Genomic DNA, 57,671 nt, shown 5'->3' with positions numbered 1-57,671 from the left:
GGGCCGCGACCGCAACGCCTGGCTCGACACGATCGGCACCATACTCGCCTTCGGCACCCTGGCAGGCATCCTGATCCATGGGCTGGTCCGATTCTTCTCGTCCAAGGGGGAGCACCACTGATGGCAATGCGTCGCGTCAAGATCTTCAGCCTGTTCGAGCGCTTCTGGCACTGGGCGCAAATGCTCCTGATCGTCGTGCTGCTCTTCACCGGCTTCGGCCTGCATGGCTTCCACGGCCTATTCTCTTTCGAGGACGCGGTGACCCTGCACACCGGCGCGGCGATGGCGCTGCTGGTGCTGTGGGCCTTCGGCACCTTCTGGCTCTTCACCACCCGCAGTTGGCGGCACTTCATCCCGACCATTCACGGCATGTGGGGCGTCTTCCGCTACTACAGCTTCGGCATCTTCCGCGGTGAGCGGCATCCGTATCGCAAGGCCTATTGGCGCAAGCACAACCCCTTGCAGGCACTGGCCTATACGATGCTGAAGCTCGTGCTGTTCCCGGCCATCTGGATCAGCGGGCTCATCTACCTCTTCTATTTCTCGTGGCGGAACCTGCCGCACGCCCCGGAGTATCTGCAGGGCGTCGCCTTCGTGCACACCGCGGCAGCCTTCGCGATCCTGACCTTTGCTTTTATCCACGTCTACATGCTGACCACCGGGCACTCCTTCCGCGACCACGTGATGCCAATGGTCACGGGCTTCGACGACGTGGATCTGACGCCGGAGGAAGAGGCCTACCTGCGCAAGGACCAGCCGGAGGATATTCGCTGAGCGGGCGAGGGCCGGCGCTCGGCGCTCGGGGCTCGGCGGGGCGGGTCACCGCGGGTCGGGGGTCGGCGCGGGGCAAGCGAGTTGCTTCCTGTTCGGGAGATGGCCCCGACCACGCCAGCGGGCGAGCCCGCAACCTGTCGAATCGGGTTGATATACTGGCGTCGAAGCAGCGACCGACGGCAGCAGACATGGCCCTGGCACAGGAAGACATCGAGTTCATCAAAGACCACCTTGGCGACTGGCTCGCGGAACGTAGTCTCGGCAAACCGCCGGCGGTCTACGAGATCGAGCTGCGCGAGCGCATGGTGCGCGTCGAAGAGGAGCTGCGGCATCAGCGCGAGTTGATGCGAGAAGGGTTCGCGCAGATGGAGAAGCGCTTGGAGCAGATCGACAAGCGCTTCGAGCAGATCGACAAGCGCTTCGAGCAGATCGACAAGCGCTTCGAGCAGGTCGACAAGCGCTTCGAGCAGGTCGACAAGCGCTTCGAGTCCATCCAGGCAGACATGGATAAACGCTTCGAGGCAGCCCGGCAGGACATGCGCGAGCTGCAAAGACGCATGGACCGTTTCATGCTTTGGTCCTTCAGTACCACGGTGGCCGTCGGCGCGCTGGTGGTTAGCTTGGTCAAGTTCTGGAATCCCTGAGACTGCGACGGGCAAGCCACGCGGCGACATTGCGGCAGGCTGGAAGCCTGCGGCTGCCGCAGCGCCGCGAGTCACTATTGTTGGCAGGCTGGCAGGCTGGCAGGCTGGCAGCCTGCCCCACTGCCGAACGCCCGTCCCACTGGAGGAGCACGACGACATGCAGCCCCGAACGGTCACGAAGCCAGGCCCGACGCCCACCGCCGCGGGCGCCGGCTCCGCCCGCAGCGCCAGGCCCACGAGCTTGTCCATCCGGCTGCGCAGCCTTGCCTTGTTTGTGCTGACCACGCTGCTCGTGATGGTGCATGCACCACTCGTGTTCCTGGTGGCGCCATTCATGAGCTTCGAACAGCGCTATCGCTTCGTGAATCTGTGGAGCGCCGTCGTCATGTGGCTGCTCAAGTACCTTAACGGCGTGCACATCGAGGTGCAGGGGCGTGAGCACATCCCCCGGGATCGGGCCGTCGTGGTCATGGCCAACCATCAGAGCCCCTGGGAGACCTTTTATCTGCAGCTCCTGATCTCGCCGCAGGCCACAATCCTCAAAAAGGAACTGCTGTGGATCCCCTTCTTCGGCTGGGGGCTCGCGATGCTCAAGCCCATCGCCATCGACCGCTCCGCCGGCGCCCAGGCGCTCAAGACCATCGCCAAGGTTGGCGCGGAGCGGCTCAACGAGGGGATCAGCGTGATGATCTTTCCGGAAGGAACCCGACAGCCCCCCGGTACCCTCGGGCACTTCAATGCCGGTGGCGCGATGCTGGCCACCCGGACCGGTGCCGACGTCCTGCCGGTGGTGCACAACAGCGGGGACTGTTGGCCGGCGCGCTCTCTGATGCGCTATCCGGGCAGCATCCGGCTCGTCATCGGCGAGCCCATCCCATCCAGAGGCAAATCCGCGAAGGCGCTAACCGCCGAGGTGGAGCGCTGGATCACGGCGCACTATCCAGGGGAGCGCGCCGCGCCGGCCGCGGACGGACAGTAGAGGGGGAGCGCACCGCACCGGCCGCGCAAGCCGCCATAGCGATCTGACCGAAGAGTCGCGTTACCCCCGGGCTTTCGCGCTGCGGCTGCGGTCAACAGCAGGGGGCGCCAAACAGGAACGCGGCGTCGCTGGCAGGCGCGCCGCGGAATGGTCCAACAGGATGATGCGCCCTCTACCGGTGGTGGCGCGGGGGTAGAGATCAGCCGGTCGCGGTCTTGAGCGGTGCCTCGGCCTGTTCCGCAAGCTGCGCCTCCTGCTCGGCTTGATAGGAGGCGTTGACGCGGTCGCGCAGCTCCTTGCCGGGCTTGAAGTGCGGGACGTATTTGCCGGCCAGCGCCACGGAGTCTCCGGTCTTCGGATTACGGCCGATGCGCGGCGGGCGGTAGTGCAGCGAGAAGCTGCCGAAGCCGCGAATCTCGATGCGCTCGCCAGCGGCGAGTGCGCCGCTCATCTGCTCCAGGATGCAGCGCACGGCGAGCTCGACATCCTTGCACGCGAGATGACTTTGCTGCTCGGCCAGGATCTCGATGAGCTCGGATTTCATCATTGTGAATCACCCTGAGAGTCTACGGGGGCCGCACCTCAGACCGACAAGGGCAAGGAGTGGTCTTGTTTGACGCGCTCGTTGCTGCACATGGTCCGGAGGCCGAGGGCCGAGGAGGGCTGTTCAGGGCGTTCGCGCACGCGCAGCCCTCGGCCCTTCGTTGTGAAGGTGCTGGTGTGGTTTTGAGTAACTTGACGCTTGTTTATGGGGGGGCGCGCCGTTAACCGACCCAGGCAGCTCCGCCCCGGCGCCGGACCCGCACGCTAAGGGCTTTCCGGCGCGCGGCCGGGGCGGCCCCGCAAGGGTCAGTCCTCTCGTGCGGCCTCCTCCATCTGCTGCTTGAGGATGTCGCCGAGCGTTGCGGTGCCGGCCTGTGCCTCGCGGGCATAGCCCTTGATGGCAGCTTGCTCGTCGGCCATGTCCTTCGCCTTGATGGAGAGCGAGATGGTGCGGTTCTTGCGGTCGACGCCCATGAACTTGGCCTCGACATCCTCGCCGGCCTTGAGCACCGCGCGCGCATCCTCGATGCGGTCGCGCGAGATCTCGGACGCGCGCAGATAACCCTCCACGCCGTCGCCGAGGTCCACCGTGGCGCCCTTGGGGTCCACCTCGGTAATGACGCCGTTGACGATGCTGCCCTTCTCGTTCAGCGCGACGAAGCTGGAGAACGGATCCTTGTCCAGTTGCTTGACGCCGAGCGAGATGCGCTCGCGCTCGGGATCCACCGACAGCACCACCGTCTCGACCTCGTCGCCCTTCTTGAAGCGACGCAGCGCATCCTCGCCACCCTCGTCCCAGGAAATGTCGGACAGGTGCACAAGGCCGTCGATGCCGCCGTCCAGGCCGATGAAGATGCCGAAGTCGGTGATGGACTTGATCTGGCCGCTGACCCGGTCGCCCTTCTTGTAGGTCGCCGAGAATTCGTCCCAGGGGTTGGACTGGCACTGCTTGATGCCGAGGGAGATGCGCCGGCGCTCCTCGTCGATGTCGAGGATCATCACCTCCACCTCGTCGCCGAGGGATACCACCTTAGACGGATGCACGTTCTTATTGGTCCAGTCCATCTCAGAGACGTGCACCAGGCCCTCGACGCCCTCTTCGATCTCGACGAAGCAGCCGTAGTCCGCGATGTTCGTGACCTTGCCGAAGACGCGCGTGCCCTCGGGGTAGCGGCGGGAGATATTGACCCAGGGGTCCTCGCCCATCTGCTTGAGGCCCAGGGAGACACGCTGGCGCTCGCGGTCGAACTTGAGCACCTTGACCATGACCTCCTGGCCGATCTCGACCACTTCCGACGGGTGCTTGACCCGTCGCCAGGCCATGTCGGTGATGTGGAGCAGGCCGTCGATGCCGCCCAGATCCAGGAAGGCGCCGTAGTCGGTGAGGTTCTTTACCACACCCTGCAGCTCGAGACCCTCCTCCAGCTTCTCCAGCAGATGCTCGCGCTCGGCGCTGTACTCCTCCTCGACGACGGCGCGGCGGGACACGACGACGTTGTTGCGGCGGCGGTCCAGCTTGATGACCTTGAACTCCAGCTCCTTGCCTTCGAGGTAGGCGGTGTCGCGCACGGGCCGCACGTCCACCAAGGAGCCGGGCAGGAACGCGCGCACGCTGCCGAGCTCCACGGTGAAGCCGCCCTTGACCTTGCCGTTGATGAGTCCCCTGACGGTGTCGCCGTCCTCGAATGCCTTCTCCAACTGGTCCCAGGCCGCGAACCGCTTCGCCTTCTCCCGCGACAGCCGGGTGGTGCCGAAGCCGTCCTCGACGGCGTCGAGGGCCACCTCGACGTCATCGCCGACGGCCACCTCCAGCGAGCCGTCCGCTGCGAGGAACTGGCTGCGGGGGATGATGCCCTCGGTCTTGAGGCCGGCGTAGACGATGACCACGTCGGGCGTGATCTCGACCACCTGCCCGGTGACGATAGTGCCGGGCTGAAGCTGGGTGTTGGACAGGCTTTGTTCGAAGAGTTCGGCGAAGCTTTCGGTCATGGGGTTGGACGTTTCCTGGCCGGACGGCGCTCCCCTGTCGATGGCCGGTCGCGGCGCGTGGCGCTGCGAATCGGTGCTCGGCGGTGCGGAACGGACGTGATACGCGGCCTGTTACTGTGCAGAAGCAAGGGTTGATGACACGCCGGGGCAGAGCACCGGCAACGCATGGCGGCGATACCGTCGCCGCGGTTCGGACTCTCCCGACTCGGTGCGCGCCCCGAGTCGAGGACGCGAACCGGTACACGCTAAATGACAACGGGACAACCCGGCGCACGGCATGTGGGCCGCGGCGGCCAAGTCAGACGCTATCGGGCACGGCCGCGGGCAGCACTTGGCGCACCTGTGCGACCACGCGGGCGAGCACCGCGTCGATGCCCAGGTTGGAGGTGTCGATGACGACGGCGTCCGCCGCAGGCACAGACGGGCTCACAGCCCGCTCGCGATCGCGTCGGTCGCGTTCTTCCAGGTCCCGTGCAAGATCGCGCAAGTTAGCATCCATGCCTTTTTCTTTCAACTGGTTATAGCGACGTTCCGCGCGCACCCAGGGGCTCGCGTCCAGGTAAAGCTTGAGCAGCGCCTCCGGGAACACGACGGTGCCCATGTCGCGCCCGTCGGCAATCAACCCGGGCGGGCGCACGGCGTCTCGCTGCAATCGCCACAGCGCTCGGCGCACGGCGGGGGAGGCCGCCACGCGGGAGGCATGCTCGCCGGCGGCGGCGGTGCGGATGTCGCCGCTCACATCCCTGTCGTCGAGCAGCACGCGGGTATCGGCAAAGCGGATGCCGAGCCCCAGCGCAAGCGCGCCGAGCGCGGCATCGTCGTCGAGCGGCACGGCCCGCTGCACGGCAGCAAGACCGACACAGCGATACAGCGCGCCGGTGTCGAGCACATGCCAGCCGAGCAGCGCCGCGAGGCGCTCGGCGATGGTGCCCTTGCCGGTGCCGGACGGGCCGTCGATGGTGATGACCGGGGCCTCGATCGGGTCGCTGTTCCGGCTCACGCGTCGTGCTCCTCGATGCCGAGCCCGGCCCCGGCGGCGAGCGCTGCAAAGCCCGGGAAGGACGTGCGCACGTTCTCGCAGTCGCGCACCAGGATCGGCGCCTCGGCCCTGAGTGCGGCCATCGCAAAGGCCATCGCGATGCGGTGATCCCCGTGGCTGTCGATCGTACCGCCGCCGAGCCGCCCATGCTGCCCGACACCCCGGATGCGGATGCCGTCCGGCAGCACCTCGGCGCTGACGCCGAGCTGCGCCAGCCCCGCGGCCATGACGGCGATGCGATCGCTCTCCTTGACGCGGAGCTCCGCCGCGCCCGTGAGCAGCGTTTCGCCCTCGGCGCAGGCCGCGGCAATAAAGAGCGCCGGAAACTCATCGATGGCCAGCGGCACCTGCTCGGCCGGGATCTCGATGCCGTGCAGCGGCGCGCTCTGCACGCGGATGTCGGCCACCGGCTCGGCCCCGCAGTCGCGGCGGTTCGTGATCTCGATGCGCGCACCCATGGCCTCAAGGATGCTCAGCACGCCGATCCGGGTGGGGTTGATGCCCACCCCCGGCAGCGTCAGGTCCGCCGCGTCGGCGATGCTCGCGCCCACCAGGAAGAAGGCCGCGCTGGAGATATCGGCCGGCACTTGCACCGGCGCGGCCCTGAGCCGGCTGCCGCCCTGCACGCAGACCGTGGCACCCGCGCGACGCACCGGGCAGCCGAAGGTGGTCAGCATGCGCTCGGTATGATCGCGGGTGACGGCGGGCTCGGTGACACAGGTCTCGCCGCGGGCGTAGAGCCCGGCGAGCAGTAGGCAGGACTTCACCTGCGCGCTCGCCATCGGCATGTCGTAGTGGATGGCCGCGAGCGCCGGCGCTGGGCTGATCACGAGCGGCGCGGTGCCCGCCTCGGTGCCCTCGATGGCGGCGCCCATGCGCGCGAGCGGCTCCGTCACGCGGCGCATGGGCCGGCGCGACAGCGACGCATCGCCGATCAGCGTGCTCGCAAAGCGCTGCCCCGCCAGCAGCCCGCACAGGAGCCGCATGGCCGTGCCCGCGTTGCCGACATCGAGCGGCGCGGTGGGTGCCGCGAGCCCATCGCGACCGACGCCTCGGATCAGCACCCGCCCCTGCTCGGGGCCGTCGATGCGCACCCCCATGGCGCGGAACGCGGCCAGCGTCGCCAGGCTGTCGGCACCTTCCAAAAAGCCCGTGACCGGCGTCGCGCCATCAGCCAGCGCCCCCAGCATGATCGCCCGATGCGAGATCGACTTGTCCCCCGGCGCTTGCACGGAGCCGCGGAGCGTGCCGCCCGGGGCGACGCGATAGGCAGGCGCGCAGGCCGGGGCCGCAGCGGCGGCGCGATCGGTTGGGCCGGTGGTGTCGATCAAGTCTACTCTGCTCCGCAAGGTTGGCGGCGACCGTCGCCCCCGACCGGTTGTCGATACTGCTGCCGGATGCGCGAACCGGAGCGCATGCAGCCGCGCGACGCGGGGCGCGGCTTGCATCGGGGTGACAAAAACCCGGCAAAATAGCGCACGGGATGACCCCTGTAAATCACCGAGCGGCCCGCCGGTGTCGGCGTCGGACCGACGTCCCCGCGGGCATCCCCGCCAAACCTCCCGAGGAGACAGCCAGGTGCAAGAACGAATCGTCGACGTCGCCATCATCGGCTCCGGCACCGCCGGGCTCAACGCCATGGCCCAGGTGCAGCAGGCCGGCAAGACCTTCGTGCTCATCAACGGCGGCGAGCCCGGAACCACCTGCGCGCGAGTCGGCTGCATGCCCTCGAAGGCCTTGATCCAGGTGGCCGAGGACTATCACCGGCGCACGCATCTCGGCAAATACGGCATCGACGGCCACGCGGAGATGACCCTCGACATCCCGGAGGCCATGGCGCACGTGCAGGACATCCGCGATACCTTCGTCGATCGCGTGCTCGGCAGCAGCACCGACGACCTGCCGGAGGACCTGTTCATCCAAGACTACGCGCGCTTCCTGGAGCCGACGCTGCTGGCGGTGGGAAAGCAGCGCATCCGCGCCGCTGCCGTCGTCATCGCCACCGGCTCGACGCCGCTGGTGCCGGCGGCGTGGCGGGCCTTCGGCGACCGGATTCTGACCACCGACACCCTGTTCGAGCTGGACGACTTGCCGCAGTCCGTCGCCGTCGTCGGGCTCGGCACCATCGGTCTGGAGCTGGGGCAGAGCCTGCGGCGGCTCGGCGTGGCGGTCACGGGCTTCGATCAGCAGGCGCACATCGGCGGCACCCGCGATCCGGAAGTGAACCGCGCCGCGCTCGAGATCATGCGCAAGGAGTTTCCGATTCATCTCGGCGCCGCGGCGGAGATCGGCGCCGACGGGGACGGCCTGCGCGTGCAGGCGGGCGAGCACGTCGCCGCCGTCGAGCGCGTGCTCTGCAGCATCGGCCGCGTGCCGAACGTCGCCGGCCTTCAGCTCGGCAACCTCGGCGTGCCGCTCGACGCCCGCGGCCTGCCGGAATTCAATCGCCACACGCTGCAGGTGGGCGACCTGCCCGTGTTCATCGCCGGCGACGCCAACGGCGAGCGGCAGATCCTGCACGAGGCCGGCGACGAGGGCCGCATCGCGGGCTGGAACGCGGCCCGCGGCGAGCGCCGTGCCTTTCGGCGCAAGACGCCGCTGCACATCAACTTCTGCGACCCGAACATCTGCGCCGTCGGCGCGCGCTTCGACGCGCTCGACCCGGACACCACCGTCGTCGGCGAGATCAAATTCGCCCCGGTCGGGCGTGCGCTCATCATGGGCAAGAACCGCGGCGTGCTGCGCGTCTATGCCGACAAGGCCGACGGCCGCCTGCGCGGTGCCGAGATGGTCGGCCCCAAGGGGGAGCACTTGGCGCACCTCATCTGCTGGAGCATTGAGCAGGGTCTCAGCGTCGGCGCGATGCTGCGCCTGCCCTACTACCATCCGGTCATCGAAGAGGCCCTGCAGGCGGCGCTCTACAACGCCTACGGCAAGGTGGAGCGCAAAAACGACGGCATGACGGAGCTTGCGACCCTGGCGGAGTAGGCCCTGCCGGGGGCGCGCTCAGGCGATTGCCGGAAAAAAACGTACCGAATGGCGCAGGATTTTCGTCTGCCTTCAAGGAGCGGCAGCGGGTGCATAGTCGAACTATGCACCCGCTGCCGCGACGCAGAAGGCGGGCGAAAAGACAAGCCAGGCGGTATGTTCTTTGACAGAAATCGCCTCAGGCCTCCGCCACCGGCAGCCAGCGCGCCAGGGCCGCGTAAAGCTGGGCGCTCTTGAAGGGTTTGGGCACGTAGTCGTCCATGCCGGCGTCGAGGCAGGCCTCGCGGTCGCTGTCCATCGCATTGGCGGTCATCGCGATGACCGGGAGCCGGGCGGCGCCCGCGGCCTGCTCGCGCGCGCGCAGCGCCCGCGTGGCCGACAGTCCATCAAGCACGGGCATCTGCACGTCCATCAGCACCAGGTTCCAGCCACCGGTCTGGAGCCGCGCGAGGGCTGCTTCGCCGTTGTCCGCAAGCTCCGCGTGCACGCCCATCCTGCCGAGCATCGACAGCGCCACCTGCTGGTTGACGACGTTGTCCTCCACCAGGAGCACGCGGCCGCAGAGCAGTGGGCGCGGCGGCTCCGGCGGCGGCGCCTTCGCATAGCTCGGGGTCGTGCCGTAGAGCACTTGGTACAGCGCGTCGCGCAGCACCCGATAGCGCACCGGCTTTGCGAGCCGCCGCGCAAAGAGTGCAGCGTCTGCGTCGTCCGGCTCCATCGGGGAGCTGAGCAGCAGCAGCGGCAGTCCCGACCAGTGTGGCTCGGCACGAATGCGTTCGGCCAGTGCGTAACCGTCGAGCCCTGGCATGTCGAAGTCCAGCAGCGCCAGGTCGAATCGCGCGCCGGTGGCGGCGGCGGTTGCAAGCGCCGCGAGGGCTTCGGCGCCGTTCGCCGTCAGCGCACAGTCCATGCCCCAACCGTGCAGATAGTGCTTCAGGATCTCGCGGTTGGTCTCGTTGTCGTCCACCACCAGTGCGCGCCGGCCGTCGAGCCCGGCACTGCCCTGAAGGTCCGCCCCGGCCGGCTGCAACAGCAATGGCAGCCGCACGCGGAACACCGTGCCGCGGCCGAGTGCGCTCTCGACGTCGATCTCGCCGCCCATCAACTGCGTCAGCCGCTTGGTGATGGCGAGCCCGAGCCCGCTGCCGCCGAAGCGCCGGGTCATGGAGCCGTCGGCCTGCCGGAACGGCTCGAACAGCCGCTCGATTTGCTCGGCGGTCATGCCGATGCCGCTGTCGCGGACCTCGATCTCCAGTTGCACGGTGCTTGCGCTGCGCGCGAGCTCGCGCAAGCGCAGCGACACCTCGCCACGCTCGGTGAACTTGACCGCGTTGCCAAGCAGGTTCGACAGCACCTGGCGCAGGCGCATCGGATCGCCGATGACCCGCGTCGGCAGCTCCGGCGGCACGAAGCAGGTGAGCTCGAACTGCGCGTTCTGCACGTTCGCGGTAAACAGCGCGGTTACGTCCTCGGCGAGCCCGCGGAGATCGAAGGGGACGGACTCCAGGTCGAGCTTGCCCGCCTCGATCTTGGAGAAGTCCAGGATCGCGTTGATGACGTTCAGCAGGCTCTCGCTGGACGTGCGCGCCACCTCCACGAAGCCGCGCTGGCGCCCGTCGAGGTCGGACTGGGACAAGAGCTCGATCATGCCGAGCACCCCGTTCATCGGCGTGCGGATCTCGTGGCTCATGTTGGCCACGAACTCGCTTTTCGCGACGCTCGCGCTCTCGGCCTGCTCCTTGGCGGCGGCGAGCTCCTCGGCGATGCGCCTGCGCTCCTCTACCTCTTCGGTGAGGCGTGCGTTCAGCGCGCGCACCCGGTCCGCCTCGGCGGTGATCTCGGTCATCAGGTCCGCGTTGGCGTAAGTGAGCTCCAACGCATTGCGCACGGTGCGATGGTGCGCGCGCGCCGTGACCAACATGAAGATGCCGAACAGCACAATCAGCGCGAGGAAGGTCAGCGCAAACCCGCCGCCGAGCAGCGCCATGCGCAGCGCGAGGGGGACGAGCGCACCGAGCAGGTAGGGCACATAGCTGCTGAGCCGGGGCGCGAGACTCGGAATGGCGCCGGCGACCATGCCGGCGATGACGAAGGACAGAAAGACCTCGTCGGTGTAATCGGCCCAGGGCAGCACGTAGACCGACAGGCCCCAGGCAAGACCGGTCACGGCGGCGCCGAGCGCGAACAGTTGCGACCAGCGCCGCGTCGGCAGCGCCTCGGGCCGGCGCCGATGGTTCAGCACCAGGAGGGCGCGCAGCAGCAGCACCACGAGCATCGCCCCGAACCAGGACCACGCCAGCGGTGCGTCGTAGAACCAGCTCACCGCCGCGGCGACGATGCCCGCGTTGATGGCCGACACGCCGAGCCCGAGCGGGGCCTGCGCAAACAGGAGCCCGACCAGATCGGCGTCGACGCGCTCCGCCGTCGCGGCGGCCTGGCCCGCGGCTGCGTTGGGGACGCTGAGCTGCGGCTCGACTGCCGCGTCGGACGCTTGCGCCGGGAACGCGGGACCTTGGGCCACGGTTACCACATCAGGTCGTCCGGGACCTCGAAATCCGCGTAAGGGTCGGCGTCCGCGCCCCCGGGCTGCGGGCGATTCCAGAGCACGAGCGTCGCCGGGTCCACCTCCAGGGCGCGCTCGGCGACACTCTGCGGCACCAGCTCATAGAAGCTCTCGTGGCGCACGATGGCAAGCGTGCCGGCGGCGATGGCCTGTTGTTGCTCGGCCTTGACGTAGATGCGCTTCAGCGCCGTGCCGTCGGCGAAGTTGTAGGCGATGTCGCTCTTGCCCCGCGGTACGCGATTGTCGTGCACTAGCTGCCACAGGGCCACGATATCCGCCTTGCGCCGACGCTCCTCCTCGCGCTGGCGGTTCAGCTCCTGGTCGTGCTGGCGTTTTTCGGCCGCCGCCCGTTGCGCCTCGGCGCTGCGCTGGGCTGACTCCGCGCTCTGGCCGCCGCCCGCGCGCTTGCCCTTGCGCTGCTTGGTCTTCGCTTGCTTGAGATTCTGCTCACTGACGAGCCCCGCCTTCAGTAGCTGGTCCTGCAGCGAGTTGGCCATGTCATGTGTCTCCGTCCGGTCGCGGTGTTGGAGGAAGCAGAGACCCCAGGCCGATGGCCGGCAAGGCCCGCCGTGCAGGGGTTCTGGACCCATCAGCGTGGACGGCACTGCGCGGCCGCCCAACGAACCCGATTGTAGCCCAGCACCGAATCGGCGTTCCGCAGCGGCCGGGCTGTCGCTCACCCGGCCGGGGCAGTAAACTCCCGCAGCGACAGCCCGGCAGCGCGCAACCTGCGCCGGCCGCCCTCAAACTGACCGCACGCATCATCTGCACAAGCTCCCGGAGACACCCCATGCAGCCCCTCGCCGCTCGCCTGCTCGTCATCGGCCTCATCGCGGCCTGGGCCTCGCCCGCCGCCGCCGAGGGCGTGGGCTTCGTGAACATGGAGCGCATCTTCGCGCAGAGCCCGCAGGGCGCCGCGGTGCAGCAGCGGCTCGCCGATGAGTTCGCCGAGGAGCAGCGCGCGTTTGCTACCCGCGAACAAGAGATCCGCCAACTGCAGGCCCGCCTGGAGCGCGACAAGCCGTTGATGAGCAAGGCGCAGCTCGAAAAGCAGGAGAACGAGATCAAGGCCCAGATCGAGCAGTTCGAGAAGGACTTCGCCGAGGTGCAGCAACAGGTCGCGAAGATCCAGCAGGAAGAAGGCGAGAAGCTCCTGGAGCCGGCCCAGGCGGCCATCTCCGCCGTGGCGAAGGAGAAGGGCATTTCCGCCGTGTTCGAGATCAACACCTTCGACCCGAACCGCGCCGGCATGATGTATTTCGAGGAAGGCTCGCAGGTCGACCTCACCGACGCCGTCGTGGACAAGCTGAACAAGCCGTAGCCCTGGCGGCAACCGCGGCCGGCGGACGTCGGCCAGGCGCAAACGCCGCACCCAGCCGCGCACCGGGCGGCCTTTTCGCGCACTTCCATAATCCAGGTCATTCCCCTGCCATCCCTGGTGGTTTTGGTTAGATGACCAGTCGTTTACAATCGAGCCGCAGTGCGGCAGCGACGCACACACTGCGGCATGCCGCCGCACTGCATCCAGTGAACGACGCACGCCGACCCGGCACCGGCCTGCGGGAGTCCGGCATTTAACTGCAACCGGGGCATTCACAACGCGCCGCCATGGCGCGCTGCTGCGGAGGACGATCACCCGATGCTCGGCGAAAAACATGATTTGATTCACGAGTTTCCGGAGCTCGAAGGCAAGATCGAAGCCATGCGCGAATCCAACGAGCCCTTTGCGTCGCTCATGGATCAGTATGACGATCTCGACTCCCGCGTGCGCAAGCTCGAGGAGCTCGGCACACCGGTGGCCGACGAGACCATTGAGGAGCTGAAGAAGCAACGCCTGTTGCTGAAGGACCAGCTGTACGAGCTGCTGCGCCCCTGACCGGCGCCCGGCTCCGAGCCCGCTCGGCACCGCCGGCGCTGCCGCGCCAACCCCCGCGCAGCGCAGGCGGGCACGCTGCTCGCGGAGAGCTTGCTCTGCGCGCGACGATGCACCCCTCCGTAGCTCCGCCGCGCCGCGGCCGAGCCCGCGCCGCCCCCGAGATTGATACCCTGTCGCGACCCGCCCCTGGGCCACGTCCTTCTGCGCCATCGTCCTAGGCGCTCCGCCTAAGCCACGCCGTGTCGCCGAGCTACCATGCGCCCCACTGGACCCGCCACCGACACCGACCGCGCCAACAGCCGTCGCCTGGGACCGCTCGTGCGGCTGCTCGGCTTCGCGCGGCCCTACTGGGCGCGGCTCACGCTCGCGCTTACGGCGCTGGTGTTTGCGGCCGTGGCGTTGCTCGCCTTCGGCCAGGTGATCCGCGCCGTGGTGGACCGCGGGATCGCCACGGGCTCACCGCACGCGCTGAACCTGGCGCTGGCGCTGTTCCTGGGTGTGGTGCTGTTGCTCGCGGCGTCCATTGTCGTGCGCAGCTATCTGCTCAACTGGATCGGCGAGCGCGTGGTCGCCGACGTACGTCGCGCCGTGTTCGCCCGCGCGCTGGCGCTGGACGTCGGCTTCTACGAGACCACCCGCACCGGCGAGCTGATCGCCCGGCTCACCAGCGACACGGCGCTGCTCCAGGTGGTCGTCGGCTCGACGCTCGCCATGGGGCTCAGGAGCGCTATCCTCGCCGCGGGCGGGCTCGTCATGCTCGCCATCACGAGCCCCAAGCTCACGGCGCTGGTGCTGCTCGGCGTGCCGGTGGTGATCCTGCCGAGCTGGGCCATCGGCCATCGCGTGCGCCGGCTGTCGCGGCAGAGCCAGGATCGCATCGGCGACATCGGTGCCTACGTGGATGAGACGTTGCACGCCATCCGCACCGTGCAGGCGAGCTGCCACGAGCCCATCGACGCGGCCCGCTACGGCGAGCGGGTGGAGGAGGCCTTCACCACGGCGATGCAGCGCTCGGTGGCGAGCGCGGGGCTGTCCGGGCTTGTCACGCTGCTCTCCTTCGGCGCCATCGGCACCGTGCTCTGGTTCGGCGGCCATGCGGTGCTGGCCGGCAGCATTACGGGCGGCGAGCTGTCGGCGTTCCTGTTCTATGCCGTGCTCGTCGCGGGCTCCGTCGGCTCGTTGAGCGACATCGCGGGGCAGCTCCTGCGCGGGGCCGGCGCGGCGGAGCGGCTCATGGAGCTGCTCGTCACCGAGCCCGCCATCGCCCCGCCCGTGGTGCCCAAGCCGTTGCCGCAGCCGGTGCGCGGGCACATCCGCGCCGAGGCCCTCACCTTTCGCTACCCGGCACGGCCGGACACGCCCGCGCTGGCCGCGCTCGAGCTCGACATGGCGCCGGGCGAGCGCTTGGCGCTGGTGGGGCCGTCGGGTGCTGGCAAGTCGACGCTGTTTCATCTGCTGCTGCGCTTCTATGACCCCGAGCAGGGCCGGCTCAGCTTCGACGGCGTGGACCTGCGCGCGCTGGATCCCGCTGAGCTCCGCCGGCACATCGCCGTGGTGCCGCAGGACCCCGTGATCTTCGGCACCTCGGCCAGCGAAAACATCCGCTACGGCACGGAGGAGGCGACGGACGCGCAGGTGCAAGCCGCCGCCGAGGCCGCCCATGCGGACATCTTCATCCGCCGGCTGCCGCAGGGCTATGACACCTACCTTGGCGAGCGCGGCGTGCGCCTGTCCGGCGGCGAGCGCCAGCGCATCGCCATCGCCCGGGCCATCCTGCGCGACCCGGCGCTGCTGCTGCTCGATGAGGCCACGAGCGCGCTCGACGCCGAGAGCGAGCGGCTGGTGCAGGACGCGCTTGAGCACCTGATGGCCGGGCGCACCAGCATCGTCATTGCGCACAGGCTCGCCACGGTGCGCGAGGCCGATCGCATCCTCGTGCTCGACCACGGGCGCATCGTCGCGCAGGGTCGCCACGACGAGCTGCTCGCGCAGGGTGGGCTCTATGCGCGGCTCGCGGCGTTGCAGTTCCAAGACCGGCCGGCTGCCGAGCCGGCCTGAGGGTAAACGCCCGCCGTCGGGCGCTCGCAACCATCTAGCGAGGCAGAGCCTCAGACCGACCAGGGCACGGCGCCTCGTCTTGCGCAGCCCGCTCGTCGGCGCATTGAACCCAGGGCCAAGGCGGACTCCCTTGGCCCTTGGCCCTTTTGCCTGCAAGCGCCGTGTCGTCGTGAAACTTGACTCATCTGCCAACATTCGGCGCCGTCAAGCAACCTACTCCGACCCGACTGAAACCGCGCCCCGGCCGTCACAGCGCCGTAGCCACGGCGTCACGCAAAGATCATGCAACCGTCAATCGGTTGCAGTCCCCATCGGTCACACTGCCTCACCTTGAGGGAAGGCAGCCGGCCGCAGGGATCGCGCGCGTCACTCACCCGCTCGCGAAACTCCGGGGTCAGATATGTTTGAAGCTCTTCCGCGCCGCGTCGGCGCCGCATCGCTCGGCGTTATCCTCGCCTGGGCAGCGGTGCCTGCCGCCGCCGACGTCACCATCACCGGCATCCTCGACGGCCCGCTCTCCGGCGGGGCGCCGAAGGTCATCGAGCTGTACGTCTCCGGCACCGAGGACCTCGGCTTCTACGAGCTGGAGCGCTCGGCCAACGGCCGCGCCTTCGGCAACGCGACACCGCTCGCTGGCACCTATACCGACGCCTTCGTCTATCTGGTCGGCACCGCCGGCAACGGTCGCGCCGACTTCGAAGCGCTGTTCGGCGCGGCAGGCGACTTCGCAAACGTTGCCCTCGTGTCCGGGAATGTTGCCGGCAACGGCGATGACGGCTTTCGCCTCGTCGAGGCCAGCGGCGGACCGGTCATCGATCAGGTCTGGACCGAAGACACCAACGATGTCTATCGCGACAGCTATCTCTACCGCAACGACGGCACCGGGCCGGACGGCGGCTGGGTCGCGGCCAACTGGACCTTTCCCGGCAACGATGTGCTCGATGATCTCAGCGCCGCACAGATCGCTGCGGCCGTGCCGTTCGGCACCTTCGTCGCCGGAGCGGCGAGCGCCGGCCCGGTGATCGCGACCTCGGTGCCGGCCAACAACGCGGCCGACGTCGACCCGGCCATCGGCACCCTGGCACTGACCTTCAGCGAGCCGCTCGCGGCAACCACGGACACGAGCGCGTGGTCCCTGCGCTGCCCGAGCGACGGCGCGCAGTTCTCCGGCACGCCGGTGGTGGACCTCGCCGCCGGCACCGCGACCCTGCCGCTGGACGATCTGCCAGCCGGCACGTCCTGCCAACTGACGCTCCCCGCGGGCAGCGTCACCGGCGCGACCTCGGGCCAGGCCAACAGCGCCGCGCTCACCGTCGCATTCAGTACCGCACAGCAGTTCGCCGGCTGCGGCGACGCCGGTGCCACGCCGATCTGGCAGATCCAGGGCGACGGCGCCGTGAGTCCGCTGGTCGGGCAGGTTCAGGACATCGAAGGCGTCGTCGTCGGTGCTTACCAGGGCACCGATGGCAGCGGGCTCAGCGGCTTCTTCGTGCAAGAGGAAGATACCGACGCCGATGGCGACCCGGCGACCTCGGACGGCATCTTCGTCTTCGACAACGCCGGCGTCGCACCCCTGCTGGCCGTCGGCGACATCGTCCGCGTCACCGGCACCGTCGCCGAGTTTGCGCGCAGCGGCGACACCAGCGGCAGCCTGACGCAGTTGAACAAGGTGCAGGCGGTGACGGTCTGCACCGGCCTCACCGGCACGGCCACCCCGGCGGTCGTGGAATTGCCATTGGCGTCGGACCCGACCACCGATTTGGAGCCGGTTGAAGGGATGGCGGTGACGCTGCTTGCCACCGACGGTGAACTGACGCTGGCCGAGTATTTCAACCTCGACCGCTTCGGCGAGATCCGCGTCGCCGCCGGCGGGCGCCCCGAGCAGTTCACGATGGCCAATCAACCGGACCCGGCCGGCTTTGCCGCGCATCAGGCCGAGCTCGCCCGTCGCACGCTGATGATCGACGACGGGCGCTCCGGGCAGAACCGGGACCCGCTCGCGTTCGGCCGCGGCGGCCTGCCGATCGATGTGACCATCGCCCCGCCGAACCTGCTGCGCGGCGGCGATACCGTCGCCCGCATCGACGGCGTGATGCACTACGACTTCGGTGTCTATCGCATGCAGCCGGTGCTCGCCCCGAGCTTCGTCGCCGGGAACGAGCGCCCGGCGGCACCGCCGGCCATCGCCGGCTCGCTCAAGGTCGCAAGCTACAACGTACTGAACTACTTCCAGCAGCTCGACGACGGCACGGCCAAGTGCGGGCCGCCGGGCTTCCAGCAGACCTGCCGCGGCGCCGACCAGGGGCCGGTGGACGGCCTCGGGCGCAATGAGCGCGACCGCCAAGAGCAGAAACTGATCCCGGCCCTGCTGGCGCTCGACGCCGACATCATCGGGCTGATCGAGATTGAGAACGACTTCGGCGCCGGCGGTACCTCTTCCGCACAGAACCTCGCAGACCTGATGAACGCGCAGAACGCGCTCGACGCCATCACCGCTTGCGCGCATTACTCCGCCGTGGACCCCGGCGACTGGGTCGGCACCGACGTGATCGCGGTCGGCTACCTGTACTGCGCCGACACCGTGGAGGTTGCGCCCGGCAGCACGCCTGCGATGCTCGATGACAGCGGGCTTGCCGACCTCGGCCTGGCGGACCTGGCGCCGCTGTTCAATGGCGACAATACCAGCCGGGTGCCGCTCGCGGTGAGCTTCCGGGAACTGGCAAGCGGTGAGGTGCTGACCATCGCCGTCAATCACTTCAAGTCCAAGGGCGACTCGGGCCTGGCCAGGACCACGACCTGCCGGGACACCCCGGCGCTCGACCCGAACTGCGACCAAGCAGACGGCGCCGGCTTCTGGAACGGCCGCCGCGCGGACACCGCCACCGCACTGGCCGCGTGGCTCGCGACCGGCCCGACCGGCAACGCCGACCCGGACCTGCTGATCATCGGCGACCTGAACGCCTACGCGAAAGAGGAGCCCATCGCACGCCTGGAGGCCCTGGGCTACGAGAACCTGAGCGCCCGCATCGGCGGCTATTCCTTCCTGTTCGATGCCCAGCTCGGCAGCCTGGACTATGCGCTCGCGAGCCCCTCGCTGGCCGCCAAGGTGGCCGGCATCGCCGAATGGCACATCAACGCCGACGAGCCCGACGCCCTCGACTACGACATCAGCTTCAACAGCGAATTCTGGTATCGCGAGGACGCGTTCCGCACCTCCGACCATGACCCGCTGCTGGTCGGCATCGACCTCCTGGCCATCCCCGAGGCCATCCCCGGCGACCTCAATGGCGATGGCCGCGTCGATATCGCGGATTTTCAGGTCTTCCGCGCCGCCCTCGGCAGCCGCACCGGCCAGGCGCGCTTCAACGCCGATGCCGACTACGACGGCGACGGCGTCGTCAGCTATCGCGATTACCGCATCTGGTACGGCCACTGGCAGGCCGCCGTCCGCGGCTGAAGCGGCGCGCCCGGCGGTAGGTCCGACGGCTCGGCGCTCTCTGCCGCCGACCGCTGCCGCGGGGCGCTTCCCCCAACCACCAGCCTTGCCGCCGGCAGGGCTGCGTAGCCAAACCAGCATTTGAGGTAAACGAACCATGCGCAGATCCACCGTCCATCCCCGACTCCTTGCCGCCGGCGCCCTGTTGGCCCTGCTGGCGCTGCCCGCCGGTGCCTTCCAGATCACGATGACGCCGCCCCTCGCGCCCATCGCCGTCGGGGACAGCTTCAGCGTCCTGGTCACGGCCGAGGATCTCTTCGACGGCAATAGCACAGACACGCTGATCGCCTATGGCTTCGAGGTCGATACCGGCGGCGGCGCGGCGCTCACCGGTGCGACCGTTGCCGCCGGCTTCGACGATGATGCGGGCGCCCTTGGCCTTAATGTCGCAGCGTCGAATCTCCCGGGCCTCACGGACCCCGGCGGCACCTTCGACCTGCTGCTGTCGGAGCTGACGTTGACGGCGCTGGTCGCGGGGCCGCTGTCGCTCACGCTGAGCGCGGACACGCTCGATCCGTTCCAAGGGCTGTTCTTCGCGGCCGGCGGTCAGTTCGCCTTCAGCGACACGCTGACCCTCGAGATCGAGCCCGCCGCCGCCCCGCTGCCGGGCACGGCGCTGCTGCTCAGTGCCGGCCTGCTCGCGCTGCGCCGCCGGCGCCGCGCCTGACCATCGGCGCCGGCGGGCGCTGCCGGCGGTCGCGGTGCAGCCGACGACAACCCCATGACCCGCGCGCTGTTGCTCGCCGCCGCCCTCGCGGCGCTGTGGCTCGCGCTGTCCGATGTGCTGACCTTGGAGGTGCTGATGGACCAGCGCGCTCGGCTCGCGGCGGCCTACGCCGCCGATCCCGCGGCCGTCGCCGCAGCCTTCGTGCTGTTCTACGTGCTCGCCGTGTCGCTGTTCCTGCCGACGGCGGCGCTACTGACCGTCGCGGCTGGCGCCATCTTCGGCTTCGGCGTCGGTGTCGCGGTGATCGGCGTCGGCTCCGCGCTCGGTGCCGCGCTCGGCTTTCTGCTCTCCCGCCACCTGCTCGGCCGCCGGCTCCGCCGGCACTGGCCGCGGACCTTCGCGCGCATCGATGCCGGCGTTGAGCGCGAGGGGGCGTTTCATCTCTTTGCGCTCCGCGTGGTGCCGCTGGTGCCCTTCTGCGTCGTCAACCTCGGCATGGGGCTGACGCGGATGCCGTTCGGCCGCTACCTCGCCGTGTCGCTGCTCGGCACGCTGCCGAGCGCGCTCGTCTTCGTCAACGCCGGCGCGAAGCTCGCCGCCGCCGGCACGGCGGCCGAGCCGCTCAATGCGTCCCTGATCGTTGCCCTGTGCCTGCTCGGGCTTTTCCCGCTCGCGGCGCGGCATGGGGTGCGCTGGCTGCGGCTGCGGCTCGCCTGAGGCCGTACATCTGATGTACATCGGCCGGCAACAGATGTCCGGCCAATGCGCCAAAGGCAGCTCGTCCAGCTCGGGGCAGATCACGGAACTCGCGGTTTTATAAGCGGCTTTCGGCGCTCGCCAAACCGGGCACGCGCCTTGATCAGCATCGGTTACCTTCCCCCGCAACGACAGGAGCAACCGATGTCCCTCTTCAAACGCCTCTCCGCCACGCTGTCCGCCCGCGTGGACGAGCTGGTGGGCGAGATCGAGAACCACGACGCCGTCGTCGAGGCCGGCATCCGCGACGCGCGCCGCGCCTACGCAACGGCCAAGGTCCGCCTGGAGCGGCTCAAGCACGACGGCGAGCGCCTGCGCGAGCGGCTCGATGCGCGCCGCACCGACGCCGACACCTGGCGCCGGCGTGCCGCCGGCAGCGATCACGAGACCCGCGGGCTGGAATGCCTGCGCCGGGCCAAGCGCGCCGCCGCCGAGGCCGACGCGCTCGCGGAGACCCTGAGCCGGCACGACGCCACCTGCCGGCGCCTCGATGCGGACGTGGACGGGCTCCGCCGGCAGGTCGAGACCCTGGAGCACCGCCGCCGGCTCATGCGCAGCCGCGCCGCGAGCGCCGACGCCGCCGCGCGCCTCGCGGACCTGGACGGCGCCCCGGCGCTGAACCTGGACGACACCTTCGAGCGCTGGGAGATCCGCATCGCCGAGCGCGAGGTCAGCGCGGTGCGCATCGACGACGCCGACGACAGCTTCGCCGCCGCCTTCGACGCCGACGAGGAACGCGCCGCGCTGCAAGCGGAGCTCGCCCTGCTCAAGGCCGAGCAGAACCCCGAGCAGAACCCCGAGCGGAACCCCGAGGAGAACGACCATGCGCGCTGATCTCGCCACCGACGACCTGAGCCTGGACCTACCGGAGGACTTCGTACCGCTGCCGGTGCGCCGGCCGCAGCGGGTCGCGAGCGCGCCCCCGCGGCGTGCGAGCGAGCCGGATGAGCGGGATGAGCCGAGCGAAGCGCCCACCACCACACTGACCCTGTCCACGCTGCTGCGCGGCCTGGGCGCCCTGGTGGTCACCGGCGCCTTCGTGCTCTACCTGTTCCAGGGCTGGCGCGGCGGCGACGACCTGACCCGCGCGTTGCTGCTGCTCGGCCACACGCTCGCGCTGACGCTCGCGGGCTTCGGGCTCGGGCATTGGCTGCAGGAGCCCCGCGGCGCGCGGCTCTTCATCGCGCTCGCACTGGCGGCGATGCCGGTGAGCTTCGCGTTCCTGGGCGGGCTGCTCTACACCCACATCGGCACCGTGCCGCCGGACGCCGCCGCCGCCGGCTTCTGGCAGCCGGCGGCGGGGGGCGCGCTGGCGCTCGCGCCGGCGCTGCTGCTCACGCTCGGTGCGTCAGCGGTGCTCGCGCTCGCCATCGGCATCGGCTTTCTGGTCCTGGCGCGGCGCTCGGCCTGGCCGTTGACGGGGCTGTATCTGGCGGCGAATCTGGCGCTCTTGGTGCCGGTGCGCGACGGGCTCGGCGTCGCCGCGCTGCTGCTCGGGCTCGGGCTGCTGCTCGGTGCCGGCGCCGCACGGCTGCGGTCGCGGGATGCGGCGCTCGCGACCGCGGAAGGGCGCTTCGCGCAGCTCGTGCTGGCGCTGCCGCTCGCCGTCATCGCCGGGCGCAGCCTCTGGCTCTATGCGCCGGACGCGCTCCTGTTCGCGGTGCTGGCGCTGCTCGGCTACGCGGCCTTGCGCGCCGCGCTGGACGCCGGCGTGCGCTGGCCGGCGGCGCTGGAGGCCGGCGCGACGCTGTTCGCGCTGCTCACCGCGAGCGCGATGCTGGCGGTGCTGATCCCGCTGGCGGGCGTGCCCGACCCAGCCAAGCTGCCCGCCACGGCGCTGGTGCTCGCGGCGCTGCTGCTGGACCTCGGCAACCGGCCGGCCTTTGCGGCACCGCGGCATCGGCGCACGGCGGCGGGTCTCGTCGCCGGTGTCATGGCCTTTAACCTGGTCGCCTTCGGCGGGCTCGGCCCGGCGCTCGGCGCCGTCGCCGCCGGCGGCGTCGCGCTCGCCGCAGGCTACGGGCTGCGCAGCCGGATGCTGTTCGCGTTCGGCTTAGCCGTGACCTTGCTCGGGATCGGCTACGCGGTGCAGGGTCTCATCGCCGGCTTCTCGCTCGGCACCTGGACGACGCTGGTGCTGCTCGGCAGCGCGAGCATCGTCGCCGGCTCGCTGGTGGAGCGCCATGGCACGGCCCTGCGCGGGCTGCTGGCGCGGGGGCGGAGGCGTTTCGACGCGGCGACCTGACCGGCCCCGCGTCGCCATCCGCGCCAAGGATCGTCGCGGTGGTCATGGCCTGAGCGAAGGGTCAAGGGCCGAGGGCCAAGGGAGCCGCCCTCGGCCCTCGGCCCTTTCGCCTTTCGAGCCGTCAGGCGGGCCCGGCCTCGACCCGCGCATGGGCCGTGACCCACTTGCGGACCTTCTCGACATGATCCTGCTCGTTTTTGCTCGGCGTGCCGGAAGCGCTTCGCCAGATCGTCCTGACCCATTTCCTCGGCGAGATTGGCGAGCAGCACCCAATTCTCGTCGTCGGCCAGCCTGGCGGTCAGCAGCGCATGCAGGCACTGACCGATGGTGGTGCGCGCATCGGCGAACACCGAGCCCGGGCCCTGGCCTTTGATGCCGGCGAGGTGGATGGACTGTTGGGGATGGACGACGATGGGCCGGGCTGAAACCCGGCAGGTGCAACCTTGGTGCCAGCGGGAACGTGCGGCACGTCGGCAAGCCCGGCGCGGGGCCGGGCCGCGGATGGCGCCGGAGCGTGACGGACCCGGCTCACAAGGCCAACGGGCGGGGGAATAGAGCCTCTTTGTCGAGGTCGAGGTCGAGGTCGCGGTCGAGGTCGCGGTCGACATCGAGCGCAGCCAATTGCCGATGACGATTACGACAACGACAATGACAATGACAACGACAACGAGCGGAGACGCCCTTCCGGGGCTAGGGCAATCAGCCCCGCGTCAGCCAACCCGCCGTCATCTGCTTCGCGGTCTGCGCGACGATGCGCCCGGTGCGCGGGTCGCCCCTCAGCAGCGCGCGCATGAAGCTCGCGACCTGCTCGGAGCTCAAGTGCGGCGCCAGCGGCGGTACATTCGGGTCGCACAGCGCATCGATAACCACCGGTCGGTCCGCCGCCAGCGCCTCGTCCCGGGCACCGCCGATCTGCGCCGGCCGGCCGACGCGCAGCCCCTTGAGCCCCAAGGACTCCGCATAGCCGGCGTAGTCGAATTCCGGGATCTGCTGGCTCGCCTCGAACGCGAAGTCGGCGTCTGCCTCGCCACGTCCGGCCCCGGCGCGATCCACCTGCTGAACGGGCTCTACGACGTGCGGCTGGACTCGACGCCGGTGCTCGCCATCGTCGGCCAGCAGGCGACCACCGCGCTCGGCAGCAGCTTCCAGCAGGAGGTGGACCTCGCCATGCCGAGCGCCGGTGAGCGCGCCCTCACTCCGAGTAGCCGATGCCGAACCCGCGCGAGTCGCGGGCGAAGAACGGCGTGCGCCCGCGCGGCACCACGACGACGCCCGAGGGGGTGACGACCCAGCGGCGGCGGTCCTCCTCCGGGTCGATACCGATGCGCGAGCCGTGCTCGACGAGGTTGTGGCGGTCGATGATGGCGCGCTTGAGCTTGGCGCCGCGGCCAATGCGGGTGTAGTCCATGATGATGCAGTCCTCGACTTCGGCGCCTTCCTCGATGACGGCCTCGCGACGGACGATGCTGTTCTTGACGCGCGCGTTCTCGACCACCGTGGCGGCACCGAAGAGCGAGTTGTCCACATCCCCGCGCAGCACCTTCGCCACCGGCCCCTGGTAGTTGCTGGAGAAGATCGGCCACTGCGGGTTGAACATGTCGAGCGCCGACTCGGCGCCGAGCACGTCCTGGTGCGCCGCGTAGTAGGCATCGATGGTGCCCACGTCGCGCCAGTAGGCATGCTCCTCGTAGGATTTGATGCCCGGCACTCGGTTGTCCGCGAAGTTGTAGGCGAAGAGCCGGTTCGAGGTCAGCATGCGCGGCAGCACATGGTTGCCGAAGTCCGTGCCGCCGTGGCGCCGGGCCTCGCGCAGCGCCCGCACCAGACAGCCCGAGTTGAAGATGTAGTTGCCCATGGAGGCATAGACGCGGCTCGAATCGCCCGGCATCGGCGTGCCGCGGGCGGGCTTCTCCTGGAAGTCGCGGATGCGTCCATCGTCGTCGGCGGCGATGACGCCTAAGTGCGGCGATTGCTCCACCGGCACCGGCAGCGCCGCCACGGTGACGTCGGCCTCGCGCTCTTGGTGGAAGGCGATCATCTGCTGCAGGTCCATGCGGTAGATGTGGTCGGCGCCGAACACCAGCACCAGCTCCGGGTGCTGGTGATCGATGAGATCGATGTTCTGGGCCACCGCGTCCGCGGTGCCCGAAAACCAGGCCGAGCCGCTCAGCATCTGCGGCGGCACCACGGTGACGAATTGATCCGGAAACAGCGGCGAGATGGTCCAGGCCTTGCGGATGTGCTCGATCAGCGACTGCGACTTGTACTGCACCAAGAGATAGATCGTGAAGATGCCGGAGTTCACCAGGTTGCTGAGCACAAAGTCGATAATGCGATAGCGCGAGCCGAAGGGCACCGCGGGCTTGGAGCGCTTGTCGGTGAGCGGCATCAGCCGCGACCCCTGGCCGCCGGCCATGACCATGGCCATGACATTGGTCGCGCAGCGGGTGCGTGCGGGGTAGCTCGGCATCGTGGGTCTCCGGGGCTGGGGGCGCGACACCACGAGCGGCATCCACGCCGGACAGTCGGCACCGAGCTCTGCGGAGCCGGCGCTCGTCTCGACTGCAAAGCAAGGAGCGGACCCGTTCGCCGGCGCGCCAGCTCCACCGGCGCTGGGTGCGCAGCGACGGGTCGGCCGGGAGACCGCCGCCCCCGGACAGCGCGGCGGTGCGAATGCACCGTTCCGCGGTGCATTGGCACCGGCCGCCATGAGCGGGAGCCCAGGTGCGGCGCGGAGCGGGATGGGCAGACAAGGCCTTGCCAAGCCCCGGCACGCTTTCTGCTTTCGCTACCGGCGCAGTCCGCGTCCGCCGAGGTGAGCATGCTGAGGGACACGACGACGCCGCGACCTGAGAGGGCGATCGTCAGCGGGCGAACTTCGCGAGGCCGCTGATTTCCTCGGCGTGCTCGCCCCGCCGGCGGTCTTTTTGTGGGCCATCTCGGAACACGCAGACGCGCCTGGCCTCGGACCCCAAGCGGCGGTGGGATTGAGCGCCGCCTTGCCGCAGGCCGCCTTGCCGCAGGCCGCCTTGCCATAGCACGAAACCGTAGAGGCATACCGATGATCGATGTCCAAGAACGCCCCGACAGCAACATCGTTGAGCTGCACGCGTCAGGCTCCCTGTCCACCGTGGAGTTCGACGACACCCTCGCCAAGCTCAAGGCCGCGATGGACCGCTACGGCCGCATTCGGCTGCTGCAGGACATCGGCGAGCTGGACGCGCCGCCGATCCCGTGGAGCAGGATGTGGGAGGACATCAAGTTCAGCTTCGAGCACCTGAGCGACATCAGCCATGTCGCCGTCGTCGCCGACCAGACCTGGATCAGCGCCTACGTCAACATGATGAAGCCGGTGATGAAGCCCGAGATGAAGCACTTCAAGCGCGCGGACCTGGACGCCGCACGCGCCTGGATCGAACAGGCCACGTGACCCGCCCCGGGTGCGCCGACTTGAGTCGGCTCTTCGGATCGGAGCGCCGGGCCGGATGAGTCGGGCCAGATGAGTCGGGCCGGATGAGTCGGGCCCGATGAGTCGGGCCCGATGAGTCCGGCGTACCCGGGTGCAGCAGGGTTCAGTCCGGCACGAAGCTCAGCACATTGCCGTTGATGCAGAAGCGCTTGCCGGTGGGGGGCGGGCCATCGTCGAAGACGTGGCCCAGGTGGATGCCGGAGCTGGCGCTGCGCACCTCCGTGCGGCGCATGCCGTGGGCGTCGTCCGCGTGCAGCGTAATGGCGCCGGGCACGGGCTGCAAGAAGCTCGGCCAGCCGGTGCCGCTCTCGAACTTGGCGTCGGTGCGAAACAGCGGCGCGCCGGTGATGGGGTCCACGAAGGCGCCGGGGCGCTTCTCGTCCAGGTGCGAGCCGGTGAAGGGCCGCTCGGTGCCCTGCTCGAAGGCGATGCGCCGCTGCGCCGGGGTCAGCACCTGCTGGCCGAGCCATTGCCAGAAGCGCTCCGCGTCGCCCTGGTAGCCGGTCCAGCGCGAGACCTCCCGCCCTTTCTCGAACAGCACGATGGTCGGTGTGGCGAACAAGGCCTTGTCCAGCTTCCAGCCCGCCGGCGGCTCGCTGGCGAAGGTCGTCGCGACCGGCACCGAAGACGCCCAGCCGTCCAGCACCTCGGCGCGGAACAGCTTGCAGTAGGGGCACTCCTCGGCCTCGAAGACGATGAGCTGGCGGGCGCGGTCCAGGTCCGCCGAGTCGAGCACGACGGGCTCCGCACGCGCGGGCTCGCCGGGGTAGGCGACCTTGGTGCCGCCCAGGCCGCAATAGCCGTTGGGGTTCTTCACGAGATAGTCCTGGTGGTAGGTCTCGGCGCGGTTGTAGTGCTTGAGCGGCGCGATCTCGGTCGTGATGGGGCCGTAGCCGGCGGCGGTCAGTGCCTGCTGATAGGTGTCGCGGGTGGCGACGGCCATGTCGCGCTGCGCGTCGCTGTTGTAGTAGATGGCGCTGCGATAGTTGCTGCCGATGTCGTTGCCCTGGCGGTCGCCCTGGGTCGGGTCGTGGTTCTGCCAGAAGGCGATGAGCAGCGCTTCCAGCGACACCTGCGCGGGATCGAAGCTGACCTTCACAACCTCCGCGTGGTTGCGTGCGTCGCTTCGCCCGCGCTGTATCGCTTCCTCCAGCCGCAGCACGCCGCGGTAGTCGATGGTCTCGGCGTCGCCGCCGGCATAGCCGGACTCGGCGTCGATGACGCCGGGCACCGCCGCCATGCGCTTCTCGGCGCCCCAGAAGCAGCCCATGCCGAGCACGATAGAGTCGGTCGCGGCAGCGACGGGCAGCGCCGCCGCTAAGAGTGCGGCGGCGAGTAGAAGGCGTGTGGTCATGTGCATCGGATTGCCTGTTGTTGATGTTGAACGGTTGCTGCTGAGACCCGGGACGGCGGGGTTTCGTTTCCTGCTGCGGCCGCCGGTCGTCCACCCCGCGGCATATCACCCGGTTGCCGGGGCAACCGGCCCCGGCGCCGGCGGACAGGTCCCGGCGCGCGACGGCCTGATCCGGCGGATCGACGAGGCCAATCGGCGCGGGGCCGAGCCGCGCGGCGGCGGACTGAGGCCCGCGGGCGCGGGTGCCGACCAAAGCCGGCGCATCCGGGTACGGCGAGCGCCCGCTACAACTCGATCGGACAGCGCAAGGAGCTTGACCCCATGACCGATCTGATCAAGCCCGTCGCGGAGTGGTGCGCGCTGCTGGCCGAGACCATCGGCATCGCGATCATCGTCGCTTTCGCGGTCTATAACCGTGCTGGTCGGGTTGTGGCGGGCCATCGTGCACAGCGCGGAGCATCGCGTGTTCAAGGAGCTGCGTCACCTGCTGGGGCGGGGTATCCTGCTCGGCCTGGAGTGTCTGGTGGCCGCAGACATTATCCATACGGTGGCCGTGGAGCTGACCTTCCAGACCGTCGGCGTACTCGCGCTGGTGGTGCTGGTGCGGACCTTCCTGAGCGCTAGGCTGGAGGCCGAGATTACGGGCCATTGGCCGTGGAGCCCGAACCGGTCGGATCGGGACGCGGAGATGTAGAAGTCGCGCGCCAGCGGGAAGCGGCGGCATATGCTCTCGGGTGCGCAGGATGCATCCGGCCTACTTGCCAGCCTGGAACAGGGCCGGAGAGCCGACCTCCAGGTCGGCTCCGCGCCGCGCCATGAGTGCATGCCGGGCCGGCGCTGGTCGGCGCCCGCCCGACGCTCGGCCCCTCGGGCCTGGGAGCGCTTACAGCTCCTCGATGCGCTGCTCGATCCACTGCCGGTGGCGGCGCTCGTCCTCCAGGTTGCTCTGGATGGTCTGCTTGAGCTCCGCCGCCATGTCGGCGTGGGCCATGGCCTGCTCGTAGGCCGTGTTGGTGTCGTCCTCGTTGGACTTCATCGCCTGCAGCATCGCCTTGTCGCCCATCAGATCCGCCATGACGACCTTGCCCTTGGTCAGAATGCCCTTGGCATCGCCTTTGGTCGGCACCTCCTCGCCCATGGCGCGCAGGTGCTCGCCCAGGTTCTCCGTATGCTTCCGGTGGTCCGCCATGAACTCGGCGAGGCGGCTTTTGCTCTGCGAGTCGGCGATCCGATCAATGGCGGACTCGTAGGCGCCGATGGCGTCGTAGTCCAGCTCGATCAGGTTGCTGAGGCGTTTGGCTAGGCTGTCTTCGTTGCCGACTGTCGTAACCATTGCTTTTCGTCCTCGTTGTCGGTGTTGCAGTGGGCCGGGGCGGCAATTGCCATCCCAACCGCATTCGCGTCGCGCCGGGGCCTCGCACACTGGGCAGCGGACCGCGGCGCACGCACGACCGCCGGCGGGCCGGGCACTCGGCGTCCTCGGGTAGGGAGCAAAGGCTGTGCCGCCGGCCGCGGACGCGGCGGCAGCGGCCTTGGTGGGCGGTGTCGGGCGCGGTTGGGGGGGCGGATGGGGGAACGAATGGGAAGCGTCCGGCTGCTATTCACCGGGGCGCGGTGACAATGCACCGGCGGTCGACCGCGGGCGACCCTGCCGCGCCGCTTTCAGCCAGGCCGGCTCTGCCCCGGGTACGCCGACCGGCCGGCACCGCCTCTGGGTACGCCGACTTCAGTCGGCCGGCGCGGCGACAGCCGCGCGCCGAGGCGCAAGCTCGACCCGTCTCGACAGATCGAACCAGTCCACGGGGCGGAGTCTGGCAAGGCGGGTGGTGCGCTGCGGCCGCTTGTCGCGCTATACGCCGGCCCGGCACCGCAGCCCGTGCAGATTGTCGTACCCTTGCGCTGCGGGTCGAGCCAAGCCGTGCCCACGGCGGGCCTCGGCACCGCGCCGGCGGCGCAGCCGCCAACCAATAGCAAGATGCGCAGAGCGCACGATCGCCCGAGTGCCGGCTGTTGGCTCGGGTCACCTACCAACCAAAGGGGAAAATCCACATGAGCAAACGCGACGTTGTCGTGCTGGGCGCAGCACGTTCCGCTATCGGGACCTTCGGCGGCGGCCTGGCCGATGTCGAGCCGGCGGACCTGGCCGGGATGATCATGAAGGCGGCGGTCGAGCGCTCCGGCGTCGATCCGCAGGCGATCAACTACATCACCGTCGGCAACATCATCCCGACCGAAAGCCGGTTCGCGTACGTGGCCCGCGTGGCCGCGGCGCAGGCCGGGCTGCCGATGACCTCCGTGGCGATGGCCGTCAACCGGCTCTGCTCCTCCGGGCTGCAGGGTATCGTCACGACGGCGCAGAACATCCTGCTCGGCGATTGCGACTACGGGGTCGGCGGCGGCGTCGAGGTCATGAGCCGCGGCGCCTACCTGTCCACCGCGATGCGCAGCGGCGCCCGCATGGGCGACACCACCATGCTCGACGCCATGGTCGCGACCTTGACTGACCCCTTTGGTGTCGGGCACATGGGCATCACGGCCGAGAACCTGGTCGAGAAATGGGGCATCAGCCGCGAAGAGCAGGACGCGGTGGCGGTCGAATCGCACCGGCGCGCGGCCGCGGCGATCGCCGAGGGGCGCTTCAAGTCGCAGATCGAACCGGTCGTGAAGAAGACCAGGAAGGGGGAGGTGGTATTCGACACCGACGAGCACGTGCGCCCGGGCACCACGCTCGAGACCCTCGCAAAGATGCGGCCCGCCTTCAAGAAGGACGGTACCGTGACCGCCGGCAACGCCTCCGGCATCAACGACGGCGCCGCCTTCTGCGTGCTCGGGGATGCCGCCGTCGCTGCCGCGGACGGATACAAACCGCTGGCCCGCCTGGTGTCCTACGCCGTCGCCGGCGTGCCGAACGAGATCATGGGCGAGGGTCCGATCCCGGCCACGCAGCTCGTGCTGAAAAAGGCCGGCCTCACGCTCGACGCGATGGACGTCATCGAGAGCAACGAGGCCTTCGCGGCGCAGGCCATCGCCGTCGCGCGCGGACTCGGGCTCGACATGGAGAAGACGAACCCGAACGGCGGCGCCATCGCCTTGGGCCACCCCATCGGCTGCACCGGCGCCTTCCTTGCCGTGAAGGCGATCTACGAGCTGCACCGCACCAATGGCCGCTACGCGCTCGTGACCATGTGCGTCGGCGGCGGTCAGGGCATCGCGGCGGTGTTCGAGCGGCTTTGACACCGGGGTCGGTGGGCGTCACGACAAGCCGTCTCCGCACAGAGTCCTCGCCCGGGTTCGGCGGGCGTTGCAGGCCGGCGATGTCGCGTCGGCTGCGAGCCTGGCGAAGGTTTAGTGGCTGGAGCCGGTCGCGGCGTGACGTTGCGCGGTAGCGGGGTCAAGCGCAAGTAGCTGACGAGGTAAAACAGGGGCCGCGACTCCGCGGTGCCGAGGTAGAGCCTCGGCACCAGTCGGAGCAGCGGCTACGCGCGCCGGCGCCGGCCGGAGCGCCGACCTCCAGGTCGGCGCGCTTCAGCGCATCTTCATGCGACAGGTACGGCGACCAACCCGTCTCATCCTCGATCAGCTCAACGCGAATCTCGGCGGCATAGCCGCCTTCATGGACCAACTTGATGCTGTCGCTAGTCTTCGCTATGGGCAAAGCCTGAGCGTACTCGAATACTGAAATATCGATGGCCCGCGCTGGAGGTCTTCCGCCCTCGATCAGGGCCTGAATGCGTTCCACTGTCTCCGGCGAGAAGAATTCTTGTCCCGTCTCTTTGCAGCCACGGGCAGGTACGTTCTCGAAACAAAGGGTCTGCCGTCGAATATGATGGTGTAGGTCACGGTCGTATCGATCATCGTCTCTGCCACCGTAGCCGCGCCTCGCTCCCACGCTCCGGCGTGGGAGTGTCTCGCCAACGCTCCAGCGTTGCGCGTTGCGTGTCCGAAGCCTGACCTGCCGATGCCGCGACGCTGGAGCGTCGGCCCGTGCTCCCACGCTGGAGCGTGGGAGCCAGACGGCAAGATTGGCCGCAAGGCAGAGCCTCGAAACGAGACTCCACCCACGGCCTACTTGCCGGCCAGCGTGGGTATCACCTTGGCAAGGGCGTCGCGCACGGTTCCTTCAAATTCCGAGAGCTGCTCCTCCAGGGGCTTCGCCCCATCCATTTCGCCGTATGCGAGCCAGTAGCACCCGTCGTCCGTGCTGCACCGATCAGGTTCCTGGTATGGCACGATCTTGCCGATCTTCGACTCCATGAATTCACACAACCACTTGAAGTTTGAAGCGGTCATGTGGACGCCAGCCCATTCCCCTCGCGCATCGAAACCGCAAGAGACCTGGACGCGCTTGCGGTCGCAAAGCCACCCGGCCCCCTCCAGTTCCAGAGCGCCATAGGGCAGGCCGGTGCGGGAAATTGCCTTGGCGACTTTGAACCTGGCACTGAGCTCGTCTAGCTGTTCTGCATGCTCGTCGTTGAGACATGTTGCGAGCTGATCCAGCGTTCGCTTGAGCAGCAAACTGTCGCGCCCACCACCCTCGGGAACGAGAACCGTCGAAGTGGTTGCGGTTATCGAGGAAAAGCTCAGGATTTCGGCCAGATTGTGCATCTCCTTATCGGACAGCTCTTCCTTGCTATCCGATGCCAACTGCACGGCGGCGATAAAGCTCTCGATGAAGGCGGGCAGACGCTGCATCATTTGGCCCTTGCCCCCGCCCAGATCCTCGCTCAGCCGGCACAAGTCGGCGTCAGTACCTTCTGGATCCAGCGCCTTCAGGTCCGTTAGGCAGTTCGCCGTCAGCTCGCTGCCCTTGTCGATAAGGTGACGATAAACCGGTTCGAACGCCGTTTGCAGGCATAGGCAGGCCAGCAGGATGCGCTGCCGTTCGTCGCGCGTCGCCGCGTCGGTATCCTTGAGAACTTCCTTCTTCGCCGCCACCAGCGAGATCAGTTGAAAAGCATTGAAAAGTCGCTTCATGCTGCGGGGATTGAGCCCCACCGATTTGGTGATCAGCCCTTTGTACGTCTCAAGGTCCGTCTCCTGCGCAGTAATGCCGATCCGGGTCAGCAGGTCGCGGGTATAGCGCCCGGTGTCATACTGGCTGACCGGCATGGAGAAGGGCAACTGAATGATCTTGTCGAAGAAACTCTTGCCCTTCAACTCCCGCTCGCCGATGCCGAACTTCTTCTGCAGGCCTTGGGCGATGACTTGATAGTCACAGGCCAGCACGAAGACACAGCCTTTCACATCGAGAAACAGCTTGAATACCTCAAGCAATTCCACGGCCCGCTCGGGCACTAGGCGATCTAGGTCGTCAATGAAGACCACCACGCGCTCCACCCCCATCGCCCGCCGCCGCTTCTCGGTTAGCTCATCAAGCTGACGCTTGAGTTTGCTGATCGCTTCCACAGGCCCCAACGGCTGAGCAACCCCTTCCTGCAGGCCACGGGCACCATCGGCGCTGCCAGTAAGCCACATCGAGCCGGCAATCGCCGCGAATCGTCCGACCCCTGCCAATACGTTCAGCATCTGCTCGCGATTGTCTCTGGATTCGCCCGCCACTTCAGTAATGAAATGCGTCAACAGCGATAGGCCGAGCTGGTCCTGCGCATTGAACTGGGAGTATTGCCAGGTATTGAACCAGACCGGGCAAGCCTTACCTGGGTACTGAGCCAGCATTGCCGCCTTGACCAGATTCATCATGCTGGTCTTGCCCGACCCCCAGTCCCCCTGAATGGCGATGGTCATCGGCGTGTCGCATTCCATGATGAACTGTGCCAGGGCTTCGGCATACGCACGAATTTCGAGCGTTTCATCATCGAATGAGTCGATGGGAAGATCCGGCAATCCGCTATTGGTCATGATGAAGCTCCGTAACAAATGGGGTGGCGCGGTTTGTGTCCGCGACCGGGTCGGTTGCACGATGTTCGCGGCGCGACTCCTCGATACCGATTGAGCGAACTAGGGGACGAGCGAAATACGCGAGCGAAATACGGGACGCACCACCATTCTTGCTGCCTGGCTCCAGTGTGAAGGGGAAACAGGGACGCATCACAAGGGTGAAGCTGCCGACTCGGATACAAACTTCCGTTTACCCGCTTCCACCAGCTCCGCAAATGTCGGATACACGGAGCCAACGCGCTCCAAGGCGTCGCGCAACGGCTCCATTGCATCGTCTAAGGCATCGTTGGCATAAGCCTCCGCGAGGGCTTTGGCTTGGACCTTAAAAGGCAGAAACCAACTGCCGTCCTTGTCGTTGTACTCGAACCCGCTCTTTTCGATCTCGGGATGGGCTTGATGAAACTCGCGCGCAAACCTCTTCCAGGCCGGCTTTCCCGCTCCAAGGTCCGCGTGAAACGCAAAGCCGATCCTGCCTCGGCGGGCTCCCAACAACCGTGTCAACCAGGTGTCCTCATCCGGGTCTTCGGCATCCAATTCAAACCAGGCAATCCATTGCTCCTCCCCTTCGCCGATCCGTACCCATTCCGTTGCCCAAAGCGACGTTTCATCATCCCAGAATGAGAATTTGCCCTTCCATCCCCTCGCGTCCGCCCAATGGCAAATCACTCTATCGATTTCCGCGAAGACCTCCTCGCCCAGTTCCCCGTTTGCAAGGGCCATCGCGTCCTCGAGCATCGCGATGTTCTCGATGACCAGCGCCGCAGCTTCGTTATCGACCATGTTGGAGCCTCTCATCTTCCTCAAAGAGTACGGATACGCTCCGCGTACTGGCGGAGCACTGTGCGTGCAAAGCAGTCGGGCAGCGTTTCCGCGTACCGACAAACAACATCTGCCAAGCCGCGCCACGACAGAGAAGCCAGCCTCCCGCGCGCTGCCCCGGGGGCACAGCCGGCGGGAAGCCGTCCGTGGCGGGTCAGGTAGATCACCCCCCAGGGACGACCGCGGGCCTTGGCTTCGGCGAGCGCGAAGTAGCGATCGAGCTGCCCCGCGGTTTCGGGTGCGTCGATCTTGACCTCGACGAACAGGAGCAGGCCCGGACCGTCGATCTCGATATCGATCCGACTGTCCTGCTCGCCCAACGGGCACGACTCGACACGGGTCCAATAGGGCTGATCGGTCGTCTTGGAACCGGGAAAGCCCTCGCACCCCATGTCCACTCGATCAAGCAGGGCGCCGAGCAGTTCCGCCCCCTGGCCATGCGAGCCCCATCGATCCAGGAGCCACGCGAGCACCTTGCTGTTGCGCATTTCGTCCCTGCCTAAATCGCTCGCAGCCCAAACGTTCATGCGACCCCCCGCGCGGTGCAGGCGCGCTTGGGCGTCTAGGGCGGGTCTCAAAACGTCAATAAAACGCGCGAAGTCGGGCAGACGCTCGGTCCAGTCGAGCGTCGATTCGGGCGCCGGCGCCGAAATGCTCGCCGCGAGGCGCAGTTGCAGCGGACTGCAGGCGGCCAAAAACCCGCGCAGACGCTCCGCAAGCGGCTTGTTTGCGTTTGCAGGCTCGTCGGCGACACCTGCATCGGTACGCGCTGCCCAGGCCGCCACGAATGCTCGAAGCTCCCCGGGCGCTACGCACGGGGGCTGGGCAAACGGCGGACGGCCCACAATGCGCCAGCGGGCAAAGAAGTCCGCGAGCTCGGCCGGAGGCGCGGCGAAGCCTGTGGAAGTCGTCATGGCGGAAGTGCCCGCGATAGCTCCGGAAAGTCTGGCGAGTATACGTCCACGCAACCGGAGTCAGCAATCGCCCGATGGGAAGCATCTCGGTTGCCCGGAGTCTATCGCCGATTCCACGCAACGACCGCCGCTTCAGGGCGCCAACCGTTCCGACGCGCTGCACCCATTCGGAGGCGCGGACGGTGACGCCGCCGGCGTTGGCGAGGATGTGCGGCAGCCCCTGATGGCCTTGGCCGCGAGCACATCGTACGCCGCGGGCGTGATTAGCCGGTTGGCGGCCTTGAGCGTTATCCCGACCAGCAGCGCCGCGGGTTGCGTGCGTAGCCAGGGCTTCCGGCCCCTGATTGCGTCAGGCCAGGATGGCCTGCCTGCGCAGGCGACCGCTGCTGTGGCCGGAGTTATGATCAAGGCCCTGTCGCGGCACTGGGTCTTGACGGCTCTGCCATCGGCCGAGCCGTTGCCCTGATGCGCGCAGCCCCGGGCGGCAGCGCCATCGATGGGCACGCTGCGCCTTGTGCGTCCTACGCCGTTGATTGCGTGTCCGGGGATGCAGCGCCTGATGCGCGAGCGAAAAGTGCAAACCTAATCGTCACGGCTTGGTCGCAAGCGCCGTCCGCACGAGAACCACTGGGTACGTAAATTGCAGGGTCAGGTCTCACACGTAACAGGTTCGAAAGGATGGGAAAAGCCAGATCCCGCGCCTTGTCGCGCCGTTTGGTTGCTCAACAGAGCGCAGGGCAGCCCCGATGTCCGCTTACGGGCGAGCCTAGCCAAGGCCATCGCGTAAGGCCAGGTCGGAGAGGGCGGCGGCGCTCTGGAGCAGGATGTTGCTGTCCCGCAGCTTATCAGGACTACCACTAGCGAGGCAGAGCCTCAGACCGACGAGTCGGGCTCATGGCTATCGAAATCGCTATCGAAATCGGGATCGGGATCGGGATCGGGATCGGTTGCCGCCCTATTCGATTTCGATCCCGACGCGCCTCGCTCCGACGCCCCGTGGAAGGTTGACTCATCAGCAAAGCAAACACTCGGCGCCGTCAAGCAATCTAGACCTCACTGAACGCGATATGCACAATCCCCCCATCCCGGAGAAACCCTGCGTGAAGACGTGCTGCCGGCGCTCGGGCTCACGGTCACCGAGGCAGCGCGGCAGCTCGGCATCACCCGTGCCGCGCTCTCCCGCATTCTCAACGGCCGCGCCGCGATCTCGCCGGAGATGGCGTTGCGTCTTGAAGCCTGGCTTGGCGCCGAGCAGGGTGGACGCGCGGAGCTGTGGCTCACCCAACAAATGGCCTACGAGGTCGGGCAGGCACGCCAGCGACCGGCGCCGGAGGTTGGCCGGGCAAAGGCGAGTTCGGCGTGATCGCGGATTCTTGCGGCTTGCGGTCAGGCCGGATTGCCCGGGCGGGCCTTGCGGGTCGCGAGGCTTTGCCGCGGCGCAGAGTCCTGCGGCTCTGCCGGCGGCGCAGGGCTCGGGGCGGCAGAGCCGCGAAGAGGCGTACCGAGGCAGAGCCTCGGCACGAGACAAACACGATCTTCACGGCTTGGTCGCAGGCGCCGTCGGCACGAGAACCACGGGGTACTGAAGACGGAGTTGCTCAGCCCGCGTTCGGATGCCTTTGTCCAGCGTCGCGAGACCGCAGTCCTTTCCCGCCAGCGCCAAATGCAGCGCATCGGCGAAATCCATACCGGCTTCGTACCAGTCGAGAGCCAGGGCGAGCGCCTCCGCCTGCTCGACCCGCACCCTGGGAAGTCCCGCGATGCTGCGCACGCGCTCGGCGACCGTGACCGCATCGAGCCCGTACCCTCGCTTCGACGACATCCCCCAGACCACCTCCAGAACCACTGTCGGCAGCAGCATTCAATCGTTGTCGCGCAAGAAGGCTGTCGCTGAACGGGCCTGCTCGGCATCGTCCTTCAGCGCGTAGCGCAGCACGACATTCGTGTCGATGGCGATCACCGTCGCTGGCCGGCCTCCCAATCCACAGCGTCGCGCATGCGCTCCAGGCTCAGCGGTGGCCCGCGGTAAACGGACGGCGCGTCGGGCGGTTCGAGCTGAGTTTTCGGGAAGGGCGAGCCGCTCGCTTGAGCCGGCGCATGCCCCTCTGCGTCGTCGGACGCCTGCTTTGTCAACAGGAAGTCGGCGAGCTCCGTGAGGAGCTGCAGCCGCATGGGATCGAGTTGCCTGGCCTTTTCGGCCAGCTCTTCAACTGCCGTCATGAGTTGGGTCTGCGTTGAATGGGTGACTTCGTTGCGCGGACTGGTGCTGGAGGAGGCGCCCCGGTTCCGCGTCTCGACCGGTCGAACGTAGCGCACGGGGCGGGGTTGGGCAAGGCGGGCGCGGCGGGGTTGGAGGGGAGTCGACCTGGAGGTCGACTCTCCGGCCGACTCCGGCCGACTCCGGCCGACTCCGGCGAGCTAGTCTCCGGCCGGCTAAAGCCGGCGTACCCGGGGGCTGCGCGGGCCGGCTGAAGCCGGCGTACCCAGGGCTAGGGCCAGATGCCGCGCTGCTCGACGACGAGGGCGAGGCGCTCCAGGGCCTCGACGAGGGCGGCGGTGCGCAGATCCGTGCACATGGCGGGGCTGCCGTCGGGGTGGTCGGTGGGGAAGGCGCGCCAGCGGGTGACGACGCGGTCGGTGGCGGCGTTGATGCGCGAGCGCAGCCGCCCGTTGATCTCCTCCAGCGGCCAACTGTGGTGCTCGATGTTCTGCACCCATTCGTAGTAGCTGACCGTGACGCCGCCGGCGTTGGCGAGGATGTCCGGCAGCACGCGGATGCCGCGGGCGGTGAGGATGTCGTCGGCCTCGGGCGTGATGGGGCGGTTGGCGCCCTCGACGATGAGCCGTGCCTGCACGCCCTCGGCGTTGCCGGAATGGATCTGCCCGCCGAGGGCGGCGGGGATCAGCACGTCGCAGGGCAGCGCGAGCAGGTCGTCGTTGGTGATGCTGCGGCTGCCGGGCAGGCCGACGACGGTGCCGTTCGCGGCCTTGTGCGCGGCGACGGCGTCGAGATCTAGGCTGTCGCCGTTCTCGGCGAGCACGCCGCCGCGGGAGTCGCTGACGGCGATGATGTGTGCGCCGCGCTCGGCCAGCAGCCGGGCGGCGACGCGGCCGACCTCGCCGAAGCCCTGGATTGCGACCCGCGCGCCGCCGATGTCCTCGCGCCCCGGCATGATGCCGAGCGCAAGCGCGCGTTCGAGCGCGAACACGGCGCCACGGCCGGTGGCCTCGTCGCGGCCTTCGGAGCCGCCGAGCTCCAGCGGCTTGCCGGTGACCACGGGCAGGTTGTTCTCGCCGGGGTGCATGTTGTCGTAGGTGTCGTACACCCAGGCCATGGTCTGGGCGTTGGTGTACATGTCCGGCGCCGGGATGTCGGTGTAGGGGCCGATGTTCTCGCCGAGGCTGGCGATGAAGCGCCGGGTAATGCGCCGGAGCTCGCGCCGGCTCAGATGCTTCACGTCGCAGGTGACGCCGCCCTTTGCACCGCCGAACGGAATGCGCACCAGCGAGCACTTCCAGGTCATCAGCGCCGCGAGCGCCGTGACCTCCGCGAGCGATACCTCGGGGTGATAACGGATGCCGCCCTTGCCGGGGCCGAGCAGGTCGCTGTGCAGGACGCGGTAGCCGACGAAGTTGGCGACGCGGCCGTCGTCCATCTCCACCGGCACGTTGACGGTGATGGTGCGCTGCGGCAGCCGCAGGAAGTCCACCAGCCCCGGTTCCAGGTGGTCGAAGTGGCGCTTCGCGCGGGCAAACTGCTCGGCGATGATGTGGGTCGGCGACAGCTCGTCGCCATTGGGCTGTGCGTTATTCATGGAAGAGAGGTGCTAGCGAGGCAGAGCCTCAGATCGACCTGGGTACGGAACGTCGTATTGCGCCACCCGCTCGTTCTCGCAAGTGAACCAAAGGGCCGAGGGCCAAGGGCCGAGGAGATCTTCCTTGGCCCTTGGCCCTCGGCCCTTTTGCCTTCCAGCGCCTTGTCGCCATGCTTGACTCATCTGCAAGCAGTTGGTGCCGTCAAGCGATCTAGGTGCTAGGTGCTAGGTGCTAGGTGCTGGGAAGCCCTACTAGATCCCAGCCCCTAGCCCCTAGCCGCTAGCTCCTAGCCCCTACCCGGAGGCACGGGCTCCATCCGCCAAATATCGTTGTTGTACTCGCCAATGGTGCGGTCCGACGAGAAGAAGCCGCTGTGGGCGCTGTTCAGGATGCTCATGCGCAGCCAGCGCTCGCGATCCCGATAGGTCTCGGCGGCGAGGAGCTGGGCGCGGCGGTAGCTGTCGAAGTCCGCCGCCGTGAGCCAGGGATCGTGGGGGCTGCGGATGCCCTGCACGATGCGGTCGAAGATGCCGGGCTCGAACTGGTTGAAGTGCCCGGACTCCAGCAGCCCCATGACCTCCGAGAGCGCCGGGTCGTTGGCGATGATGCTGTTCGGGTCGTAGTGGCCGCGGATGCGCTCGACCTCGTCTGCCGTGTGGCCGAACAGGAAGAAATTGTCGTCGCCCACCTGCTCGCGGATCTCGATGTTGGCGCCATCGAGCGTGCCGATGGTGACGGCGCCGTTCATCATGAACTTCATGTTGCCGGTGCCGGACGCCTCCTTGCCGGCGGTGGAGATCTGCTCCGACAGGTCCGTGCCCGGCGCCAGCACCTCCATGACCGATACGCGGTAGTCCGGGATGAACGCCACGCGCAGCCACTCGCTCACCTGCGGGTCCGCATTCACGACGGCGGCGACGTTGTTGACGAGCTTGATGATGAGCTTGGCAATCTCATAGCCCGGCGCGGCCTTGCCGCCGATGAGCACGCAGCGCGGTGCGCCGATGTCGTGGTCACCGCGCTTGATGCGGTTGTAGAGGTGAATCACGTGCAGCACGTTCAGGAGCTGGCGCTTGTACTCGTGGATGCGCTTCACCTGCACGTCGAACATGAACTCCAGCGGGAATTCGACGCGGCAGGTGCCGGCGACGAGCTGCGCCAGGCGCTCCTTGTTCGCGCGCTTGATGCCGTCCCAACGCTCGCGGAAGGCGCGGTCCTCGGCCTTCGGCGCCAACGCCTCCAGACGCCGCAGGTCATGCACCCACTCCTTGCCGATGATCTCGTCGAGCAGTGTCCGCAGGCCCGGGTTGCACATCGCCAGCCACCGACGGGGCGTGACCCCGTTGGTCTTGTTGTTGAACTTGGCGGGCCAGAGCTCGTACCAGTCGCGGAACAGGCCCTGCTTCAGCAGCTCCGAGTGCAGCGCCGCGACGCCGTTGACGGAGAAGCTGCCGACGATGGCGAGATACGCCATGCGCACCTGCGGGTCGCCGCTCTCCTCGATCAGCGACATGCGTCGCTGCCGCTCCATGTCGCCGGGCCAGCGCGCGGCGACCTGCGACAGGAAACGCGCGTTGATCTCGTAGATGATCTCCAGCACCCGCGGCAGCAGTTGCGCGAACAGGCGCACCGGCCAGCGCTCCAGCGCCTCCGGCAGCAGCGTGTGATTGGTGTAGGCCATGGTGCGGGTGGTGATGTCCCAGGCCGTGTCCCAGTCGAGCTGCTGCTCGTCGATGAGCTGGCGCATCAGCTCCGGCACTGACACGGCCGGGTGCGTGTCGTTGAGCTGGAAGCAGTTCTTGTCCGCGAACGCGCTGAAGTCCTTGCCGTGCAGGCGGATCCACTCGCGCAGCACATCCTTGATGCTGGCGCAGGCGAGGAAGAACTGCTGGCGCAGCCGCAACTCCTTGCCGTTCTCGCTCGCATCGTTGGGGTAGAGCACCATGGTGATGTGCTCGGCATTGTTCTTGGCCGCGACGGACTCCGGATAGCTGCCGGCGTTGAACTCGCCTAGGTCGAACTCATCGGTCGCCGCCGCGGCCCACAGGCGCAGCGTGTTGATCGTGTCGTTCTTGTAGCCGGGGATCGGGATGTCGTAGGGCACGGCGAGCACGTCGTGCGTGTCCACCCAGCGGCGGTGCAGGCGGCCGGTCTCGTCCTTGTACTGCTCGGTGTGGCCGCCGAAGGGGATGCGCTGGGTGTATTCCGGGCGCTCCAGCTCCCAGGGGTTGCCGTCGCGCAGCCAGTGGTCCGGCTCCTCCACCTGGCGGCCGTTCTCGATGATCTGGCGGAACATGCCGTACTCGTAGCGCAGCCCGTAGCCCTTCACCGGCAGTTGCAGCGTGGCGCAGCTATCCAGGAAACAGGCGGCGAGCCGCCCCAGGCCGCCGTTGCCAAGGCCCGCGTCCATCTCGGCGGATTCGAGCTCCTCGTACAGCAGGCCCAGCTCGTAGAGGGCCTTCTTGGTCTCGTCGTCGATGCCGAGGTTGAGCAGCGCGTTGGACAGCGTGCGCCCCATCAGAAACTCGAGCGACAGGTAGTAGGTGCGCCGGCAGTTGGCCTCTTCATGCGCCGCGCGGGTGCGCTTCCAGCGCTCCATGAGCCGGTCGCGCAGCGTGATGGCCAGCGCCTTGTACGGGTAGTAGGCGGACTTGCAGTTGCGGTCGCGGCCGAGCGTGTGCGCGTAGTAGCGGCGGAAGTCGGTCGCGATGCCCTGCTTGTCCATGGGCAGCGGCGCGAGCTCGAACAGGGCCGCTTTCGGGGAGCTTTGGCTCAGATCTCGGAATGGGGACATGGGGCGTGTTCCGGCAAAAGGGGGTCGAAAGGGGGTCGATAAGGGGGACCGCGGCTGCATCGACGGCGGCAGCGGGCGTCGCCCGCCGACCGATGGCAAGCAGCGATCCGTCGGGCGTGCTTGGGTTGCAGGCAAAGATAACGCGCACGTGGCGCGGCGCGAAGGTCTTTGCGCACGCCGAGGCCAGCATTTTTTCAAAAGTACCCGACTCGAACGAAAAGCCTGCGCAATCTTGGCGCATCGGCGGCGAGGTGGGCTCGCTTGCGGTGCGCCGAGCCGCACCCCGATGTTCACGCAACGGGCGCGAGCGAGCACCGGCCATCGGCGCGGATGGGGGCGACGCAGGCGGCCTGACCGCCGCTGCGCGCGAGCATCAGGCGCCCGGCAGCGCCTCGCCCAGGTCGGCCGCCACCAGCCGCTCGCGCACGGCGTGCAGGTGGCCCATCAGCGCGGGCTCCAGCGCGGCGTAGGCGTCCGCGTTCGGCACCCGCTTGACGACGACGCCGAGCAGCTCCGTGATGGCGTTGCCGATGGAGTTCTGGCTGATGGTCACGAACAGCCGGCCGTCATCGCCGCGATAGATGAGCTGCTTGAAGGCCGGCTCCCAGCGGATGGCGTTGGCATAGGCGGGCTCTTTGATGCAGCGCTCCCGCACCATCTTGGCCGCGGCCATGAAGGCGTCGTCGGCGAGCAGCACGCGCTCCACGGCGGCCGGAAAGTACAGGTCCGGCAGCCGGTCCGCGTTGCGGCTAGACACCTGGCTGAAGAAGCTCCGGTAGAAGTCCAGAAAGCCCATCAGCAGCAGGTCGTACTCGCGCCAGAAGCGCACGTCGTGAATGGTCGCCGCGCCGCCCGCGATCTCCCAGCAGGGCAGGCCCTGCGGATAGCCCGTGAGGGCGAGCGCCGAGTCGACGCCGTGCACGGGGCGCAGCAGCGCAAGCTCCAGCGCTGTCGCGAAGAAGGCCCGGTAGACGTCGCGCATGTGCGCCTGGAACAGGCTGTTTTGGCCGCCGTCGGTGAGGTTCGGGTTGCTCGGGTCCGCCGGCTCCGCGGCGCGCAGGTCCGCCATCGGAAACACCATGAAGTGGTTGTGCAGCATGCGGATGCTCGGCACGCCGGGGGCCGTGAGCGGCCAGGTGGCGTCCAGGCTCGCCTCGCCGGCCAGCACCAGCGCCGTGGCCGGGTCCGGCCAGTGCTCCAGCATGTAGCCGATGATGACGGCGTTCATGCGGTTCCAGATCCGCCGCACGCGCTCCGGCACCTGGGTGCGCCGCACCGGGCGGCCGAGGGGGTTTAGGATCTCGCGCGCGGTGTTGTAGATGATGGAGCAATCAAAGCTGCCGGAATGCCCGAGCGCCTTGCGGTACAGGAGCAGGTTCTCCGGGTTGCCGAGCAGGCCGTTGTTGGTGACCAGATCGTTCAGGTTCTCGGCGCTGTTGAAGAACTCGTTCTGCGCCATGCCCGCCGGCACGTCGAGCGGGATCGGGCGAAACGGCGTGACGAGTTGACGGGGGCCTGGTTGCATGGCGGGCTCCGGGGGTTGGCGGAGGATGGGCGGCGACCGCGGCAGGCAGTGTAGCGCCTACGCACCGCAGGGCGGCAGCGGCGGCGGCTCGTCGGCGCGGACAACGCGCCGGAAGCCGCGGCGGCGTTATGCTCACTGCAGTGCCGACACTCCACCGGAGACAGACCATGCTGATCACCTTCAAGACCCCGGCGTATGCGGACATCACGATGTTCGGCGACGTCGGCAAGGCTTTAATCAAGATGCTGGGCCACAGCGGCAGCATCCCCGGCGCCATCCTCGCTGAGGACGTGCCCAAGGCGCTCGACAAGCTTCGCGCCGCCGTCCAGCACAACCCGGACGCGCCGCTGAACCCGCACCGCGACGACGATGACGACCGACCGAGCGGCGAGAGCGTCAGCCTCGCCAAGCGCGCGTTGCCGCTCATCGAGCTGCTGGAGGCCGCGGCCCGCGACGGCAAGCATGTGATGTGGGACCAAGGTTAGAGGGCCGAGGGCCGAGGGCCGAGGGCCAAGGACCAAGGACGCGATCCTCGGCCTTCAGCCCTTGGCCGTGCGCACGTCAGGTCGCTTGTTGCTCCGTTCGTTTGACCCGAGCCGCGTCGAAGCCCTGGGCCGCGGCGATGGCCATGGCTTGGTCATACGCCTCGGCTTCGATGTGCGGTGCGCGGGCGATGAGCCAAAGCCGTTTCCGGCTCGGCGTGCCCGTCAGCACCCATCGGTACTCGGGGTCCAGGCCGATCACCCACAGGTCGCCGCGAATGAGCTTGAAGAACCTCAAGATCAGCTTCGACCCGCTCGGGTCCGCGGGATGGACCGTGCCGGTCACTTCGCTGCGGCGCATCCGCGCCTTCGCGTTGCGGCCGACGGTCTGCACGGTGAGCCCGCCGTCCGGGCGCTTCGCATAGGTCGCGGTTACGTTCACGCTGTGTTGGCCAGGGCCGTCTGCCTCCAGATTGGGCAGCCGCGCCACCTCGAACCAGGTCCCTAGCAGCCGATCCAGATCCACCTGCGCGACGGTCGCGGGCGGATCGCGACGCTGGCCGAGCTGGCTCGGGAGCAGATTGCGAAACATCTCACGCGCGTTCTTGATCATGCGTCGGCAAGTGGGCGTGCAATTCCTCGGAAGCAACCCGCGATCCGCTCCGGTTGGCTACCCGCGGCGTCCTGCCGCCGAGCATCAATGGCAACACGGCTGCTCTGCGTGTCGGCGCGTGCCGGAAAGTCGCTGGCAGCGGCGGCGCCAACGAGCGCCGAGCAGGCGCAGCTATCTCGTTACGTGTATTTTCAGCAAGCCTTCGCGCGGTTCCCGCCACGTTGTAAAATGCTGTCAAATATAGTAAAAAATGGGTGATGTCGCCCGTGCGCCGACGGCCTGGCGGACGGCCGCGGCAGTTGCGCGTCACCCGTTTCGTGTAGCATATCGCTCTGCCGACGCGCGACCCCCCGCCGGAATGAACCCTTTGCACGTCCCGCGCTCGGATCAGAACCACGGAGCCTGCCATGGGAATGTTCGATTCCTTTCTCATCGACATTGATGGGCATGAGGTTGAGGTGCAGACCAAGCGCTTCGATCAGGTGCTCGCGCGCTATCGCGTGGGCGATGTGGTGTCCGGGGCGGCACCGGGCGTACAGGTGCTGACGGACCAGTTGGCGCTCGATGCCGCTGGTCAGCAGGTGTACGGCGAGCGCGATGGGGCGTCGTGGTGGACGGTTTTCATCGTGCTCGGGCATGGGCTGTTTGCATGCTACGAGGCGCATGCCGGCAGGCTCTCCGTGGCGGCACGGCTGGCGCGCATCCGGGCGCTTGCGGCCGCTTGGGAGGACTCGGCCCGCCTGCTCGGCCGCATGGCGCAGTCCGTTGGCGAGAAGCAGGCACAGCTCGAGCGGCTCGGGGCCTGGCTCGGCTATGTGCGCGCAACGGTGGCGGACGCCCGCCGCCTGCGGGCGGGCGAGCAACTGCAAGCCCCATTCGGGCTGGAGCGCGACGCGACCGTGCGGCTCAAGTCCGGCGAGGACCCGCTCGCCGTGCTGGAAGATCTGCTGCTCGCCGAGCCCGCCGATGCCATGGGACTCGGCTTTGCGGGGCCCTTTCGGCTGGCCGAGCGGGACCCGCTCGCGCCCTATCGCCTGTGACCCGACGAGGCGCGCGGCCCACTGCGCGCCGCGCCCGCCGAGGAGCGACCACCACCGATGCTCGATGATCCGGAATTGAGCCAGTTGCATGGGCAGGTGGCGGAGCGCCTGCGCGCCGCCATGCCCGCGGTGGTGCCGCTCGACCTGGACGACGACAGCGCCCGCCAGCTTTGGCGCGCCTGCGAGCTCTGCAGCTATCTCGACAACCGCGTGGCCGATCCGGCAGCGCTGCCGGACCCGCGCGGCATGACCGCCGCGGACATCGACGCTTGGTCCGCGCGCCTGTTGCTGCTGGGCGAGCGCATCACGGACCCGCGGGACTCCGACTGGTATCGGTCGTATTGGCTCGTGGCGGACGGCCGGCGCATCGGCACCATTGCGCTGCAGGTCTGGGATTGGGGCTGGGCGGGGCCGCATCTCGGTTTCGCAAGCCTGTACCTGCTGCGCGAGCACCGCCGCCTCGGCCATGCGAGTCGCTTGCTGCGCGCTCTCCACGAGACCGTCGCGGCGATGCCGTTGTCGGCGCTGCGCCTGGACACGGACTGGCTGTGGCAGCCGGCGGTGCGGCTCTATCTCAGCGCCGGCTTCTCGGTGGCCAATTGGAAGCATGTCCTGAGCCTGGTGCGCTGGCGCGACGAGCCACCGCCGCGGGTGCAAGTCACAGCGCACCGCATGGCCCTGCTGCGCGCGGCGGAGGACACGCCCATCATCAGCGCGACCCGCGACGGCGAGCGCCTGAACTGGCACGACCACCGCACCGAGGCGGAGCGTGCGGACAGCGCCACCTGGCTGCGCCGGGAGCCGACGCTGTCGCTCTGGCTCGCCGTGCACGGCTGGCCGCTGATCCGCGGCCCCGAGTCCTGGGCGGAACGGGAGCGCTGGATGGATACCGGCATGCCGGAGGGTCTCGCGGAGAAGATCCAGCGCTGGGAGGCCTATGCCCGCCGCCATGGACTCGAGGTGCTGACACCGCGCATTCCCGGGCTCAGCTACCCGAGCTCATACCCATAACCCGCAACTCTCCCCGATGCCTCCCGATGCCGCGCACGGCGTTGCGCCCAAGCGCGACATCCGGCACGCGTCTTGGGCCGGCGCGGCTGCTGAGGCGCCGGAGACCTTGAGTCCTAGACTGCTTGACGGCAATAGGGCCGCGGGAGCCCTCCTCGGCCCTCGGCCCTTTGATTCACTTGCGCCAACGAGCGGGCTGCGCAAGACGACGCTCCGTGCCCTGGTCGGTCTGAGGCTCCGCCTCGCTAGCGCTTGACATCTTTCAGTGTCCCGTCGCCGGAAGCCCGGATAATGGCCCGTTCCTCCAGCCGATGCCCCGCCCCGGTGTCTGCCCGATAGCATCGGCGTCTATGTGTACGCCTCGCGAGGCGCTAGAATGCCGCGCGCGCCGGGGCACCCTCGGCGCCGCCCTGCTCGGCGGGGCGCAGTCGGATAACAAGCCGAGCCCTTCAGTCATGTCCCAGAGCTACCCGGTCCGCCCTGGTCGCCGCTATCCGCCTGGCGCCAGCATCAACGACGAGGGCATCAACTTTTCGCTGTACAGCCGGCATGCCACTGGCGCGACGCTGCTGCTCTACGAGGCGGGCGAAGACGCGCCCTTCCAGGTCATCGACCTGGACCCGGAGGTGAATCACACCTTCTTTAGCTGGCACGTGGAGGTCGTGGACCTGCCGCCCGGCACCCGCTATGCGTGGCGCCTGGACGGCCCTTGGGACCCGGTGCACCACGGCTGGCGCTACGACCCGCGCGTGGAGCTGCTGGACCCCTGGGCGCGGGCGCTGGACGCCGGCGCCTGGGACCGTGCGCGCCGTTGCAGCGACGGCCCGCGCCCCGGCGACGGCATCCGCGGCGTCGTGCTCGCGGACGCCTACGACTGGGAGGGCGACGAGCCGCTGCGCCTGCCCTCGCAGAACATGATCATCTACGAGCTGCATGTCGGCGGCTTCACGCGCCATCCGAGCGCCGGCGTCGCGCACCCCGGCAGCTTTGCCGGCGTGGTCGAGAAGATCCCGCACCTAAAGCGCCTCGGCATCACCCATGTGGAGCTGATGCCGGTGATGGCCTTCGACCCGCAGGACGTGCCCCCCGGCACGGACGCGGCGGGTCTGCGCAACTTCTGGGGCTACAGCACGCACGGGTTCTTTGCGCCGCACCCCGGCTTCTGTATCGGGGAGCCTACCGAGCACCGGCGCGAGTTTCGCGACATGGTGAAGGCGCTGCACCGCGCCGGCATCGGCGTGCTGCTGGATGTGGTGTTCAACCACACGGCCGAGGGCGGGGAGGGCGGCCCGGCGATCCACTTCAAGGGGCTCGGCAACGAGACCTTCTACATGCTAGACCCCACGGACCGTAGCCGCTATCTGGACTTCACCGGCTGCGGCAACACCGTCAACGCCAATCATCCCTTCGTCGCCCGCTACATCATCGACTGCCTGGAGTACTGGGTGCGGGAGATGCACGTGGACGGCTTCCGCTTCGACCTCGCCAGCGCGCTCGCCCGCGGCGAGCACGGCGCGCCGCTGGAGCATCCGCCGGTGCTCTGGGGCATCGAGCTGTCCGATGTGCTCGCCGGCGCCAAGATCATTGCCGAGGCCTGGGACGCGGCCGGGCTGTACCACGTCGGCAGTTTCCCGGGCTACCGCTGGATGGAGTGGAATGGCCGTTATCGGGATTCGCTGCGCGCCGCCGTGCGCGGCGACCCCGGCCTGGTGGCGGAGCTGGCGACGCGCATCGCCGGCAGCAGCGACCTCTACGCCCGCGGGCTGCGGCATCCGATCAACAGCATCAACTTCGTCACCTGCCACGACGGCTTCACGCTCGCGGACCTGGTCAGCTACAACGATAAGCACAACGAGGCCAACCACGAGGGCAACCGCGACGGTTGCGAGCACAACCTGAGCTGGAACTGCGGCGTTGAAGGCGACACCGACGACCCGGCCATCCTGGCACTGCGGCGCCGGCAGGCGAAGAACCTGCTGACACTGCTGCTCATCAGCCAGGGCATCCCGATGCTGAACGCCGGCGATGAGTTTCTGCGCTCGGCGGGCGGCAACAACAACACCTGGTGCCAGGACAACCCCACCGGCTGGCTCGACTGGGCGCTGGCCGACGAGAACGCCGACATGCTGCGCTTCACGGCCGGGCTCATTGCGCTGCGCAAGCGCCATCGCAGCCTCAGGCGCCGGCACTTCCTGCACGACGGCGACATCCGCTGGCAAGCCCTCGACGGCGGTGCGCCCGGCTGGATGGACCCGGAGTCGCGCGAGCTCGCCTTCACGCTGCGCGGGCGCAACGACGCCGAGGCGCCGCTGCACGTGCTGATCAACCTCAGCGACAAGGCACGCACCTGCGTGCTCCCGCCGGCGCTCGGCGACTGGCGCTGGGCCATCGCCGTGGACACCGGTGCCCCGGCACCGCGCGACCTCATCGAGCCCGACGAGCAGCGCAGCATCGGCGCCCGGCGCTGGCGCATCGGCGCGCGGAGCGTGTTGGTGCTTGAGGGAAAGTCGGATTTTGAAGTTTGAAGTTTGAAGTGTGAAGTGTGAAGGGGGCCAGCGGGCGGGGTGCAGGTTGCAAAAGTGCAAAAGTGCAAAAGCGCAAAAGCGCAAAAGCGCAAAAGTGCAAAAGTGCAGGGGGGCGGGTGCAAGCGTGCAGGGTGCCCTCCTCGGCCCTCGGCCCTCGGCCCTCGGCCCTGTCGCCGTGTTGTCGCAGTTGACGCCATGGCGGGGCTGGACTAGCGTCGGGTGACCCAACATCCGAACTGCTCCGGTCCGCCGTCGGGGCGTAGCGTTTGGCGAGCCGGTAGACGACCCGGAGCCGCGCGATCTCGCCAATTCCCCGCCCGATCGGGCACAATTCCCGTTTGCTCTGTTTGCTTCCATGCCCTGATGCTGGACACCAATATCTTTCACGCGCTCGGGCTGCACATGCACCAGCCGCCCGGCAACCTGGCCCTGCTCATCGAGGCCAACCCTTGGGAGGCCGAGCAGATCATCCGCTGTTACGAGCGGCCGACCCGCTATGCGCAGCAGTATGCCGATGTGGGCCACCTGCACGTCGGCTTTTCGGGCATCCTGCTGGAGCAGTTCCGGGACCCGGCCATCGTCGATCGCTATCGGCACATCATCGACATCCCGGCGATGCTCGATGCTTACCGCAGCACGCCGAACATCGAGCTCATCGGCATGGGCTACTTCCACCCGATCTTCCCGCTGATCCCGCCGGCGGACTGGGAAGAGCAGTTGCGCACCGGGCGGGAGCTCATGGCGGAGATCTTCGGCCGTGCGCCGCGCGGCTTCTGGCCGCCGGAGATGGCCTTCTCGATGGAGATGATCCCGGCGCTGGTGCGGGCTGGCTACGAGTACGTGGTGGTCGACGGCGTGCATGTGCACCCCGAGGACGGCGTCACCGACGTATTCCGGCCCTATCTTGCCTGCCACGACGGCGACTGCATTACCGTGGTGCCGCGCGACCGCGATGTCTCCAACGCGCAGGAGAGCGGGCTCGACGCGACCTGGTTCGCGCACGAGGTGACGCACCGCTGCCGCTTCTCGCCGCGCCCGCACGAGCCCAGGCTCTGCACCACCTGGTCCGACGGCGAGAACGGCGGCTGGTTCCGGCAGACGCACGAGGGCTCCGGCTTCTTCGGCCACTACTTTGCGCCCTACATGGAGCACGTGCGCGGCGGCGAGTACCCGATCCGCCCGGTGGGCTTGAGCGATTACCTCGCCGCCCATCCCGCAAGCGCCCATGCCCATGTGCAGACCGGCGCCTGGAACGTCGGCTCGACCTCCGGCTTCGACCTGTCGCAATGGGCGGGCTCCGACGGCCAGCGGCACGGCGCCGAGACAGTGCGCGCGCTGAGCCGGCGTTGGTGGGACCTGCACGATCGCGGGCGCGCCGACGCCGGCACCCTGGCCCGCGCCCGCCGGCTGGTGCTGGAGTCGCAGACGAGCTGCTATTTGTTCTGGGGCGACGACTGGCTGCCGAAGCTCGCGGAACTGACGGACGCCGCCGCCGGCCTCATTAACGGCCTGGAGCAGGCGGCTGGGGAACAACCGGAGGCGCCGGTCGTGCCGGCTGCGGCCAAGGCCAAGGCCGTTCCGGAGCCCGCGCCGGAGCAGGTGCGCCCGAGCGCCGAGCAGTCCGCCGAGCTAAGTGCCGGCGCCACTGGCGCTGCCGAGCCCGCCGCGCCAAGCGCCGAGGCGGCTGGCGCTGCCAAGCCCGCAGAGCCCACCAAGCTCACCAAGCCCGGCGCAGACCAGGCGGCTGCCGACAACGCCCCGCCGCCAGCAGCCGCGCGGCAAGGAGAACCAGCCCCGACGCCAGCGGCGGCGCCGCCGGCCCCCGCCGAGCCCGCGACGCCGGCGAAGGCTGCGACCGCTCCCGCAGCCGCCAAGGCAGCGGACGCCGCCCCGGCCGTCCAGCCCGCGGCAACCGGCATGGCCGAGCCCACCGACGAGCCCAAAGCCGTCGCGAGCACACCTGCCCCGGACCCAGCCAAGGTCGAACCGTCGCCCGGCGACGCGCCACCGCCGACGCAGAAGACCAACGCCGTTGCCGGCAGAAAGGCGAAACCCGCGTCGCCCCGGCAGGCAGCGCCGCCGGTGCCGGGCGGCAAGGGCAAACCGAAGGACAAGCCCCCGGCGAACAAGAAGAAACCGGGGAACGGACCCTGACCGGCCCGCTGACGCGACCAACCCCGGCGTGCGGAGCACAAGGTGAGCACTGATCACGGCGACGAGCCGCCGGCGCCGTTCGATCCGAGCCTAGACGACGCCCACGCCGAGGGTCCGTTTCCAGACACCGCGGCCGGTACGAGCCTGGTGCTGTATCAGACCGAGGGCGGCGCCGTCGATCTGCGCTGGCGCATCGACCCCGCGGACATCGCCCACGCCCGTGCCGCCTTCGCCGGCGCCGAGGCGCGCCCGGTGCTGCGGCTGCATCGTAGCGGCAGGGACGGCGCCGATCAGGTCATCGCCAATGCGGAGCTCGGCGACGACGCCGCCGCGCAGGGCGGCCTCGCGCACTACGACGGCACCGGCGGGGACGGGCTGCTGCGCGCCGAGATCGGGCTCGCCGGTGACAGCGGCGGCTGGATGCTCATCGCCCGCTCCAACGGCCTGCCGGCGGCCGTGCCCGTGGGGGTCGAGTTTCTGCATGCCGATGCCGCGGTGCCGAGCGCGCCCGAGGCAGCGCCCGCGGCGCAGGACGACCAGGCGTTGCCGGCGGCGGACGCGGCGGGCCAGCCCACGGCAGCGCAGACCAAGGCGCCCGCGCCGGTGTGGGGCCTGGCCGCCGAGTTCCCACTGGTCGAGCCGGTGCTGTCGCTGCTGGCCGAGATCGCGGCACTCGGCGGCACGCTGGCCGTCGATGCCGACGCTGCCACGCAAGCGCTGCCGACCTCGCCTGCCGCCTTGCACCTCGGCTTGGACATCGGGACCGCGGCCGCCGTCAGCAGCCCGGCCGAGGGCCTGCCGCCGGGCGCCCTGCGCGCGCCCGAGGAGCCGCCGCCCGGCGGCGTCGTGCCGCGCTTGCGGCAGCGGCCAGCAGCCGTTGCGGCTCGCGTTGGTCCCGCCGGCGGCCCGGCCGCGCCCGCTGCCGGCCCGGTGGCCGGCAGCGGCCCCTTGCGCCGGCCCGACGCCGATGCCAGCCTGCACGCGGAGCTGGTGGTGCACGGCAGTGCGCCGCCGGGCACCGTGCTTGATCTGGGCGGCCACGCCTACCAAGTCGGCCCTGGCGGGCGTTTCGTCTTGCGCATCCCGATCCGCGAGCCCGGCCTGGTGCAGCGTGTGCTCGGGGCGCTGCCGCACCTGCCGGTGGCGCCGCGCCCCGACGGCGAGACCTGATCGTGCCGAGCCCGATCGGCGGCGTCGGGTCCGCCTGCTCTGCGGGCGCAGGCAGCGCGCCGACAGACGCCCCGCGGCGGCGCGTATAATCGGCGGCTATTCCCGCCGCTGACCTTCCGCGCTCCCGGCGCCGATGTCGGGCAGTCTCAACGCCAGCGCCGCATCCCGCAGCGCGTCCCAAGCTTGCAGCCAAGGAGCGCCACAAGGAACGCCCTATGTACATCGTCATGGCCAGCCCCGAATGTGCCCCCGTCGCCAAGGCCGGTGGGCTCGGCGACTTCGTGCACGGCCTGGGGCGCGAGCTGTCCATCCGCGGCAACCACGTGGAGATCGTGCTGCCGAAGTACGACACGCTCCGCTTCGACCGCATCGGTGGCATGCACAAGGTCTACCGCGACCTGTGGGTGCCCTTCTACGACAAGGCCATCCACTGCGACGTCGAGTACGGCGAGGTGGACGGGCTCAACTGCTTCTTCATCGACGCCCACTCCGAGCACGGCTTTTTTAACCGCGGCAAGATCTACGGCGACGCCGACGACGCCGACCGCTTCGCGTTCTTCTCCCGGGCGGCCATGGAGTTCTTGTACAAGTCCGGCCGGCGCCCGGACATCATCCATTGCAACGACTGGCATACCGGCCTCATGCCGGTGCTGCTGTACGAGATCTACGCCGGGCTCGGCATGGGCCACAGCCGCGCCTGCTACTCGCTGCACAACATGGGCCATCAGGGCTGGGTGGCGCCGCACGTGCTGCGGATGAACCGCCTCGATGTCGGCCGGCTCATGGTCCCGGAGCGGCTGCAGGCACCCGGCAATCCGGCCGAGGTGAACCTGATGAAGGGCGGCATCGTGTTCTCGAACTTCGTCACCACGGTATCGCCGCGCTACGCCTGGGAGATCCAGCACACGGAGCAGGGCATGGGCCTGCAAGGGCTGCTGAAGGTGCACGATCGCAAGTTCGGCGGCGTGCTGAACGGCATCGACTACAACACCTGGAACCCCGAGATCGACCCGCACCTGCCGGCCAACTACGGCCCGGACAGCCTGCCCGCCAAGGCCAAGTGCAAGGCGGCGCTGCGCGCGCGCACCGGCCTCACGGACGTGTTCAAGCCCGTCGTCGCCGTCGTCAGCCGGCTCGACCGGCAAAAGGGCGTGGAGCTGATCCGCCACGGCATCTACTACGCCCTCGCCCAGGGCTGCCAGTTCGTGCTGCTCGGCAGCGCGCCGGAGCCGGCCGTGAACGCCGACTTCTGGCAGATCAAGCACGAGATGGATGCGAGCCCGGACTGCCACCTGGAGCTGGGTTACGACGAGGACCTGGCGCATCTCATCTACGCCGGCGCCGACATGATCCTGATCCCGAGCGTCTACGAGCCCTGCGGCCTCACGCAGATGATCGCGATGAAATACGGCTGCGTGCCCATTGCGCGGCGCGTCGGCGGGCTCGCGGACACCGTGTTCGACGCCAACTATTCAGACCGGCCCTTCGAGCACCGCAACGGCTACGTCTTCGACGACTACACCTACGCGGGGATGGAAGGCGCCCTCGGCCGCGCCATCGGGCTCTGGAAGCGCTTTCCGGAGTATTTCCGGCAACTGCGCGTCAACGGCATGCGCCAGGATCACTCTTGGAACGGTCCGGGGCAGCACTATCTGGACATTTACAACCATATTAGAGCCTAAGGGCCGAGGGCCGAGGGCCGAGGGCCGAGGGCCGAGGTTGCGCCGAGTCGGCACGGCCGCCGCTTGCTGCCGGAAGTGTTCGACGCCATGAGCCCAGCCTATCGTCTTGAGGCGCTGCCTTACCGTGCGGATACGGCGGCGCTGTTCGAGCCCGTGGCGGGGGAGCCCTGGGCGGTGTTTCTGGACAGCAATGCGGGCTGCGCGGCCGGCGGGCGCTGGGACATCGTCGCGCTGGCACCGCGCGTCACGCTGCGCACCGTCGGACCTCTGACCGAGATCCGCAGCGGTAAGCGGACGCATCGCTCCACCGCGGACCCCATCGCGCTGCTGCGCGATGCCCTCGGCGCCGACTTGGGTCCGGCTCCGGGTCCGGCGCTGCCCTTCGTCGGCGGCGCCATCGGCTGGTTCGGCTACGACCTCGCGCGCCGCTTCGAGCGCCTGGGACCGTTCAGCAGGCTGCCCGCCGGCGCGCCGCAAATGGCCGTCGGCGTCTACGACTGGGCGCTGGTCATCGATCACCAAGCGCGCGCGAGCTGGCTCGTCGGCCGCGGCGACCCGGCCGACCCGCCCTGTCGGCGGCTGCGGCGCCTCGCCGAGGGCACAGAGGCGGCACCGGCGCGGACCTTTCGCGCCACCGGGCCGCTGGTCACCGACCTGGACTGGGCCGCCTACGGCGAGCGCTTCGCCGCGGTGCAGCGCTTCATCCGCGCCGGCGACTGCTATCAGGTGAACCTCGCCCGGCGCTGGCAGGTGCCGGTCGCCGGCTGCCCCTGGGGCGCCTACCGGCGGCTCAAGGCGCTCAGCCCGGCGCCCTTCGCGGCCTACCTCAACACGCCGGGCGTGCAGGTCTTGTCCGCGTCGCCGGAGCGATTTCTGGCCGTGCGCGACGGCCGGGTCGAGACCCGCCCCATCAAGGGCACCGCGGCGCGCGACCCAGACTCGGCCCGGGACCGGGCGCTGGCGGCGGCGCTGGCAGCGAGCCCGAAGGACCGCGCCGAGAACCTGATGATTGTCGATCTGCTGCGCAACGATCTCGGCCGCTGCTGCGAGACCGGCAGTGTCAAGGTGCCCGAGCTCTTCAAGGTCGAGTCCTACCCCGGCGTGCACCATCTGGTCAGCACCGTCACCGGCCGGCTCCGCGCCGACGCCGACGCGCTGTCGCTGCTCCGCGCCGCATTCCCCGGCGGCTCCATCACCGGCGCGCCGAAGATCCGCACCATGCAGATCATCGACGCGCTGGAGGGCGCTCCCCGCGGCGTCTACTGCGGCGCCATCGGCTATGTCGGCTTCGACGGCGCCATGGATACCAGCATCGCCATCCGCACCGCCGGCGTCGCCGGCGGCGTGCTCGACTTCCGCGCCGGCGGTGGGCTCATCGCGGACTCCGACTGCGACGCCGAATGGGCCGAGATCGGACTCAAGGCGCGGGCGATGCTGGAGCTGGCGGCGGAGCTCGGCGCCGCAGAGTCGCGCCCGGCTGCTGCCGACGCGTACGCCACCGGGTCGCGTCCGGCGGACGCGACGGCAAGGATGCGCCGTGGTCCGCAGCAGAGGGCCGCTGCAGACTGAATTCGCCAAGGCAAGCCGCGGGCCCGCCTCGGGGCTTGCGCTTCGCTTGGCCGACCGCCGACGCCTTCAGCGCAACGCGGACCCGCGCATGCGGGCTGCTCGACGCGCGGGGCTCGACCGGCGCACCGGCGAGCCGGTAGGCTCGCACACACCGAGGCGCAATTGCGACGGAGTTCTGCCCATGCCCAGCCTTCAGCACGCCTTCGCCGAGATCCTGGCGCGCATCGACCGCCCCGGCGACTACTTCGCCGCCGGCACTATCGACATGTATCCCCCGCGCCTCAGCGTCGCGGGCGTCGGCACCGTGGCGCTGCCGCTGCTGCCCGCGCAGGCGGAGCAGCTCCTCGCCGTCGCCGAGCAGGCGCCCTACGGCCGCGGCACCGAGACCCTGGTGGATACCGACGTGCGGCGCACGTGGCAGATCGATGCCGGCCGCATCCGCCTGGAAGGCAAACGCTGGGCCGATGGCCTCGCCCGCATCCTGCGCGCCGTGACCGGCGGGCTCGGTGTCCACGGCGTGGTGGAGGCGGAGCTGTACAAGCTCCTGATCTACGACGCCGGCGCTTTCTTCGTCAGCCACCGCGACAGCGAGAAGGCCCCCGGCATGTTCGGGACTCTCGTGCTTGCGCTGCCCTCGGCGTACAGCGGCGGCGAGCTCGTGATCCGCCACAAGCACCACGAAGCCACGGTTGATCTGCACCGCGACGAGCCCTCCGAGCTGGCCTACGCCGCCTTCTACGCCGACTGCCGGCACGAGGTGCTGCCGGTCACCGCCGGTCATCGCTGCGTGCTCGTCTACAACCTGCTGCGTCGCGACGGCGGCCCCCTGCCGCAGGTGCCGGACCACGACCGCGAGCGCGGCGAGCTCGCCGCACTGCTGCGGGACTGGGCCGCGGCCGATCCGGGCGCCGACATGCCGCACAAGCTCATCTGCCCGCTGGAGCACAGCTACACCGAGGCGGAGCTCGGCTTCGCGGCGCTGAAGGGCGTCGACGCCGCCATGGCCGGCGTCATGCTCGGTGCCGCCGCCGATGCCGATTGCGACCTGCAGCTCGCAATGCTCACCATCAGCGAGAGCGGCTCGGCCGAGCACATCGGCGGCGGCTATTGGCGCGACGACGACGACGCGGACTTCGAGATCGGCGAGGTGCTGCACGGAAAAGAGGGACAGACCACGTTTCTTGAGTGGAGAACAAGTAGTCGTCGGCAAAGTCGTTGCCATCCGCCGATCCCTGATGCGGCATTACGCCGGCGAAGCTCGTGCGGCGGCCCGGAAGTCCCGAGACGCGCTCGCGGGAAAAGAGGCACGGGAAAAGAGGGACAGACCACGTTTCTTGAGTGGAAAACAAGCAGTCGTCGGCAAAGTCGTTGCCATCCGCCGATCCCTGATGCGGCATTACGCAGGCGAAGCTCGTGCGGCGGCCCGGAAGTCCCGAACCCGTCTCGTGTCGTCGCGGGCGGATTCACTCGCGACACCGCGCCAGCGGGCTCGCGCATCGAAGGGCACTCTGCGCCTCGGGCCAGCGATGCGCGGGAACGGCGGAGACTTGGCAGCGAAGCACGTGCCCTCCCGTAGCCGAGCCGAAGCCGGGGCGGGCCGAAGAGCCAACCTCCACGTCGGCTCCGCAGTCGCGGCATCAGTGCCTCCCGCGCTGTCGCCGTGTTGACCTGGAGGTCAACACTCCAGTCAACCCGCGTCAACACCGCGCACATTCGATTGCGACCACGATTACGACAGCGACGACGATGACGAAACCACGGAAAAGAGGGACACACGGAAAAGAGGGACACGGAAAAGAGGGACAGACCACGTTTCTTGAGTGGAGAACAAGTAGTCGTCGGCAAAGTCGTTGCCATCCGCCGATCCCTGATGCGGCATTACGCAGGCGAAGCTCGTGCGGCGGCCAGTCAACCCGCGTCAACACCGCGCACATTCGATTGCGACCACGATTACGACAGCGACGACGACGACGACGACGACGATGACGATGACGAAACCACGGTCTCGGGATTTCGGAAAAGAGCGGAAAAGAGGGACAGACCACGTTTCTTGAGTGGAAAACAAGCAGTCGTCGGCGAAGTCGTTGCCATCCGCCGAGCCCTGATGAGCGGAAAAGAGGGACAGACCACGTTTCTTGAGTGGAAAACAAGCAGTCGTCGGCGAAGTCGTTGCCATCCGCCGAGCCCTGATGCAGCACTACGCAGGCGAAGCTAGTGCTTCG

General features: G+C 68.7%; 47 protein-coding genes (1 of these 47 running past the window's edge). 28 read left to right on the top strand and 19 right to left on the bottom strand.

The annotated features are described in order from the left end of the window. The 4 genes from ML01_RS00235 to ML01_RS00220 all read left to right on the top strand — a co-directional run. Window positions 1–121 carry the 3' portion of a tetrathionate reductase family octaheme c-type cytochrome gene (locus ML01_RS00235; protein ID WP_082673793.1) on the top strand. The gene continues 1,589 nt to the left of window position 1, outside the view, so the window shows 121 of its 1,710 coding nt (coding positions 1,590–1,710); the start codon falls outside the window, past its left edge; it ends in the stop codon at window positions 119–121. Next, window positions 121–774, top strand: coding sequence for a cytochrome b/b6 domain-containing protein (locus ML01_RS00230; RefSeq protein ID WP_058553385.1), 654 nt, complete (start codon window positions 121–123; stop codon window positions 772–774). The genes ML01_RS00235 and ML01_RS00230 overlap by 1 nt, the downstream gene beginning before the upstream one ends. A gap of 188 nt (window positions 775–962) precedes the next feature. After that, entirely contained in the window at window positions 963–1,418 is a 456-nt protein-coding gene (locus ML01_RS00225) for a hypothetical protein (RefSeq protein WP_058553384.1), read from the top strand. A 157-nt stretch (window positions 1,419–1,575) separates the two neighbouring features. Further along, the gene (locus ML01_RS00220; RefSeq protein ID WP_082673792.1) at window positions 1,576–2,397 is read left to right on the top strand and encodes a 1-acyl-sn-glycerol-3-phosphate acyltransferase; all 822 of its coding nucleotides are present in this window, start codon (window positions 1,576–1,578) and stop codon (window positions 2,395–2,397) included. A 199-nt stretch (window positions 2,398–2,596) separates the two neighbouring features. Here the strand turns inward: ML01_RS00220 and ihfB are convergent, their stop codons facing one another. The 4 genes from ihfB to aroA all read right to left on the bottom strand — a co-directional run bounded on the left by ihfB (window position 2,597) and on the right by aroA (window position 7,296). Beyond that, window positions 2,597–2,944: an integration host factor subunit beta gene (gene ihfB, locus ML01_RS00215; RefSeq protein ID WP_058553383.1), complete on the bottom strand. Its 348-nt coding sequence runs from the start codon at window positions 2,942–2,944 to the stop codon at window positions 2,597–2,599. Window positions 2,945–3,246: 302 nt separating this feature from the next. Further along, a complete protein-coding gene (gene rpsA / locus ML01_RS00210; RefSeq protein WP_256363603.1) occupies window positions 3,247–4,971 on the bottom strand; it encodes a 30S ribosomal protein S1 in 1,725 nt (574 codons plus the stop codon). 256 nt (window positions 4,972–5,227) lie between these two features. Further along, entirely contained in the window at window positions 5,228–5,929 is a 702-nt protein-coding gene (cmk, locus tag ML01_RS00205; protein ID WP_216819078.1) for a (d)CMP kinase, read from the bottom strand. After that, on the bottom strand, window positions 5,926–7,296 hold the full coding sequence (gene aroA / locus ML01_RS00200) for a 3-phosphoshikimate 1-carboxyvinyltransferase (RefSeq protein WP_058553575.1): 1,371 nt from the start codon (window positions 7,294–7,296) through the stop codon (window positions 5,926–5,928). The genes cmk and aroA overlap by 4 nt, the downstream gene beginning before the upstream one ends. 250 nt (window positions 7,297–7,546) lie before the next feature. Between aroA and ML01_RS00195 the strand changes: the two genes are divergently transcribed. Then, entirely contained in the window at window positions 7,547–8,956 is a 1,410-nt protein-coding gene (locus ML01_RS00195) for a dihydrolipoyl dehydrogenase (protein WP_058553381.1), read from the top strand. 178 nt (window positions 8,957–9,134) lie between these two features. Here the strand turns inward: ML01_RS00195 and ML01_RS00190 are convergent, their stop codons facing one another. Together ML01_RS00190 and ML01_RS00185 are read right to left on the bottom strand one after the other, a co-directional pair. Further along, window positions 9,135–11,477, bottom strand: a complete 2,343-nt coding sequence (locus ML01_RS00190; RefSeq protein ID WP_082673790.1) for a response regulator — start codon at window positions 11,475–11,477, stop codon at window positions 9,135–9,137. Window positions 11,478–11,479: 2 nt separating this feature from the next. Next, complete coding sequence (locus tag ML01_RS00185; RefSeq protein WP_058553380.1) at window positions 11,480–12,016, bottom strand: DUF2058 domain-containing protein; 537 nt, start codon at window positions 12,014–12,016, stop codon at window positions 11,480–11,482. 293 nt (window positions 12,017–12,309) lie between these two features. Between ML01_RS00185 and ML01_RS00180 the strand changes: the two genes are divergently transcribed. From ML01_RS00180 to ML01_RS00140, 9 genes are all read left to right on the top strand, one after another. Continuing rightward, complete coding sequence (locus tag ML01_RS00180; RefSeq protein ID WP_058553379.1) at window positions 12,310–12,840, top strand: OmpH family outer membrane protein; 531 nt, start codon at window positions 12,310–12,312, stop codon at window positions 12,838–12,840. Window positions 12,841–13,158: 318 nt separating this feature from the next. Next, complete coding sequence (locus ML01_RS00175; protein WP_058553378.1) at window positions 13,159–13,395, top strand: YdcH family protein; 237 nt, start codon at window positions 13,159–13,161, stop codon at window positions 13,393–13,395. A 255-nt stretch (window positions 13,396–13,650) separates the two neighbouring features. Then, entirely contained in the window at window positions 13,651–15,453 is a 1,803-nt protein-coding gene (locus tag ML01_RS00170; RefSeq protein ID WP_058553377.1) for an ABC transporter transmembrane domain-containing protein, read from the top strand. A 400-nt stretch (window positions 15,454–15,853) separates the two neighbouring features. Further along, window positions 15,854–18,910: an ExeM/NucH family extracellular endonuclease gene (locus ML01_RS00165; RefSeq protein ID WP_058553376.1), complete on the top strand. Its 3,057-nt coding sequence runs from the start codon at window positions 15,854–15,856 to the stop codon at window positions 18,908–18,910. 136 nt (window positions 18,911–19,046) lie between these two features. Then, a complete protein-coding gene (locus tag ML01_RS00160; protein WP_058553375.1) occupies window positions 19,047–19,616 on the top strand; it encodes a hypothetical protein in 570 nt (189 codons plus the stop codon). A gap of 54 nt (window positions 19,617–19,670) precedes the next feature. Then, window positions 19,671–20,333, top strand: a complete 663-nt coding sequence (locus ML01_RS00155) for a TVP38/TMEM64 family protein (RefSeq protein ID WP_058553374.1) — start codon at window positions 19,671–19,673, stop codon at window positions 20,331–20,333. A 183-nt stretch (window positions 20,334–20,516) separates the two neighbouring features. Next, entirely contained in the window at window positions 20,517–21,206 is a 690-nt protein-coding gene (locus ML01_RS00150; protein ID WP_058553373.1) for a PspA/IM30 family protein, read from the top strand. Beyond that, window positions 21,196–22,617 carry a hypothetical protein gene (locus ML01_RS00145; protein WP_058553372.1) on the top strand — a complete coding sequence of 474 codons (1,422 nt, stop codon included), beginning with the start codon at window positions 21,196–21,198 and terminating at the stop codon, window positions 22,615–22,617. Before ML01_RS00150 ends, ML01_RS00145 begins: the two co-directional genes overlap by 11 nt. Window positions 22,618–22,814: 197 nt before the next feature. Beyond that, window positions 22,815–23,042, top strand: coding sequence for a hypothetical protein (locus tag ML01_RS00140; protein WP_058553371.1), 228 nt, complete (start codon window positions 22,815–22,817; stop codon window positions 23,040–23,042). Window positions 23,043–23,316: 274 nt separating this feature from the next. Here ML01_RS00140 and ML01_RS30420 read toward each other — a convergent pair whose 3' ends face one another. Then, on the bottom strand, window positions 23,317–23,670 hold the full coding sequence (locus ML01_RS30420; protein WP_058553370.1) for a thiamine pyrophosphate-dependent enzyme: 354 nt from the start codon (window positions 23,668–23,670) through the stop codon (window positions 23,317–23,319). On the opposite strand from ML01_RS30420, the gene ML01_RS30415 reads away from it, so the two are divergent. Next, complete coding sequence (locus ML01_RS30415; RefSeq protein WP_254045105.1) at window positions 23,578–23,901, top strand: thiamine pyrophosphate-binding protein; 324 nt, start codon at window positions 23,578–23,580, stop codon at window positions 23,899–23,901. The genes ML01_RS30420 and ML01_RS30415 overlap by 93 nt on opposite strands. On the opposite strand, the gene ML01_RS00130 is transcribed toward ML01_RS30415, so the two are convergent. Then, window positions 23,810–25,087 carry a glucose-1-phosphate adenylyltransferase gene (locus tag ML01_RS00130; RefSeq protein ID WP_058553369.1) on the bottom strand — a complete coding sequence of 426 codons (1,278 nt, stop codon included), beginning with the start codon at window positions 25,085–25,087 and terminating at the stop codon, window positions 23,810–23,812. The two genes, ML01_RS30415 and ML01_RS00130, sit on opposite strands and share 92 nt — an antisense overlap. A gap of 591 nt (window positions 25,088–25,678) precedes the next feature. On the opposite strand from ML01_RS00130, the gene ML01_RS00125 reads away from it, so the two are divergent. Further along, window positions 25,679–26,047 carry an STAS/SEC14 domain-containing protein gene (locus ML01_RS00125; protein WP_058553368.1) on the top strand — a complete coding sequence of 123 codons (369 nt, stop codon included), beginning with the start codon at window positions 25,679–25,681 and terminating at the stop codon, window positions 26,045–26,047. Between the two features lie 142 nt (window positions 26,048–26,189). Here the strand turns inward: ML01_RS00125 and msrA are convergent, their stop codons facing one another. Further along, entirely contained in the window at window positions 26,190–27,446 is a 1,257-nt protein-coding gene (gene msrA / locus ML01_RS00120) for a peptide-methionine (S)-S-oxide reductase MsrA (RefSeq protein WP_058553367.1), read from the bottom strand. Between the two features lie 409 nt (window positions 27,447–27,855). On the opposite strand from msrA, the gene ML01_RS00115 reads away from it, so the two are divergent. Further along, window positions 27,856–28,134 (top strand): DUF1622 domain-containing protein, encoded by a 279-nt coding sequence (locus ML01_RS00115; protein ID WP_254045090.1) that lies wholly within the window; start codon window positions 27,856–27,858, stop codon window positions 28,132–28,134. Between the two features lie 189 nt (window positions 28,135–28,323). Here ML01_RS00115 and ML01_RS00110 read toward each other — a convergent pair whose 3' ends face one another. Further along, window positions 28,324–28,773, bottom strand: coding sequence for a DUF2383 domain-containing protein (locus tag ML01_RS00110; RefSeq protein ID WP_058553366.1), 450 nt, complete (start codon window positions 28,771–28,773; stop codon window positions 28,324–28,326). Window positions 28,774–29,489: 716 nt separating this feature from the next. On the opposite strand from ML01_RS00110, the gene ML01_RS00105 reads away from it, so the two are divergent. Beyond that, the gene (locus ML01_RS00105; RefSeq protein WP_058553365.1) at window positions 29,490–30,674 is read left to right on the top strand and encodes an acetyl-CoA C-acyltransferase family protein; all 1,185 of its coding nucleotides are present in this window, start codon (window positions 29,490–29,492) and stop codon (window positions 30,672–30,674) included. An 831-nt stretch (window positions 30,675–31,505) separates the two neighbouring features. Here the strand turns inward: ML01_RS00105 and ML01_RS00100 are convergent. The 3 genes from ML01_RS00100 to ML01_RS00090 form a co-directional block, all read right to left on the bottom strand. Further along, window positions 31,506–33,299, bottom strand: a complete 1,794-nt coding sequence (locus ML01_RS00100) for a P-loop NTPase fold protein (RefSeq protein ID WP_058553364.1) — start codon at window positions 33,297–33,299, stop codon at window positions 31,506–31,508. 189 nt (window positions 33,300–33,488) lie between these two features. After that, window positions 33,489–34,118: a hypothetical protein gene (locus ML01_RS00095; RefSeq protein WP_058553363.1), complete on the bottom strand. Its 630-nt coding sequence runs from the start codon at window positions 34,116–34,118 to the stop codon at window positions 33,489–33,491. Between the two features lie 20 nt (window positions 34,119–34,138). Next, window positions 34,139–35,071, bottom strand: coding sequence for a PD-(D/E)XK nuclease family protein (locus ML01_RS00090; protein WP_058553362.1), 933 nt, complete (start codon window positions 35,069–35,071; stop codon window positions 34,139–34,141). Between the two features lie 1,108 nt (window positions 35,072–36,179). Between ML01_RS00090 and ML01_RS00080 the strand changes: the two genes are divergently transcribed. Beyond that, window positions 36,180–36,434, top strand: a complete 255-nt coding sequence (locus ML01_RS00080) for a HigA family addiction module antitoxin (RefSeq protein ID WP_371258166.1) — start codon at window positions 36,180–36,182, stop codon at window positions 36,432–36,434. Window positions 36,435–36,608: 174 nt separating this feature from the next. Here ML01_RS00080 and ML01_RS00075 read toward each other — a convergent pair whose 3' ends face one another. The 5 genes from ML01_RS00075 to ML01_RS00055 form a co-directional block, all read right to left on the bottom strand. Then, window positions 36,609–36,932, bottom strand: coding sequence for a type II toxin-antitoxin system VapC family toxin (locus tag ML01_RS00075; RefSeq protein WP_058553359.1), 324 nt, complete (start codon window positions 36,930–36,932; stop codon window positions 36,609–36,611). A gap of 95 nt (window positions 36,933–37,027) precedes the next feature. After that, window positions 37,028–37,291: a hypothetical protein gene (locus tag ML01_RS30040; protein WP_216819076.1), complete on the bottom strand. Its 264-nt coding sequence runs from the start codon at window positions 37,289–37,291 to the stop codon at window positions 37,028–37,030. A 269-nt stretch (window positions 37,292–37,560) separates the two neighbouring features. Further along, the gene (locus tag ML01_RS00065) at window positions 37,561–38,886 is read right to left on the bottom strand and encodes a Glu/Leu/Phe/Val dehydrogenase (protein WP_058553358.1); all 1,326 of its coding nucleotides are present in this window, start codon (window positions 38,884–38,886) and stop codon (window positions 37,561–37,563) included. Between the two features lie 287 nt (window positions 38,887–39,173). After that, entirely contained in the window at window positions 39,174–41,681 is a 2,508-nt protein-coding gene (locus ML01_RS00060) for a glycogen/starch/alpha-glucan phosphorylase (RefSeq protein ID WP_058553357.1), read from the bottom strand. A 373-nt stretch (window positions 41,682–42,054) separates the two neighbouring features. Beyond that, complete coding sequence (locus tag ML01_RS00055; RefSeq protein ID WP_058553356.1) at window positions 42,055–43,206, bottom strand: hypothetical protein; 1,152 nt, start codon at window positions 43,204–43,206, stop codon at window positions 42,055–42,057. Between the two features lie 167 nt (window positions 43,207–43,373). Here ML01_RS00055 and ML01_RS00050 point away from each other — a divergent pair, with 167 nt between their 5' ends. Next, window positions 43,374–43,691, top strand: a complete 318-nt coding sequence (locus ML01_RS00050; RefSeq protein ID WP_058553355.1) for a DUF1840 domain-containing protein — start codon at window positions 43,374–43,376, stop codon at window positions 43,689–43,691. A 76-nt stretch (window positions 43,692–43,767) separates the two neighbouring features. Here the strand turns inward: ML01_RS00050 and ML01_RS00045 are convergent, their stop codons facing one another. Continuing rightward, window positions 43,768–44,301, bottom strand: coding sequence for a lipocalin family protein (locus tag ML01_RS00045; protein WP_058553354.1), 534 nt, complete (start codon window positions 44,299–44,301; stop codon window positions 43,768–43,770). A 407-nt stretch (window positions 44,302–44,708) separates the two neighbouring features. Between ML01_RS00045 and ML01_RS00040 the strand changes: the two genes are divergently transcribed. From ML01_RS00040 to ML01_RS00005, 8 genes are all read left to right on the top strand, one after another. Then, complete coding sequence (locus tag ML01_RS00040; RefSeq protein WP_162267927.1) at window positions 44,709–45,341, top strand: hypothetical protein; 633 nt, start codon at window positions 44,709–44,711, stop codon at window positions 45,339–45,341. Between the two features lie 57 nt (window positions 45,342–45,398). Then, window positions 45,399–46,352 (top strand): GNAT family N-acetyltransferase, encoded by a 954-nt coding sequence (locus tag ML01_RS00035; RefSeq protein ID WP_058553352.1) that lies wholly within the window; start codon window positions 45,399–45,401, stop codon window positions 46,350–46,352. Between the two features lie 452 nt (window positions 46,353–46,804). Further along, window positions 46,805–48,874: a glycogen debranching protein GlgX gene (gene glgX / locus ML01_RS00030; RefSeq protein WP_058553351.1), complete on the top strand. Its 2,070-nt coding sequence runs from the start codon at window positions 46,805–46,807 to the stop codon at window positions 48,872–48,874. A 363-nt stretch (window positions 48,875–49,237) separates the two neighbouring features. Next, window positions 49,238–51,028, top strand: a complete 1,791-nt coding sequence (locus tag ML01_RS26680) for a hypothetical protein (protein ID WP_082673787.1) — start codon at window positions 49,238–49,240, stop codon at window positions 51,026–51,028. Window positions 51,029–51,070: 42 nt separating this feature from the next. Next, the gene (locus ML01_RS00020; RefSeq protein ID WP_058553350.1) at window positions 51,071–52,198 is read left to right on the top strand and encodes a hypothetical protein; all 1,128 of its coding nucleotides are present in this window, start codon (window positions 51,071–51,073) and stop codon (window positions 52,196–52,198) included. A 227-nt stretch (window positions 52,199–52,425) separates the two neighbouring features. Next, window positions 52,426–53,880 (top strand): glycogen synthase, encoded by a 1,455-nt coding sequence (locus tag ML01_RS00015; protein WP_371258165.1) that lies wholly within the window; start codon window positions 52,426–52,428, stop codon window positions 53,878–53,880. A gap of 87 nt (window positions 53,881–53,967) precedes the next feature. Beyond that, entirely contained in the window at window positions 53,968–55,449 is a 1,482-nt protein-coding gene (gene pabB, locus ML01_RS00010; RefSeq protein ID WP_082673832.1) for an aminodeoxychorismate synthase component I, read from the top strand. Window positions 55,450–55,630: 181 nt separating this feature from the next. Beyond that, entirely contained in the window at window positions 55,631–57,025 is a 1,395-nt protein-coding gene (locus ML01_RS00005; RefSeq protein WP_058553348.1) for a 2OG-Fe(II) oxygenase, read from the top strand. The last annotated feature ends 646 nt before the right edge of the window (window positions 57,026–57,671 follow it).

The sequence above is a fragment of the Thiohalocapsa sp. ML1 genome, from assembly GCF_001469165.1.
GTDB lineage: Bacteria > Pseudomonadota > Gammaproteobacteria > Chromatiales > Chromatiaceae > Thiohalocapsa.
The sequence above is the reverse complement of the archived record's forward strand: the minus strand, read 5'-3'. Positions and strand labels throughout refer to the sequence as shown.

Excerpts from the sequence above, each read along its gene's own strand:
- ML01_RS00230 (WP_058553385.1), top strand. The coding sequence starts at position 121 with ATGGCAATGCGTCGCGTCAAGATCTTCAGCCTGTTCGAGCGCTTCTGG.
- ML01_RS00225 (WP_058553384.1), top strand. The coding sequence starts at position 963 with ATGGCCCTGGCACAGGAAGACATCGAGTTCATCAAAGACCACCTTGGC.
- ML01_RS00220 (WP_082673792.1), top strand. The coding sequence starts at position 1,576 with ATGCAGCCCCGAACGGTCACGAAGCCAGGCCCGACGCCCACCGCCGCG.
- ihfB (WP_058553383.1), bottom strand. The coding sequence starts at position 2,944 with ATGATGAAATCCGAGCTCATCGAGATCCTGGCCGAGCAGCAAAGTCAT.
- ML01_RS00185 (WP_058553380.1), bottom strand. The coding sequence starts at position 12,016 with ATGGCCAACTCGCTGCAGGACCAGCTACTGAAGGCGGGGCTCGTCAGT.
- ML01_RS00180 (WP_058553379.1), top strand. The coding sequence starts at position 12,310 with ATGCAGCCCCTCGCCGCTCGCCTGCTCGTCATCGGCCTCATCGCGGCC.
- ML01_RS00175 (WP_058553378.1), top strand. The coding sequence starts at position 13,159 with ATGCTCGGCGAAAAACATGATTTGATTCACGAGTTTCCGGAGCTCGAA.
- ML01_RS00170 (WP_058553377.1), top strand. The coding sequence starts at position 13,651 with ATGCGCCCCACTGGACCCGCCACCGACACCGACCGCGCCAACAGCCGT.
- ML01_RS00165 (WP_058553376.1), top strand. The coding sequence starts at position 15,854 with ATGTTTGAAGCTCTTCCGCGCCGCGTCGGCGCCGCATCGCTCGGCGTT.
- ML01_RS00160 (WP_058553375.1), top strand. The coding sequence starts at position 19,047 with ATGCGCAGATCCACCGTCCATCCCCGACTCCTTGCCGCCGGCGCCCTG.
- ML01_RS00155 (WP_058553374.1), top strand. The coding sequence starts at position 19,671 with ATGACCCGCGCGCTGTTGCTCGCCGCCGCCCTCGCGGCGCTGTGGCTC.
- ML01_RS00150 (WP_058553373.1), top strand. The coding sequence starts at position 20,517 with ATGTCCCTCTTCAAACGCCTCTCCGCCACGCTGTCCGCCCGCGTGGAC.
- ML01_RS00145 (WP_058553372.1), top strand. The coding sequence starts at position 21,196 with ATGCGCGCTGATCTCGCCACCGACGACCTGAGCCTGGACCTACCGGAG.
- ML01_RS00130 (WP_058553369.1), bottom strand. The coding sequence starts at position 25,087 with ATGCCGAGCTACCCCGCACGCACCCGCTGCGCGACCAATGTCATGGCC.
- ML01_RS00125 (WP_058553368.1), top strand. The coding sequence starts at position 25,679 with ATGATCGATGTCCAAGAACGCCCCGACAGCAACATCGTTGAGCTGCAC.
- msrA (WP_058553367.1), bottom strand. The coding sequence starts at position 27,446 with ATGCACATGACCACACGCCTTCTACTCGCCGCCGCACTCTTAGCGGCG.
- ML01_RS00110 (WP_058553366.1), bottom strand. The coding sequence starts at position 28,773 with ATGGTTACGACAGTCGGCAACGAAGACAGCCTAGCCAAACGCCTCAGC.
- ML01_RS00105 (WP_058553365.1), top strand. The coding sequence starts at position 29,490 with ATGAGCAAACGCGACGTTGTCGTGCTGGGCGCAGCACGTTCCGCTATC.
- ML01_RS00100 (WP_058553364.1), bottom strand. The coding sequence starts at position 33,299 with ATGACCAATAGCGGATTGCCGGATCTTCCCATCGACTCATTCGATGAT.
- ML01_RS00095 (WP_058553363.1), bottom strand. The coding sequence starts at position 34,118 with ATGGTCGATAACGAAGCTGCGGCGCTGGTCATCGAGAACATCGCGATG.
- ML01_RS00090 (WP_058553362.1), bottom strand. The coding sequence starts at position 35,071 with ATGACGACTTCCACAGGCTTCGCCGCGCCTCCGGCCGAGCTCGCGGAC.
- ML01_RS00075 (WP_058553359.1), bottom strand. The coding sequence starts at position 36,932 with ATGCTGCTGCCGACAGTGGTTCTGGAGGTGGTCTGGGGGATGTCGTCG.
- ML01_RS30040 (WP_216819076.1), bottom strand. The coding sequence starts at position 37,291 with ATGACGGCAGTTGAAGAGCTGGCCGAAAAGGCCAGGCAACTCGATCCC.
- ML01_RS00065 (WP_058553358.1), bottom strand. The coding sequence starts at position 38,886 with ATGAATAACGCACAGCCCAATGGCGACGAGCTGTCGCCGACCCACATC.
- ML01_RS00060 (WP_058553357.1), bottom strand. The coding sequence starts at position 41,681 with ATGTCCCCATTCCGAGATCTGAGCCAAAGCTCCCCGAAAGCGGCCCTG.
- ML01_RS00055 (WP_058553356.1), bottom strand. The coding sequence starts at position 43,206 with ATGCAACCAGGCCCCCGTCAACTCGTCACGCCGTTTCGCCCGATCCCG.
- ML01_RS00050 (WP_058553355.1), top strand. The coding sequence starts at position 43,374 with ATGCTGATCACCTTCAAGACCCCGGCGTATGCGGACATCACGATGTTC.
- ML01_RS00045 (WP_058553354.1), bottom strand. The coding sequence starts at position 44,301 with ATGATCAAGAACGCGCGTGAGATGTTTCGCAATCTGCTCCCGAGCCAG.
- ML01_RS00040 (WP_162267927.1), top strand. The coding sequence starts at position 44,709 with ATGGGAATGTTCGATTCCTTTCTCATCGACATTGATGGGCATGAGGTT.
- ML01_RS00035 (WP_058553352.1), top strand. The coding sequence starts at position 45,399 with ATGCTCGATGATCCGGAATTGAGCCAGTTGCATGGGCAGGTGGCGGAG.
- glgX (WP_058553351.1), top strand. The coding sequence starts at position 46,805 with ATGTCCCAGAGCTACCCGGTCCGCCCTGGTCGCCGCTATCCGCCTGGC.
- ML01_RS26680 (WP_082673787.1), top strand. The coding sequence starts at position 49,238 with ATGCTGGACACCAATATCTTTCACGCGCTCGGGCTGCACATGCACCAG.
- ML01_RS00015 (WP_371258165.1), top strand. The coding sequence starts at position 52,426 with ATGGCCAGCCCCGAATGTGCCCCCGTCGCCAAGGCCGGTGGGCTCGGC.
- pabB (WP_082673832.1), top strand. The coding sequence starts at position 53,968 with ATGAGCCCAGCCTATCGTCTTGAGGCGCTGCCTTACCGTGCGGATACG.
- ML01_RS00005 (WP_058553348.1), top strand. The coding sequence starts at position 55,631 with ATGCCCAGCCTTCAGCACGCCTTCGCCGAGATCCTGGCGCGCATCGAC.